Below are 56,738 nucleotides of genomic sequence, written 5' to 3'. Positions count from 1 at the left end.
GGCCCTGGCAATGTTGCTTGCAGGCCCCGCACTGAGTCTTCCGAATATGATCGTTATCAGCAGGATAATGGGAGTGAAAAAAGCTTCCCTTTACATAGCTTTGGTAGTAACAGTTGCATCAATCGCAGGCCTTATATTCGGTCTTTATTTTGTATAAAGAGGTGAAATATGAAACTACTCGTGATTTCAGATATACACGGGAATATGAAAGCCCTGGAAGCTGCAATGGAAATTCCTCATGATGAGGTTATATGTCTGGGGGACCTGGTTGATTATGGGCCCTCACCCAGAGAGGTAATCGACTTCATGATGGAAAACAATATTCCCGTAATAAAGGGAAACCATGACAATGCAGTTGCAACAGGAATTGATTGTGGCTGCAGTTATGAAATCAAGCATCTTTCAATTGCCACCAGGGATTACACAAAAGACCAGCTGGATGATAGACAGCTGGATTTCCTGAAGAATCTTCCTGTAAAAATCGAAAAGGATTACAGAGGAGGCAGTGTATTATTTACACATGGAAGCCCCAGGTCTTTTTATGTGTATATAAAGCCACAAACACCTGATGCAGAAGTACAGAAAATGCTCGAAGGAGTTGAAGCGGATCTGCTGGTAGTCGGCCATTCACATGTTCCAATGACAAGGAATGTTGGAAATCTGACCATTGTCAATCCCGGATCAGCAGGACAGCCACGGGATGGCATACCCCGTGTATCCTGTGCGGTGTTGGATACAGATTCAATGGATTTCAAAGTATACCGTCTGGAATACGATATGGATAGCGTAGTGGACAAAATAAGGGAAAGGATGCCTCACTGTGATGAACTTATAGCAATACTGGAAAATGCAGGCGTGAACAAAAAAGAAAACTAACTAATAGGAAAAATTAAAGGAGAAAACCAAATGAAAATAGAAATTCTTGGAACCGGATGTGCAAAGTGCAAGAAGACCTTTGAAGTTGTCGAAAAGGCAGTAAAAGAAGCAGGAATTGAAGCCGAGATCACAAAAGTTGAAGATATAAACAGTATTATGGATTACGGTGTAATGATAACACCCGGTGTTGTGGTCAATGGCGATGTAAAGATTGCGGGCAAGATTCCTTCGGTCGATGACGTAAAGGAATGGATACAATAACCAGAGGGAAAATATGACCGATAATAACTGTTGTTGTTCCTCAGTCGTAGGAATATTCCCCTGTTCGGGAGCCTCCAACGTAGGACAGCTGGCAAATCAGGCAGCAATCGAAATGACCAAAAATGGCAAGGGAAACATGATGTGTACAGTAGGCATCGGTGGCCGTATTGCAGGCCTTATGAAATCAGCAGAAGGAGCTGATGACGTCGTGGCTATTGATGGATGCCCGCTAAACTGTGCGAAGAAAACCCTGGAAAATGCCGGGATCGATGTCAGTGAGCATATAATCATAACCGAACTTGGCATCAAGAAAAACAAGGATCTGGATCTCAAACAGGAACAGGTCAATGAAGTTCTTAAAAAGATCAATTCTTAAAGTCCAAAACTAGATTCTAATTTAATGGAAGGGGATTTACCTTCCATGTTTTTTGCTCAGGCACGATCCATCTTACGATAACCTTCAACAAGATCCAGGTTCACACTGGAAACTTTGTGCTTAAAATCCATTAGGCCCTGATCGACCAATGGCAATTCTGTGACATCTTTTTCGCTCAGCACCGTGCGGCCTACAGGCACATTTTTGGATGAAGGGAGACGGACGCCCTGCACTGTAGCATTATGAAGTACCACCACATCATCTTCGAGGACACTGTCAAATACTACCGCACCGAAACCTATGAAACACCTTTTACCCAGCTGGCACGGTCCATGCACGATACACCCATGAGCCAGTGAGGTATCTTCAGCGATAAATACTTTCGATCCTTCAACGCCATGAAGAACCACATTGTCCTGAATATTACATCCTTTTCCGATAACAATAGATGCACCCGGTTCATCTGCCCGTATTACAGCATTTGGTGCTACAAGGACATCTGCTGCTATCCTCACATTTCCCATCACAACGGCGCTGTCAGCAATCCAGGCACTATCATCGATTTGTGGTTTGTCTCCCGCTGGGTTTTTCATGATTATTTCTCTTGTTGTCCCTATAAGGAATAATTACAACTATAATAGATAGCCACATATATGAATTATATTGCAATATACAATTCATTACAGGATAGAGAGGTCAACAATGAATCTCAAAGATCTTCTTCAGAAATACAAAAACGGTAAAATCGGAATTGATGACACCCAGGCCTGTATCCGATCCCTGGGTTATGTTCCGGTATGTGATGTCGCCAACATCGATACCTTCAGGAAACACAGGACCGGCATCATGGAAGCAGTACTTGCAGAAGAAAAAACATCGGAAGATATTCTAAAAATTGCAAAAGCCCAGATTGAGGCAACGGGTCGTGTCCTTATAACCCGCCTTAGCGAAGATCAATCCTCATGTCTGGAAAATGAATTTGGCAGTGAATGGATAAATTGGGGAATCCATCACAGGACTGCAGCTGTGCATGACGGGACACCCATCGTAAAGACCGGAGGTGTTGTGGCTATAATTTCAGCCGGTACTGCTGATATCAATGTTGCAGAAGAAGCGCGGATGACGGCAGCGGAGATGGGATGTGAGACTGTGAAGATATATGATATGGGAGTTGCCGGTCTTCACAGGTTACTCAACGAAGTAAAGAACCTGGAATCTGACAAACCGGATGCTGTAGTGGTTGCCGCCGGCCGGGAGGGTACATTGCCAACCGTGGTATCGAGCCTTTTTGATGTACCTGTAATAGGCCTGCCTGTATCCACAGGATATGGAATCGGGGCAAAGGGTGAAGCTGCCCTATATTCGATGCTACAGTCATGCTCGGTTCTGTCTGTTGTTAACATAGATGCAGGTTTTGTTGCCGGAGCATTCGCAGGCAGAATCGCAAATACGGTTGCTGCTGCAAGAGAACAGACTGATTCAACGGTTATTGAGAATCAACAAGGCCGGTTATCATGAAAATTATACTATTCGATCCGTTCTCCGGTGCTGCCGGCGATATGATTATGGGTTCATTGATTTCACTTGGGGCTGATGGAAGCAAAATAAAAGAGACACTCGAATCAATCCTTGATATCTCAATGTTTTTTGAAAAAAAAATCAAACTGGGAATTGAATCTGTTGATGTCAAATTCAATATACCTGGCTTTGAAACTGCCCGCAGTTACCGGGAAATCAAGAATTTCATAAAGGGATGCGGCCTTGCTTCAGATATAGAAAACGATGCTATCAGTGTTTTCGGTATCCTTGCAGATGCTGAATCAAAGGTTCATGGAAAACCAATTGAAGAATTACATTTTCATGAAGTGGGACAAACTGATGCTCTTGCAGATATCATAGGCTCATGCATTGCAATCCATCAGCTGGGCACCAGAGAGGTACTTTGCCTACCTATAAATACAGGGACAGGAACGGTAAACACATCTCATGGGATCATGCCAATACCTGCCCCCGCAACCCTTGAAATATTAAAAGCATCGGGACTGGAATTTTATGGCAAAGGAAACACAGAACTCCTAACACCCACAGGAGCTGCTTTACTGGCACACTTTGCAAAAACCATCCCCTCTATTCCTGCCGGAAAGGTTCGGGATACCGGACACGGGGCAGGAGATATAGACACTGATTGGCCTAATGTGCTGCGTACTTTTATGATAGAAACAGAAAAATCCTTATCCAGGGATGAAGTGGAAGTACTTGAAACAAATGTAGACGATGTAACCGGGGAAGTACTGGGAAATCTTTTTGACCGTTTAATGGAAAATGGTGCTAAAGACGTATCCATAATACCTGCAACAATGAAAAAGGGAAGAGCAGGACATATCATCAAGGTTGTAACCCACTCACATCATGGTGAAGAACTTGCCAGAATAATCATGGAAGAAACCGGAAGTCTTGGCATCCGGGCCATCCCAACAAAGCACCGGTATATAGCAGACCGCAGGATGGGGACCGTTGAACTTGAAATTAACGATATTGACTATCAAATTGCAATCAAGATAGCCCATACACCAGACAGTGGCATATTACATATCTCAGCAGAATATGATGATTGTAAAGAGATCTCAAAAATGACCGGAATTCCGGTCAGGGAAATTATAAGAAAAGCCCAAACAAAGGCCAGGGATAAATATGAATGATTTTTGAATTCCATTACCCTTTAACTGCATGGGCCAACATAAATTAAACTTCGTCTTCTTCATTTGATAGGCGACTTCCCTCGTAATAATCCTGCTGTTTTGCTATTTTATTGAATTTTTTGCAGGCACGGACCCATAAACAAAGAGGCCTCTCACTGTTTTTTTTACATGTTTTAAGAGCCATAAACTCCCTCCAAGTTAAATTTGAACAATACTGGATTTAAAGTTTTTCACCGAATATGGATATCCAAAGTATGTATAAGACAGGATGAAAATTAGTTTGGGGATGTCAGAGTGACCATCTCGGATGCTACTTTGATCAGCCTATACCAGGTATTCAATGTGGACCTCATCGATATTAGGTCATCTGATGTAACTCTCATTATCAACTGATAGTCTTTGACATCTATTTCTATTGATGAACGGTCGGTAACCAATCTATCCAGTTCTGGTTTTACAGACAGATACAATGTGCGGGCATCAGGGGTTTCAATGATTGTTTCTGAATATGAATCCATACTTAATCATCCATTGTCTTGAACCCTTTTATCTTTAGATCGAATAGACTTTTGCCATTACAATAAAAGCTCATTAAGTCATCAGCTACCTGAATAGAACACCCGGAGTTATTATCACTCTCAGGTAATAATTCAACGAGCAATCCTGCCAATGTGCCCCCGCCTTTAATGGCTGGCATATTGCCCTTTGAAGAGGATTTTTTGGGCTTGTCATAAAATACAACATTCATCCATATGGATAATTGTTGTTGCCCTTCACTATCAAAAAATGTAAGACTTGCAGGATTGCCATGATATTGCCCTACAATAAGCAGGGTTTCAGTATCCATACCATACAGTATGTCCTCCAAACCACTTTTACCCCGTGTGACATACTCGCAGTGAAAAAAAGATGCAAGATACTTACAAAGGGTACGGGTTGGAGGTGAAGGAGAGCGTGATGAGGAAATTAACATCCTCTCACTCTGCTTTCAATGTCTTTATAGTGGTAGGTCTTCCTTTTACAAGAATGCGATTCCCACAATAAGGACAGCGTATTCCGGTGTACTGGTAGTCAATTTCAACTGCTCTTTTACACCGGGTACATTTATAATCCATATCTATTACTCAACCTGTTCTACTGCCTTTTTAACGGTTCTGGATATCGTTTTGCCCACTGAAGTGGATGGGGTGTAGGTACCACCTGCAAAGGTGTGGCCACATTTTTTGCATTCCCAGATACCTGTGCCGACCCTTTTTACAGTAGGCCTGTCACATTTTACACAGGTATGTGGCATATGTGTTCGTTCTTCGATATCTCCAACAAGTTTACGATCCTTACGACCGTATCTGGTACCGTACCTTCCTGCTGAACGGGAAACCCTTCCCTTTTTTGAATACTTTTTTGCCATGATAATTGTCTCCTTGGAGGGTATGATCTAAAAACCCTGTTACTCATATTTCCAATAAATACTTTTCTCGTATAATCTCGCCTTTTTCCTTCGCGATCTTACTTGCCTTAACAACTTGTGCCGGTGTCAAACTACCTGAACCACTTTTTTGCATTGAACAAATGGAACCATCCTGATTAGAGGATATGGCAATTCTTGTTTCACATACTGATTCTTCACCATAAGTGGGATCTAACACCATTTCATCACCAATCTTGATCAGTGATATACCCACAGGCATTTCACGCACAGGCATGGAGTAATCTTCACCTTTTCCTTCTCTTTCAGAAGGTACTGTTGTAGTCATAAGGGCAGCGATTGCACCCAGGGATGCGGCATCAAGTATATTTCCGGAATTATTCAGAACATGGACATCAATGAAAACCATCCATACCTCTTCGCCTCCCGTAATACAGAGCTTGTTTATATCTATTGCGCCAGATTCCCTTATGCCTCTATCTACAATCCTGGCCATCTCGATAGCTTTCTCTCTTGGAGGACCTGCTTCAAAGTCAGGCGAAGCAATTGGATTAAGTTCCATACTGGTAATGATAACTCCTTCTGCAGGACTATCGGGGAAAGGAGTACCAACCTGCATTTTGACACCCACCATTACCTGAGTATCCCCATACTGCACCATTGCAGAGCCTTCTGCCTTATCGATAATACTTGTTTCAAGAGCAATATCCCTTAGCTCATCGAATTGGCGACCGTCTTCACGTTCACCCTTGAGCATAAGGTTGTAAATATAATCCCTTTTGAGTCTGGAAATAACCTCACTGCCGCTCATCTTCTTCACCCTCATCCTCTTCGGTTACATCATTTTCATCCGCGTTTTCTGCTTCAGATTCTTCATTGTCGAATGAGTCATCCCTTTCTTCTTCTTCTTCCTCTTCTTCTGATTCAGGGACTTCTTCTGGACTTTCCTCTTCAGCTTCTTCATCCTCATTCCCATATCTGGAAACAAGGGCTTCACGCTGAATTTCAAGAATTTGCTGGCAGCCTTTTTTAACCATCTCCAGGCCTTCTTCAAGTTCTTCAGGAGTAAGGTGGCCATCCATCTGGAGAAGAGTTATTTCCCCATCCTGGGTCATTGCGACAGGAAGATCAGCCTGACCATAATTATCTTCTGGTTTGTTGAGATCAAGAACAAGCTGCCCATCAACTTTGCCTACTGCACAGGCTGAAACAAGCCCTTTCATGGGTATGCCAGCATCTGCAAGAGCAAGTGTTGCTGCATTGATAGCAGCGGTCCTGGTCCCTGCATCGGCCTGTAATACTTCTGCGAATACATCTATTACAGCACCGGGATAATATTGTGTCATCACAACAGGTTCAAAAGCTTCTCCACTGACTTTAGATATCTCAGTACTTCTTCTGCTTGGACCCGGTCTTATCCTGTCTTCCACAGAAAAAGAGGCCATATTATACTTGTATCGCACAAGTACTTCATTGGGTTTCTGCATCCTTCTCGGGTGCAGTTCACGGGGGCCATAAACTGCTGCAAGCACCTTATTATTTCCCCATTCAAGGTAACATGAGCCATCGGCTCTTGAAAGCACACCCATCTCTACTTTCATGGGTCGGATCTCATCAACACGCCTTCCATCAAGGCGGAGACCCTCATCATCAATAAAACGTTCCGGTTTATCACTCATTACAAGTTCTCCAAAATCCTGCTCAGTATATTAAATATTAAAAGGGCCGCTCAATTTTCATCTTCATCACTAAGCAGCACATCTACTTTTCGGCAAGCGTCTTCTGTGTAGTCCTTCTTACTACTGGTAAAGGGTACAGGTTTTTCCTTTTCCTCTATTTCATCGGATTCTTCGTAACGCAGGAAAGCACTAATATGGTTGGTCAATCCTGATGTGTGGGATTTATTTTCGATAATCTCTATGGCCTGTGTCAGCCTGTTCATATCCTCATCTTTACCCTTTAACCATATCCTTCCGTTTTGTCCTATGAAGATGTCACAATTGGATTCCTTTTTGAGCATTGAAACCATGGATCCATTATGCCCGATGATACGTGGAACCTTCGTAGTGGATACATCTATAATCCTGCCTTCATCCAGACGGCGAAGACCTCGATCCTTCATTGAAAGTTCCACTTTCATGGAAGTATTAACATCTTTTATACGCAAAATCGCACAATCCCCGATGCCTATTTCCTTTCGCATCATTGAACTATCCACCCTTTTGGGATATTCAGATACATGAAGAAGTCCGTCATAAGGGGAGCCGATGTCAAATATCCAGTTGGATGAAGTGACTTCTATTACATAACCGATCACATAATCCCTGGGGGACGGTATGTACTTACCTGAAAAAGGAACAACTGTTACACGATTTTTATCATTGGCTACCCCGTAGAACAGTGAGTATACTTTGCCTTCATGTACATACGTACCTGTTCCAGCTTGCTTTTCATTTTCGGAAAGCATCTGACCGGGATAAACGATTTTGCGTTTCATCCTGAAATCTCCTTATAAGAGCTCAGTCTCAGCATCGCCTTTTGTGAGCCTGTTAATAAGACCATAAAAATCATTCTGCAATCCTGCGGGCATCCTGACTACAGCTGTCCAGGAACCATCATTTTCCCATTTATCTTTTACAAGGCTTCCGAAATTTGCTATTTCACCGTAAGATTTAGCTGCATATGAAGGAGGAACCTGTACCTTAATATCGACCTCTTCAAACCTGATAGGGATTATTGGACGAATTGCTTTCATCACAATTTTTACCTGCTCATCAACATTTTTGAGAGGGTCAATATGTACTTTTGCTTCTTCCATTGCAGTTTTAATACGGGCCGGTGGATGAGGTGCACGCGTTTGCGGATTAAGCGCATTATGGGCAATAATGCTTACAACCTGCTTTGTCTTTTCTTCAAGGAAATGTTTTCTCTGTTCCTGGGTAAGCTGCAGTTCTCCATGCATAATGATGTTGCCTGCAACTTCATAAACGTCATCCGTTCCAAAACTGTTAATGATATCAGATTCTGCTGCATGGTCTCCTTTCTTTGCATCGGAGAAAATATCTTCAACAGCAAGAATTGTCTCCAGCTTTACATCATTTCCTTGCCTGTACTCAAAAGCACCATCCGGGTCAACCAACACTTCAAAATGGTTACTACCTTTCTTAAGGCGGGCGATTAAAGATTCATCAAGAGATACCATAATTTTTCACACCTTTACTGGATTTACTGTTCTGCTTCTTCATCTTCTGCGTCTTCGGTTTCACCTTTGTGGTTTTCAAGGATACACTCCACATAGGATTCAACCTGCTGACTGGAATATTTGGAGAACATCTTATCTTCCACTTTCACCACACCTATTTCCAGAGTGGATGCATCCAGTTTCATGTCAGAAGCATTGTAAAGGGCTTCCATACCAAGCATAATAGCTTCATCCAGATCCATTCCTTCCTGGTATTTTTCTTCGAAAACTTCCATGAAGGCGTTTCTACCTGCACCAATAGCTGTTGCCTTATACTCAAGTAATGCTCCACTTGGGTCTGTTTCGAAAAGTTTTGGTGTGGAGCCATCAACACCTGCTATTAAAAGAGCGGTTCCATAGGGACGTACACCACCGTACTGAGTGTAGGTCTGCTTGTGATCACAAATCTTCTTTGAAAGCACATCAACGCTTATAGGCTCATCATAGGAAACAACATTAACCTGTGCTTCTACTCTGGCACGATCTACAAGAGCACGTGCATCAGCCACAAGTCCCGAAGTAGCTACCCCGATATGCTCATCTATCTGGAATATCTTTTCAATGGATTCTGCTTCAATCAAATGACTGGTAATTCTTTTGTCCACCAGAAGGACTACACCGTCACGGGCTTTGATTCCAGCAGCTGTGGTTCCTCTCTTTACTGCCTCACGGGCGTATTCTACCTGAAATAATCTGCCATCAGGACTAAAAACCGTGATCGCTCTATCATAACCCATTTGTGGTGCCATCTGCATTTCGTATCTATCTCCTATTAATTCTTATGCACGTGGTATCGATAACAACGTATAATATAGTTTCTATCCATTTATATGTGTTTGTCGTCAGGGACGCTATATGAATCCCTTTTTTCAATGTACTTTTCGGTTGCCGATCGCACAGTACCTGCAATTCCAAGCACATTTACAATTGCAGGATAACCATCTACTCTTGTAATTGTAGCAAGTATAGCCCGGGTCAGGTCTTCTGAACCTCGCTTACAGCGAAGTATACCCATATTATCATTAAAATCCAGTAGCCTGATACTGGCCTGACTTGAACCAAAATCTCCAATTAATGCAGCAGAATTGGAAAAAACCTCATTAAGGAAATCCTCCCGTGAAACCCGCACCTCGCATATTAATTCCAGTGCAAGATACCTTTTCGGGTCCCGAAGAGTAGGAGGGAGTACTTTCATAAACAAAGCTCCTGACTATTGTATTGAATAATGCGAACACCTTGCGGAGTTGAGGTATTTCTTCTGTTGCGTTTAATAATTCCTTCCGGAATAGTGCTCAAAGCTGCATTTGCTTCATCCGCTTCCATACCAAACAACCCGGCAAGCGCAATCATTTCCCGGGGAGCCCGCATGTCATAGCAAGACATTGCATTGCTCGTAAGTATTGTGGGAACATTGTATTTTCTTGCAAGTTGTAAATTTTTCCTGAAATGTCCCAGAGCATGTACACGCCTTCCGCCTCTCTGTTTGATTATGGCATCAAAGTTGAATGCGATCGCCACTTCATTATCATGGGCTGATTTTGCAAGAACATGATTAAAACCATTGTCTCTGCCTGTATGAAGATTAGTCAGGACATCTACATTGGAATTTTCTACAGCACTGCGATTTATGGATTCGCTGCCTCCGTGGACCACAAGAACATCTACTTTCTTGCGAAACTTCCCAACGAGACCATGAAGTTTTGAAGAATTACGGACTTTTATCTCCACTCCCTGAATCTGTTCTATATCTTCATGCGAACCATCAGATGGTGGTTGTTTATCAATATGATTCGTTACACCAATTCCTGAATATCCAAGATGGTTTGCAACTGAAAGCATCTGGTTTACAGAACTTGAACCATCCGGAAGCACATGGACATTCAAGTCATAGTAATCAGATCTGCGCAAAAAAATCCTCCAGCATTTCAAGGGCTTTATTTCTGTCTTTAGGGTAAGTGGCGATTTTTATTTTGACAGCAATCGAATCGGAAGATGATTCCATAACCAGTTTTCCTGAATATGCGTCCTGCTTGCTAAATCGTAGATGCAGCATCAGCTGATCATCAAGACGCTCATCAAGTTGACGAACAAGTTCATCTCTTTGTGATTTGGATAATTCCGAAACCAACCGATCCATAAAAGCGGAAGTTTCAGCCTTGCGCTTAAAATCCAGACTGTACAAAACCATCGGATTACCGTAATGTCCATCCACAACCAGAGAATTTATCTGCTCATCGATATCCGGAGAGTTACAGATAATATCCGGTAAAAGAAATTTCAGGGACGAGACTACCCTGTCCCTGTCTTCGGTTGCATGCGCAGTTACGCGCAATGTTATATAGTGAATCACTTGCTCTGGTTATTGTTGGACCGGACACTCGGCCTGGTTTTCTCCGTACCGGTTCCTTTACTGCGCATACCTCGACTCTTTCTTCCTGCGCTTGTTTTTCCACGGAAAGTACGTCCGCGGCTGGAACTGTCACACACCCAGTTGAGGTCCTTGTCTTTAACAATAGCAGGATGGAATGGATCCACAAGAATTGCTTCAAACCATTTATTCTTTCCATCTTCCCCTACCCAGTAAGAGTTGAGTACTTCCATGTTAGGATGGCGGCGTGAAGCCCTTTCCTCGGCAATTCTCTGGAGACTCTTTTCTCCTGTGATCTTATTTTTACCCATGTGCTGGGTCCTTCTTCCACGCATATAACGGGAATTACGCCTGCTTCCACGATGTACCTTTACACGTACGACTGTGATTCCCTGTTTTGCCTTATACCCAAGGGAACGTGCACGATCTACACGGGTAGGCCTTTTTACACGGGTTACTGAGCCTTCACGTCTCCATTCCTGGAGTCTTTCCCATCTGAGATCCTTTACATAAGAATCATCAGGTCTTTTCCATGCGTCTCTCACATAACTGTAAAATGATTTTGACATTATTTCACCTTGTTTCATTCATTGACGGTTCAGCCATTAAGGCCACACTCCAACGGGACTTTTTCCCGTAGATGAAACACGCCGCTAATACGACGGCAATATGATTTAAAGGTTTGTGTTACAAAAGAAAAGAAAAACGTGGGGCTGGTGAGATTCGAACTCACGATCGACGGGTCTCTCCGAACAACTGCGCTTAGCAGCTTTGACTGTTCTTATGAACACATATCAGTGCTCCAACGGTTCCTCACTGGCAAACCCCGTCGGGCAAGCCTCAGTAGACCCGTTGTTCATCATTTATCCGCTGGAGCCCGTCGCCATTCCTGGCTAGGCCACAGCCCCGCAAAACACGTTGCATGAAACGTGTAAGCATCCACCCAATACACCTCATATATAATATATTTACCGGTGCAGAGGCGGAAAACCTGGCAAATATGTAATGGATTTACTCATAATCTTCAAGCAGATCTGCCAGTTCAATGCAAATCTTCTCCACCTGTGCCGTCATTTCCTGACGGGAGTGACCCAACAAACGTCCCATATAAAAGGCCCCACCTGCACCGACTCCTTCTTTCACATAGCCCTTTTCATACTGCTGGAGGCCTACAAGTTTAGATTTGCCAAATCCAAGATCTTCAGCAAACATATCTACTCCTATTTGTTTTGCCAAATCACGGAAATTTGCAGTTTCATCATTTGCCACATAGCTAGTAGTAACAATGGAAAGATTACTCGTATCCATTCCCATATGTTTTATGATACTGAATACGGCAGCCATCTGTGTTCCACCTGCAAGAATTACACGTGTACCATTACCTATACCTGAAACAAGTCCGGCAACCGCAGGCATCATGGGATCACCCACACAGCGTACAGCTTCAAGAGGATCCTGCCTGAGTTTTCCGTGAGTGATATCTGAAGACTCAAGAGCTTGCTTTACAACCTGTGCTTTCAGCCCTATAGGATTCACTGAAGCACTACTACTCACTTTTCCATCATATCCCAGAGCGTTAAGAACCGCCTGAGCAGTTGTCGTCCCACCGGGAATACTCTCCCCAATAACTATGAAATCAGACTTTCCTTTAAGGTTCTTTCCTATTTCTTCTGCACGTTTGAAAACGGTGTGCGGATCATCTACTGCGATTTTATTACGTATATCAGCCCCTGCAGGAACTTCAAGGTCTAGCATAGGGACTTTAGGAGTGAGCTTCATACCCGCACGCACAAACACATGAGGAACTCCCGTAGTAACCAGAACGGCCCGGGTAGTAAGCCCTGGCGTAGGAGTGTTAAAAGGAGGAGTCATAGGGAGTACGGGAACACTTATGATATGTCCCGTTTCCAGCACTTCAGCATCTCCTGCAGGAGTATAATCTGTCAGTTTGGCACTCTTTCCTGCGGCTGAAAGACCCTCTATATATGCAGTTTCAGTGTTGGAAAGCACGCATACGAAAAGCGGCTTTTCAGGTACATCTTTATGTCCAGGTAGGAATGAATCCATGATTATCACTGTTTTACTTTATAAATTCAATAGGTTCTTGCAATATAAATGGAATTGACTGCCTCTTCACCACACAGAGGGCATTTTTTACCCTTACAATCAGGTTGTTCATTCGGTATTCCAAGTATTCCGGCTCCAATGACATCTTCCATCTCTTTACCGCAATCCTCATTTCCACACCAGTAAGTCTGAACAATTCCATGAGCCAGTTTTTCTTTGATCCCTTCCAGACCCTCACAAAGGAAAATATGCTCCTGTAATTGGACCTCGGCCTGTGAATACAGGTTTTTATGTATACCTGCGAAGGTCTCCTTTATTGTTGTAGATATATCTTCAAGTGGAATCTGTTCTTTCTCACCGGTGTCCCTTCTTGCCATCATTGCTGCCTTATTTTTCAGGTCACGGGGACCAATTTCCAACCTGATAGGTACACCCTGCATCTCCCATTTGTAATATTTGGCACCAGGGCGCTTATCGCTATCATCAATCTTGACCTTAATACCGGCATCCTTGAGCTCTTCTGAGACCTTTTCACAGGCTGCAAGAACTTCTTCAGGCTTTTTGAATATAATCGGAATGATGACAACCTGTACCGGGGCGACCTCAGGTGGAAGTACAAGTCCCTTGTCATCACCATGAGTAGAAATTAGTGCTGCTAGGCAGCGTTCGGATACACCATAACAGGTCTGATGAGCATATATCTGCTCCCCTTCAGAATCTTCATAGGTTATTTCAAAAGTCTTTGCAAAATTGTCGCCCAAATGGTGAGCAGTACCTACCTGAAGCGTCCTCCCGTCAGGCATCAATGAATCAACAGCAATAGTATAATCCGCACCCGGAAACTTGTCCCATTCGGGTCTTCTGGAAGACAGTATCGGTATCGCAAGCCTGCGGTAGAATTCAGCATAGATCCTGATGGCCTCATCTACCTGCCAAGCTGCTTCATCCCATGTAGCATGCACCGTATGCGCTTCCTTGAAAGAAGTGATTTCCCGAAGGCGTATAAGGGGACGCGTATGTTTTGTCTCATAACGGAATGTGTTGACAATCTGATACAGGCGCAGCGGGAGGTCTGCATGAGAGCGCACCCAGAGTTTATACATCGGATATATGGCAGTTTCACTTGTGGGACGCAATGCAAGATTTACTTCAAGAGGAGATGTGCCCCCATGGGTCACCCAGTAGACCTCATCCTCAAATCCCTTTATGTGCTGTGCCTCTTTCATAAACTCGGGTTCAGGGACAAGCAGAGGAAACATTGTTTCTTCGTGGTCCCTATCAAGAAGTTCCCTCATAATAGAATATGATTTTTTTCTGATAGTAAAACCGAAGGGATGCCATACATAGAGACCCTTTACAGGGTAACGTACATCCATTATCTTTGCAATTTGGAGTAATTCATTATACCATTCACTGAAATTGTCTTTTGATGGCAGTGATGCTTCTTTTTCCTGTTCGCCCATAAAGTCACCAGAAATTGTTTTTAAAATCCTGCGAAGATAAATAGACCCATTATTTATAGTCATTTCCAAGAGGTTGGATATTTTCAGAGGTGTCAACCTTAAGATCAGCGGAATCAGCATCCAGAATTACCATCCCTGTCTTAAGTGCTGATGCCTCCTCCGGAGTAAGATTGCTGCATGAAGCCTTCTCAGATATAATAGTACTGTTACCCAGTGGATCTTCCATTATGACGGTAAGATTAGCCTTGCTGGAAAGTGTATCATTCAACCTTTCCAGAATGTTTTTCCCTGCAGCCTCTTTTTCCGGATCATCTTCCGACCATTTTATTGCAGTTTCCACTACATCCCTGACTCTGTAGAGCAATCCTTCTATATTTGTCACATAGGAATCAGAAACATTACCTGGTTCGACAACAATACCAAGTTCAGGAATTCTTATAGTTCCCGATATTGACCGGATAACCCTGCAGTTAAGGTCTTCCTCCTTTTCTATTTTCAATTCACAACGTATCGGCTCTTTCTGAGCCAGGATCATAGTGTCTGTAAAACGAAAACCACACCCGCAACGGCTCGTTACATACATAACTTCACCAAAAAAAGGTATATCGTCACTCTGCCAGTGTATGATCATTTCATTATGGCAAAGAGGACATGTGGTTTGGGTATCAAATCCCTCTTTCCTTTCGCTTTCTGGGTTCAATATCTCCCACCAATTACCTTGGACCTGTCTATTTTTACGCCGGTTGGTGTTACCAATACCTGATCTTCTTTAATCCCCGCGATATCACCGTGGACATCGATTATAACTTCCTTGAGATCTTTCAAAGCACGGTCCAACATCAATTTATCAGCCTTTATATTGGAAATATCAATCATAAGGATATTACCGTCATATATTTCCTTTTTAAGGGACGGTAATTCATTAAGATTGGTAAGTTCAGCAACCCTTACGTAAGTTTCAGCAGGTTCTTCATCCATTACCTCTTCATATTTACCAAGATCAAGTTCCGTGTACTCCTCTGCAGAAGAAGTAGCTTTAGTTCCACTTCCGAACAATTTGTCCATGAATGCCATAGTCCGCACCTTTTATTTTGAATTAAAGAACTAATGTCCTTATAACGTTCATTATATTTTAAAGATATCTTTGTCTTAAAGTTCCAGATTCCAGAACTCATCACCCACATAATGCAGGGATTCTACTGCTTTGCCTGAATCCGCAACCATCCCGGCTCCCGCAACAAGGGCCTTGCCGATAGCCAATGGTTTATTATGAGCTTCCTCTTTTATAACGACAATGTCCCCTTCTTTGATAACAGGATCTGCCGAAACAATACCCGGACTCATTATATCCGCGCCATTAATTACAAATTTAACGGCACCCTGGTCCACAACTACCACGTATTCATTTATACCATATTCAAGCACACCCCTAACTGTAGGATGCCAGTCTTCCTCATATTTGAAGAATAAGATTTTGCCCTCTACGATGAGGACTTCCATGTCATCTGCCCGGGCACTTTCTATTTTACTATCTTCAAGACGGCTAATCTTGCCAAACTTTTCTTCCATTCCTTCAAAAAGTTTCTTCCTATCGGATTTCCTCAATTGTACCCTTGATTTTACCTTCAACATATCACCCGGACGGATAATCTGATTGTAGTAGAATAAAAGCTGTCATAAGGATTTAAACCTTTATGCATAACCTGATTGGTTCACTTTGCCTAAATTATTTAAACCCATTGTCGTATTTAGTAAAAAATACATCTGGTAATCGTGATTATCTATTACATATATGAATTCACAGAATAATCTGAATTTTCAGGGTCATTAAAGGGGAATATTATGAATAAATATGATGTCATTGTGATTGGTGCAGGAGCAACAGGCCTGCTTGCCGCACTGACACTTTCAAAGCACGGAAAGAAAGTACTGGTACTTGAAAAAAATCGCCAGGTTGGAGGGAACTGTAACAGTTACGATGTTGATGGTTTCCAGGTCGATACAGGCCCCCATGCAATAACCCATCTGGAAGCAGGTCCCTTGAGAAGATTGATGGAGAATTACTTTGACTATCTTCCTATTTTCGAAGATTACGGAAATTATTTTGTCAGAACGGAAAGCAATTTTCTAAAAGTACCTTCTAATCTCAAGGAATTTGCTGTATTTGACGCATTGCCCCGCAAAGACAGATTACTTATCGCACAGACCCTCACCAAAGAATTGACATTTTCTACCTTCGGTGTCGATCTTTCAAAAAAATCTGTATACGATGCACTGCCAAAGACCCTATCCACCGATTCATATAATTTTGTTGATGCAATCTCTCATTTCCTCTCCGGTAAGTCAATGAAGGAAACCTCGGTGCACAGGATATTAACAGGGAGCAGTTTTGTCAGGGACAGTATTACACAGGCACAATTTGCCAGTATTGTATCAAAACCTGACAGACCGCCTGTGGAATCTATTCTCCAATCCATCATCCCTGCAAATTATCACAATCAACTACAACTTCGGTTTAATAGTGTATCAAGCCAGTTTTCATCTCTTGGAAGACTTGCAACAAACAAGGCAAACTATTCGCAGGGATATCCAAGAAAAGGTCTCAAAGCACTGCTCAATGCCATCCTGTATTCATTACCCGATTCAGTTGGTATAAAGACGGAAAGTAAGGCTAAAAAGATACTTGTTGAAAACGGTCAGGTAACAGGAGTGGAAAGCGACGAAATATATTTTGCAGACATAGTCATACACACCGGTTTTGTAAAGCACTTACCCGAATTAGTGCAGGATTTACCCCGCAATTATATCGAGGAGTTGAATGGAATTGTTAATAGTAAGAGCCTGACTGTATGGCTGGGTCTTGATGAGGTCAGGAAGGATTTCAACTACAGGGGTTCTGAAATCTGGTTTAAGGATAATGCCTATTGGGCAATGCCAATAAGTAACTATGACCCAACCCTTGCCCCGCCGGGGAAACAACTTGTAGGTTTTGCTTTTGCAATAGATGAATCATCTCCTGAAAAGAAAGAAATAAAAAAAGCCCATGAGACCATATACAAAGCTGTTCCTGATATCCAGAATCATGTGGAAATGCAACATGATCAGGTAACCATTCCTGAAAAAGCTGCAGTTACAATAAATGGCCATTTTGCAGGGATAAGAACACCCGTAAAGAATCTTTATGTGGCGGGTACAGATACCGATAGCCGCAGTATGGGAGTCACTCGTGCAGCCTATTCCATAATTGAACTGCTAAGAATATTAAATGAAGATTCAAACCTGCATTGAGACATGTATATTATGTTTCTTAAAAATTGGATCCCAGCAACCATTTTGATATTCATTATGAAAGATTCACGAATTATTTTAAGCTAAATTATTTAAACCCATTGTAGTATTAGGATAATCAGAATATCAGCTGTTCATGGAGATTACTTATTATGATCAAGGAAGTTACCGATCAATATAATGCACAAAAAATCGAGGAAAAAGTCCACCATTTCTGGGAGGATAACAATGCCTACATGAAAGTAAGAGAACATCGCCGTGGAGATAAGCGATTTTTCTTTGTGGACGGCCCGCCATATACTACCGGACATATACATCTGGGTACCGCCTGGAACAAAATTATCAAAGACTCCATACTTCGTTACAAATCCATGAATGGGCATGATATTGTAGACCGGGCCGGTTGGGACATGCACGGACTTCCCATAGAAGTAAAAGTTGAAGGTGTTCTGGGTTTTGAATCAAAAAAAGATATTGAAAGTTATGGTGTCGAAAAATTTGTTAATAAATGCAAGGAATTTGCCCTGAAACAAAAGGACGCCATGACAGACCAGTTCCGCACCCTTGGAACATGGCTGGACTGGGAAGATCCTTACATGACTCTCAAGGATGAATACATAGAAGCTGCCTGGTGGACCCTCAAACAGGCTTACGAAAAAGATCTGCTTGAAGTGGGCAAAAGGGTAGTGAACTGGTGTCCCCGCTGTGAAACAGCAATTGCAGATTCTGAAGTTGAGTATGAGGATCGTACCGACCCTTCCATTTTCATCAAATTTGCAGTAAAAGATGAAAATGACACCTATATTGTTATATGGACGACCACACCCTGGACGATCCCTGCAAATATGGCTGTGGCTGTAAATCCTGATTTTGAGTATGCAAAAGTAAGGGCCTTGAAAGAGGATAAGGAAGAAATACTGATAATGGCCTCCGATCTTGTGGAAAGTGTACTTAAAAAGGGACGATACACAGATTATGAAATCCTTGAAACAATGCTAGGTGAAGATGTTGCCGGCATGGAATACAAGCATCCACTTGTGGAAAACATACCGGAACAATCCAAATTCGATCATCGGGTTTATCTTGCTGATTTTGTAACTGCCGAAAATACTGGTTGTGTCCACATTGCACCAGGCCATGGAGTGGACGATTTTGAGGTAGGGAAAGCAAATGACATTCCTGCTTTTTGCCCTGTTGGCTCGAACGGTCACTACACCAATGAAGCCGGCAAATATGAAGGTATGAACATCCGGGATGCCAACAATGTTGTTATGGAAGACCTTGATGCAAAAGGCCTCCTGCTTTCAGATGATACCATCTCACACCGCTATGGCCATTGCTGGAGATGCAAGACACCTATCATCTATCTTGCCACCAAACAGTGGTTTATCAAGATCGGTGACCTGAAGGAAGACATGCTTGCAGAAATTAAAAAGGTTGACTGGCATCCTGACTGGGCCGGTTCTGCAAGATTCAGGGACTGGATCGAAGGGGCCAGAGACTGGTGCATATCCAGACAGCGCTACTGGGGAATTCCTCTGCCTGTATGGAGATGTGAAGCATGTGAATCCCTCAAGGTCGTGGGAACCCGCAAAGAATTGCAGGAAATTGCCGATGTTGATCCAAACACCGAACTCCACAGGCCCTATGTGGATGATATCAAGTTAACATGTGACTGCGGCGGTCGGATGTCAAGGATTGAAGATGTTTTTGATGTATGGTTTGACTCCGCAGTGGCATCCTGGGCCACACTGAACTATCCTCACCGGGAAGACCAGTTCAAAGAATGGTGGCCTGCAGATTTCATAACAGAAGGACATGACCAGACCAGAGGGTGGTTCTATTCCCAGCTCGGCGCCAGCATGGTGGCCTTTGGACAGGCTCCTTACAAGAGTGTGCTGATGCACGGGTTTACACTGGATAGCACAGGAAAGAAAATGTCAAAGAGCCTGGGTAATGTGGTACAGCCCCATGAGGTCATAGAAAAATATGGCGCAGATTCCCTGCGTTGCTATGTGCTTTCTTCAAGTGCTCCCTGGGAAGACCTAAAATTTAACCAGGATGAACTCGCAACGATCCACCGGACAATAAATATCCTCTGGAATGTCTACCGTTTCCCTCTTCCCTACATGGCCCTGGATGAATTTGATCCACAGGAAGTTTCTTTCGAAGCAGTTGAGCCATACCTGCGCAAAGAAGACCGCTGGATATTATCCAGGATGCAATCCGTGATAGAAGAAGTGGACAGGTCAATGGAGCAGTACCTCCTGCATCGTGCTATCAGGACAATCAATGAGTTTGTATTGGAAGATCTTTCCCGGTGGTACATCCAGCTCATTCGGCCTCGTACCTGGAATGAGGCGGATGATCCTGACAAACTGGCAGTGTACAGGGTTCTTTATGATGTATTTGTAAATCTCTGCAAAGTAATTGCCCCATTTATGCCCCACCTGGCAGAGGAAATGTACGGAAATATTGTGAAAAACGTTGATCAAGATGCTGCTTTGACTGTTCACATGTGTAACTGGCCAAAAGTGGATGAATCCCTCAAGGATACCGATCTTGAAGAAAAAATGACGGCTGTGCGTGCCATGGTTGAAGCCGCATCCAATGCACGCCAGAAAGTCAAAAGAAAACTACGCTGGCCGGTCAGCCGTATAGTCATTGAACCTGAAAACAGGCAGGTCTACGATGCTGTAATGGACCTGCGTTTTGTCCTTATGGACCAGACAAACGCCAAGGACATAGATCTTGTGGAAGTTAATCACAGCTGGGATGAACTTGGAGTAGAGGCATCTCCAAATCACAGCGCCATAGGACCAGCCTTCAAACAGGATGCAGGCAAAGTCATCCAGTATATCCAGAAAGCCGATGCAAATGAATTGAAAAAAGGACTGGCAAATGGAGAGCTGGGGATTACCCTTGACGGCGAATCTGCAACCTTAACCCCGGAAATGGTCAAATTTGAGGACAAAGTACCTTCAATGGTTGCTGTGGCAGATTTCAGCGGAGGGAGAATCTATGTGGATGCAAACCTGACCAGAGATATCGAATCCGAAGGTTTTGCCCGTGAAGTGATCCGCAGGATACAGGATATGCGAAAGGAACTCGACCTGGAAGTGGATGAGAACATCCGTGCGCATATCCGTATAGATGATGAAAGAATTGTCGATCTGGTGCTGGACAGGGAAGACTACATCGCAAAAGAGGTCAGGTCACAGGTCCAGGTAATTGGCTTTGATGTGGATGCTACAGGCACTCTGGTTAAAGACTGGAATGTGGAAGGCATAGATGTGCATATTGGAATATCCCCTGCTAACTGAGGAATTTGAATGGAATATGACAAATGGGAACCAATATACAAAAAAATAGTAGAAGATTTCGGTTTTTCCGAAGATGCTGATGCAGATGCTGCACAGCTTCTTTCAAATCTTCTCATCGGACCTGTAAAAGCGGAACTAAACGATCTTACTGATGTTATCGAGGGCAAAGATACATTAATTTGTGGTAATGCGCCCACACTGAAAAAAGATCTTGAGCAGGTAGACCCTTCAGACCATGTGATCATTGCTGCTGATGGAGCAACATCAGTCCTGCTTGAGCAAGGCCTTGTTCCGGACGTGATTGTAACTGATCTTGACGGCGATGTTGAAAAAGAGATCGAGGCAAACAAGAAAGGAGCCATAATGGTGGTGCATGCCCATGGAGACAATACAGGCAAGATTCTTTCTTTTGTACCTCTTTTGACCAATATTATCGGCACATCCCAGACAAAACCTCCACACGGCCTGTTCAACTTTGGAGGCTTTACAGACGGTGATCGGTGTGTTTTCATGGCCCATCAACTGGGAGCAACTTCCATGACTCTGGTTGGTTTTGATTTTGATGATGACAATGTCGATGAAATCAAAAAGAAAAAACTAAACTGGGCACGTCGGCTTATTGAAGGATTTGCATGAGAATGCCATCCCAGATAACCTATATATAACTTCGTATTAATTTATATCTAGAACTTCAATGCAAACTCTGGTAATCTGTATAGACCGGGACAACGACCTTGGGGACAAAGCAGGGGTCCAAACACCAATTATAGGCAGAGAGGCTCACGTAGATGCTGCTGTCAGGCTTGCGTCTGCAGATCCGGAAGATTCGGATGTCAATACACTGTTTGGCGGTATCCGTGTTTATGACGAACTGAAAGAAAAGGGAACCGACGTTGAGCTGGTCTCTTTTGCAGGTGACAGGAATGTAGGTGTTATTTCCGACCAGCGCATATCCCGCCAGCTTGATGATGTACTTTCCCACTATGATCCAGAAGAGGCTATTTTTGTTTCCGATGGAGCTGAAGATGAAACACTTTTACCCATCGTTCAATCAAGAATAAAAATCGATTCGGTAAAAAGGATAGTCGTCAAACAAAGTGCAAATCTTGAAAGTACATATTACATTCTAAAACATGCATTCAATGACCCCAAGATTTCCCAGACATTTTTTGTCCCGCTGGGTCTTGCAGCTCTTATCTATGCCATATTCCTCCTGGCCCGGTATCCAGAAGGAGCAATTATTGGGATCTCCGCTGCCATTGGCATTTATATGTTATACAGGGGATTCAATCTGGACGAATCATTTGTTATTGCCAGAGAAAAGATGAAACAAGCCTTCTATGCGGGCCAGATGACCTTTGTCACCTATATGGCCGCAGGGTTACTGACAATAATCGCAACCATAATGGGAGCTCTGGAATTATGGGGTTACTATACAACAGGAGGTGGCTGGTATTATGGCCTGATTACTCTTGTGACCGTTTTCATAAATAAATCCGTATGGTGGTATGTTTCAGCCTTCCTTTTTGCGATTGCAGGAAAGATAATTGACCTGAAAATGGAAAAACATTTTTGCTGGAGAAAACTATCCCCTGCCCTCTTTGTGATTGCAATAGGTTTTCTCTTATGGGGCTCCAGTGAATACATTTTATCAATAAGTTCCCTGCCGTCCGAAGCTACAGCAGGTAGTTTCAGTTTACAATATTTCATTTACTCGGTAGTGTTATCCATAATTTCAGCCCTTGCAGGTGTAAAGTTATCCATTTCAGGTAATAAAGAGAAATGAAAATGGACAGGGAAATTTCTTTTGCCATAATTGGAGGCGTAGGTTTCCTCAAAAATAATGGTTATGAAAAAATGACCATCTCAAGTGCCTACGGGGATGTGGAGTGTTTTATTGGTAAAACCAGTGGCATCAACTTTGTCTTCATACCCAGGCATTCGATATCAGGGCCACACATCCCTCCCCATATGATCAATTATCGTGCCATAATATGTGCGGTAAAAAAACTTGGTGTCAAAAAGGTAATAGCCACAAATTCTGTAGGTTCCATGAAAGGCCACCCCACAGGCTCATTTTTTATCCCCGATGATTTCATTGATTTTACAAAAAACCGCGAATCCACATATTTTCATGACCAGACCGTACATGTGGACATGAATCAGCCTTATTGTCCAAGACTGCGACAATCTCTCATGAATGCTTTGCAGGAAAACAGGGAAGACCTCTTTGAAGGAACATATGTATGTACTGAAGGGCCACGTTTTGAGACAAAAGCAGAGATACAAATGATGGCTTCATTTGGGGATGTTGTAGGTATGACCGGCCTGCCGGAAGTCGTACTTGCCCGTGAAATGGAAATCTGTTATGCCTCAATATGCACAATTACCAACCCTGCATGTGGTATGGGCAATGAAAGACTGACCGCAGATGAAGTGGTTGGCGTACTTCAAAAACGGGAAAACGTACTATTTGATCTTATTATCCACTCATTCTTTTCCATGGATGAGAAAAAGAAATGTACCTGCAGCCTTGCAAAAGATCAGGCATGTCTTTAAGATCAGACAACATCCTTAGATGTATCAATATGGACCCCGTCTGCCACATTGAACTTGATAACATCGGAAGTCGGTACCATACCCCTGATCTTCGGGATTGAGAGTTTGTTTATTATTTGATCCGATGATCTTTCAATGATTACGTCAAATATCACATCTGCGGAATTGAAGAGATCACTTTCAAGTGCTTCAGGACTACTTCTTTTAAGGCTGTAAAGGTAGGTTTGGGAAGCCATCTGTTTTGTTGTTTCATAGAGCATGTTTAATAGACGTTTGATCAGGCCTGTATTGACATTAAGATTGGTATAAAAGGAAAAAGTATCAAATATTACATTCACCTCATCACCCTCCGCATCCAGAGCAATATTCTGCAGGTTGTATTCGGTGAATTCGATTATCTTCGAATCAACAAACTCATTGCCCACACTGCTGACCATTTCTCCGGTTTGCGTAAAGTAGTATTCTCCATAAACATCAACAAAAATAATATTGGATGGATCAAAGCCTAAATTTACTATGTCCTGATGGATATATTTGGGGCGCCGACCTGTGGCAAAATAGTAAGTTTTCCTTGTCTGAGAAAACTGGTACAGGAAAACCTCGGACATCGACAGAGGATCTGCAGAAAAATAGACCAATGAACTTGAAGGAAGGCCCCCACTGAGACTGTCATCAAGTAAGGATATGCCCGTGGGCATAATAATAGGTTTCGATTCATCCGCAGATGCACTCCCTGAATATTTATACGAATTACCCAAAACATTCTTGCTTTTTGGCGGTTGTGTCATTTGCTGAACTTCAAGATGTCCATTATTGTTATTCTGCATATCCTACCCTTCACTACTAACTATTAGTATATGGAGCATATTTATAAAACTTTACGCTAAAATATACTGAATAATATTTGATTAAATATATAGTATTATACGAAGAAGACGCTTACTTTATAATAGGGAAATACGTCTATCACAGAATATGACCCTCTGGACTCTTCTCTATCCTCTAAAAGGAAAGGTCACAGTAATGCTGATTAAAGACCGAAAAAAAACTCCTGCAATAGTAGGTGAACTAACCCTGCGAAGTACCAGCGCAGGACCCCGACCCTTACGATTTATGGTATCGAAAGATAAGAAGCAGGATTACCGTTCACCCGAGGAATTTATTGAGCTACTCAGACGTTCGGAGAGAATATTGATTACCAGGCAGGGAAATGCCAAAAACCACAAGAAAATTATCGAAATGCTAGGCGGCTTCCACCTTACCGGTGAAATGGTAGATGTGTGTCGTTTTTGTCTGCTCAATAAGGAATTCAATTTTGTGAACAAGAAGTCTATTTCTCATCAGGGAGAACGCATCTGTGAAACGTGTGCACAGGAAGAACTGAAACGGACTCTGCGTAATTCCCAATGCCATTATTCTGACGAGGCCATACAGCGCATATTTGATGTTTTAAACAAGACAAAAGACCTTGACCGCACCATAGGCATGCTAAATCCTGAAGAAATTGATTCGGAAGTTACAAGATACGACACAATTGCTTCAAAAGAAGATCAGAACCCATATCCAATAAGTAAACTTCCAATATCCGATCAATTCAGGAAATCATTATTAAAAAAATCTAAAACCCTGTTGCCTGTACAGAGTATTGCTGTACGCAAGGGTTTACTAAAAGGAAATAACCTTCTTGTGACCTCGGCAACAGCTACCGGTAAAACATTGATCGGGGAGATGGCCGGTATTGAGAATATTCTTAAAAAAAGAGGCAAGATGCTTTATCTTGTGCCGCTGGTTGCTCTGGCAAACCAGAAATATAGCCAGTTCACTGGAAAGTATAAAGGTTTTGGACTCCAGACTTCAATACGCATAGGAAGTTCTCGTATAAAAACGCGCAAAACGGAAAAAATGTCCCGTTCTCTTGATACGGACATTATTGTCGGAACCTATGAGGGGATCGACCACATTATGCGTTCTTCCAAAGCAGATATGCTGGGTCAAATTGGTACAGTGGTCATAGATGAAGTCCATATGCTGGAAGATGAAGAACGCGGACATCGGCTTGATGGTGTAATCGCACGTCTTAAATATGCAGCACCGGGGGCACAGTTCATTTATCTTTCTGCAACAGTAGGAAGTCCCCACGCCCTTGCAAAACATCTGGATGCTGAACTTGTGGAGTATGAACATCGGCCGGTCCCGATTGAGAGACATCTTATATTTTGCCCGCAGCAAAGCAAATTGAGAATAATGACCCGTCTTATACGTGAGGAATACAATCAGGTATCTTCAAAGGGCCATAAGGGCCAGACCATCGTCTTTACAAATTCCCGTAGAAACTGTCATCGTCTTGCAAATGCTCTGCCAATACCGGCATCTGCTTATCATGCTGGCCTGGCAAATCCGGAACGAAAAAAAGTTGAGGACAGATTTGCCTCCGGAAAACTTCCTGTGGTAGTGACAACAGCAGCCCTGGCAGCAGGTGTTGATTTCCCTGCCTCACAGGTGATATTTGAATCCCTGGCAATGGGAATTGACTGGATTAACCTGCAAGAATTCTTACAAATGCTTGGAAGAGCAGGAAGACCGGATTATCATGACAGAGGTGTGGTAGTTTTACTTGCAAGTCCGGATAAGACATACGGGGGTGGACAGGCCGTGACAGAAGACGAGATGGCGGTAAAACTGCTCAAAGGCCAGATGGAAGAAATGAATTTAAAATATGGTCAGGAAGAGCAAGAAGAGGAAGTCCTGGCTTCGGTTGCAGTCACCAATTCAAAAGCCGACCTGAACTATATATGCAACAAGATGGTGGAGGATATTGATCTTAATTCCATTGTAAATAAATTGAAAAAATACCGATTCCTGATACAGAAAGGTGATGCTATCAAATTGACCCGAATGGGCAGTATTGCAGCCCGACATTTCCTCTCTGCTTCACGTGCGTTCCTTATCCGGGATGCCGTACGTGCAGGCCAGGACCCAATCGAGATTGCAGCCAATCTAGAATTCTTCGATGCGGTTTACTTTAAGTTTGCACCCCAGATATCAGCAGCGCTGAACGTGAATATGCCATCCCGGGTATTTCAGGGAGCTGCCCTGGATATTGTATTTGAAGGAGATAACCTATCACAACTGGAAGAGAAGATCAGAGATCAACTTTTCGAATTCGCTACTGATTTTTTGACATGTGGATGTAAAGAAAGCCCATATTGTGGATGTGCTGAAAAGAATTTTTCCGAAATGATTATCAGGATGCGCGCTAGTGGTCGCGATCCCGAGAAAATTGCAGCCAGGCTGAACGAAAAGTATGGAATCAGTGCGTATGTTGGTGATCTTTATGGTTACCTTGATGGAGTTATCCGCAACCTTGATGCTATTGAAATGATGGCAAGTGCCCATTCAAAACCGGATATAGCAAAACAGGCAAAGGATCTGAAAAAGAGTGTGGAAGCAGGCAGATGAAATGCAAAACATATTAAGGTATAAGGTTTATGAAATCTGGAAATGAGGACAAGATTATGGCTGAGGAAAAAAAAGAAGGGCAATCCCAAAAAAAGAATATGAAAATCAAGTTGCATAAACCAGAGCATTTCAATCAGGTCTACGCCATCGGGGCAATGGGTGGACACAGTCCCTATGATTTCAGGATATGTTTTTATAATGATACCCCTCGCGGAGTTTCAAATGACAATGAACAGGTAATCGAACGTAATCTTGAATCAGAAGTAATCCTGTCCCCTCTGGCCGCACTGGAACTCTCCAGATGGCTCGACCAACACATCAGGGAATATGAAGCTGCTTTTGGCCCGATTTCCAGAAAGAGTGCGCCTAATACTTCTACTAAAAAGTCGGTAGATGATGACAGTTCACATCTTCAGGGGTATATCTGAACAGGGAGCAAATATATTTAAACCTGCAGGATTATGATCGTTAGGCATAAATAGGGGAGACTACAGTTTACATTCGCGTATTTTAACTTAATCTATATTTAAAAATGATATTTGTGTGAGGATTTTATTTTGTTCCCGAATAAGAAGGTACAGAAACTTGTTGGATCCAGAATTCAGGTTGAAATGAAAGGCGACCACAGTTTACTTGATGGTATTCTGAAAAGCGCCGATGATTATATGAATCTCCATCTGGAGGACACCTTTGAGATGGTTGAAGAGGAGCGTCAGCGTTCATTGGGCTCTGTAGTATTGCGAGGAAACAACATTATCTTAATCGTACCGGCTGAAGCACAATAATTCGCGGGTTATTCATGGAAATTGAAGAAGAGGCATTGAGTCTAATTCGCAAGCATCATGACGGGGTCTATCAGAATGAGCTATGGAAGGATCTAAACATTGATAGTCGTAAGTGCTCTCGTCTGATCTCCCGCATGATGAAAGAAGGAAAGATCATCAGGGAGCCAGCTGTATCCAACGGGTCACGCACCTATCTTATTAAAGCGACAACACCGGATGAGAAATCCTATGAACTTATGCTTGCAGCAGGAATGTTCTCTCCATGCACAGGTTGCAGGCTTGCGTGCCACCCCGAGCATTGCGAAGCTCTTACAGAATGGATATTAAGGCTGATTAAAGAAAAACAAAATCAGGCCTGACAAAAACTATATATACTAGTAACGTATAGTAGGGTCGCTTTTAGGTAGCGGCCAACTGTGCTCCGATAGTGTAGTCCGGCCAATCATTCCGGCCTTTCGAGCCGAAGACTCGGGTTCGAATCCCGATCGGAGCACCATACATCTCTTTTCTTGAAATATACTAATTCATAACTATAAAAAAAATAAGATATCCTATTCACATTTACCAAAAAGAAAATCTCTGCATATTTCATACAGAAATTGAAAATGGCTTAACTGCAATTGATTTCACTTCTAAATTAAATAAAAGTAAAATTATTTATCTATAACTTCCATATATTTTATAATTTTTGTTCCCTTCAAATCTCCTTTAAGTAATTCCACTCCCTGCATATTCAGTATTTTTGGCACGTTTCCTGAAAGGGACTTCATGTAAGAAGGTGGAATCTGGGCTGCTTTGAGGTTTGGACAATTTTTGAGTATTTCCAGAATATCTATGTCACTTGGCCTGAACGAAAAGTGGATGAAATTTTCATCTTCATCCAGTCTGTTAATTTCATTTCTTGAATTCAACATTCTTATTTTCAAATAATATACCCCCAGATACAATTTTACAGCATAGATTATAAACTTTATTATTGCAATTTTTGGAAACAAAGTTACTTTTTATAAATAATTGTATTGAAAAAACAGTAAAAATAGTTAGCATTACCGTCAATACGACGGCAATGAACAATAAATTTAATAATTGTAAAATTCTGTATCTAAAGTTATTTCAACAGGTTGGTGCTTCTAACACCTCTCTGACATCACTCATTTTCTGGAGATAACCTGCTCCCAGATTTGTAATTAAATAGTGATTTGATGCCTTTGTGATAAGCCCCTGATCTATAAGGGCTTCAAGGTAATTATCAGCACGATTAAAATTCAGATTTGCCTTATAAACGATAGAAGTTTTTGTTGCTTCTGTTCTCTGTACAACTTTAAGTATGTCTATCATAATTTCGAGTTTACCACGTCTCATGTGTACCACCACTCGCAATTCATAATGAATATGAATTTGCTTACAATATACTATCAGTGCAAAATTACTATAAATAACTTGTGAATTTTTAAAAATGTCATACTCATCATTATTATGTACTTAAGGTTCGTAATAATCATCAGAACGTAATAGTCAGAATACCAAAGCTTATTATCACCGAAATACCACATTTGAGCATGTTATACCGTACACTTGGAAAAACAGGTGAGAAAGTTTCATCCCTTGGGCTGGGTTGTATGCGGCTGCCCACCATAGACGGCGATCCCGGGCACATTGATGAGCAAAGAGCTTGTGAGATAATTCACTATGCCATTGATCAGGGCATAAATTACCTTGATACCGCATACCCTTACCATGAAGGTAAAAGTGAACCCCTGCTGGCTAAAGCGTTGCAAAATGGTTACAGGGATAAAGTCAATATCGCCACCAAAATGCCATCATGGAACATTGAAAGCCGGGAAGACATGGATCGCTACTTTGATGAACAGCTTGAAAGACTTGGTACGGATTACGTTGATTTTTATCTAATTCATACCCTCAACCGGGACTTTTGGCCAAAACTGTTAGAACTTGGACTATTTGATTTCCTTGACCAGATTAAAAAAGATGGCAGAGTCCGTTATGTGGGATTTTCTTTCCACGATGAAGCCTCTTTGTTCAAGGAAATCGTTGATGCCTACCCATGGGATGTCTGTCAGATCCAGTACAACTACCTTGACATCGATTATCAGGCAGGTCACAAAGGCTTACTGTATGCAGCATCGAGAAACCTTGGAGTGATAATCATGGAGCCTTTAAGGGGAGGCTGTCTGGCCGATATGGTACCAGATGACATAATGAAAATCTGGGACAAAAGCGAAGTCAAACGTACCCCGGCAGAATGGGGATTGAGCTATATCTGGGATCTTGAGCAGGTTAGTATGGTCTTAAGCGGTATGAGCAATCTCGAGCAACTGAAGGAAAATCTAGCAACAGCAAATAAGGTATTGCCAAATTCCCTGACTGAAAAAGACCACTCACTGGTACGTGAAGTACGGGAAATCTACCGCGACAAACTTGTTGTTGATTGCACAGGTTGCAGGTATTGCCTGCCATGTCCTGCAGGTGTGCAAATTCCCCTCAATTTCAAATACCTCAATAATGCTATGCTTTATGAAAATATAGAAGATGCCAGCAGGGCTTATGCATCCCATGTAGGAGACGAACGTAAAGCATCAAACTGCATAGATTGTGGACAATGTGCAGAGCGCTGCCCTCAGGAAATACCCATACCGGAAATGCTTGCAGAAGTCACAAGGTTACTGGAAAAATAAGTTATTTTCTTTTGAGCAGGGGTAAATTTGATATAAAAGTTGCGTACCTATTGCTTTTCCTTCCTGGTAATGATAAAACAGTTGTCAGGCATACATTGGCAAAAGAGGCGAATTGAAAGGTAATAGATAATGCCCAATGAACGCAACATAATGCTGGCACAGGAGAATATTGGCAGCCTGATCGTAAAACTGGCAGCTCCGGCTATAGTCGGTCTTGTAGTTCAGGCCATATATAATCTGGTTGACACAATTTTCATAGGCCGCGGGCTTGGTGAAGATAGTGTACTGGGAATTGCCGGGATTTCAGTGGCATTCCCGGTACAAATGCTGATGCTGGCAATTGCACTTGGCGTGGGAGTTGGGGGAGCATCAATTATCTCCAGGTCCCTGGGCAGTGGAAAGCAGCAGATTGCAGAAAAGACTGTGGGCAACATGGCCACCATGGTAACAGTTGCAAGCTTGCTGTTCACAGTTGCAGGTTTGGCTTTTATGGGAGAGTTGCTCGCCCTCTTTGGTGCCTCTGCTGAAGTGATGCCCTATGCTGCAGACTATACATATTACATCCTGCTTGGAACGGTCTTTTTCACCTTTTCGGCAGCCATGAACAACTCAATCCGCGCCGAAGGAAACACTTCATTTGCAATGCTTATTATGGTCATATCCAGTGTTGCCAACATTGTGCTAGATCCTCTTTTTATATTTGAATTTGGAATGGGGGTAAAAGGTGCTGCTATTGCAACGGTGATCTCGCAGATAATAGGCACCATAATGGTATTCTACTATTACGCCTCCGGAAAAGCCACAGTTCCATTCAGTTTAACCTCCCTGCGCCCTGATATGTCAATCGTAAACGAATCAACATACATCGGGATGTCAGAATTCCTTTTTAACGTAGTGGAAAGCGGCCTTTTCCTTATTTTTAACCAGAGTTTACTCTACTATGGCAGCGATGTTGCAATTGCTGTATTTGGAATTATAATCAAGGTATTCATGCTAACCCTGATGCCGGTCATAGGTATCAAACAGGGTATACAACCAATCTTTGGTTTCAACTACGGGGCAAACCAGATGCAGCGCGTGAGGAGAACGATTTCCCTTTCTACCTACCTGGCCACAGGACTCAGTCTGATCTTTGCAATCGTTGTTTTCATCATACCCGAGCAAATTATAGGTGTTTTCAGCAATGACCCTGTGCTTATAGAGATGGGCGTGCCCGCAATCAAGATATGTTACATAATGATGCCCTTTATCGGAGCACAGATCGTAGCAACAGCCCTTCTACAATCGCTGGGCAAATCCAAGGAATCCCTGTTTGTGACTCTGTCGCGGCAGGTAATCTTCCTTCCGCCCCTATTGATCATACTACCAATGTATTTCGGTCTGACCGGCATATGGCTATCACTGCCAGTTTCAGATTTTCTTGCATTCGTGGTGGCTGTAATCTTTCTGCAAAGGGAATCAAAAAAATTGGAAGTTTGACCTCTTGTTGCATTATCGACCTGTATTGAAATAACAAGTATATATTATCAATAAAGACCACGAATTGATTATGGTTTTATAAGGAAAGATGCAATTAAAGAACAATCAAAAGTGGTTTAATGTCCCTTATAAAAACGATACATGGCAATGGATTAGCCATAAACGAATTTAAAAAATCCAGATTCATAGGTAACGCATTTCCGGTTGCAAACGAAACTGAAGCAAAGCATTTTGTGCAAGACATCAGACAAAAGTATCCCGATGCCAACCATAATGTATTTGCATACCGTATCACAGGTGACGGAAACCTGATTATGAAATATGATGATGACGGAGAGCCTTCGGGAAGTTCTGGCAAACCTGTTTTCAAAATCCTTGAATTGAAGGGACTTGATAATGTTGTGGTAATAATTACCCGATATTTTGGCGGAATCAAACTTGGCTTTGGCGGACTATCCCGTGCTTACAAACAAACCGCGATTGAGGCTATAGATGATGCTGGTATTGTTGAGCAGAGACCCACAAAGGAAATGAAAATCATAGTGGACTATAGGAATATTCAATTTGTAAAGCATATGTTTGAAAATACTGCAACAATCCTGGACGAACACTATTCAGATGTGGTGGAAATAGTAGTTGCTGTTGCAGAAGACAAAATTGATGGACTGGAAAAACTGATTAATGAGAAAATTCCAGACACTCAGATAAACCGGCTTTAAAAGAAAAAAAGAAAACAAATTCACCCATAAAAAGGAAATGCAATCTCTGATTTAAAGGACAATAATTACACCAACTTCTCTATAATAGATCTACAACCAACATTTGGCAAACAATCCCGCATCCAGGATTATTTTTAATATTCATACAATATTTTTACTGCTATGTTTACATGCATACGACGCTATCGTCGTAGATGAATAGCAGGATGAATAGGCAAGGGTATATACGCCTGTTGGGATCAGACGCAGAGATGAAATATTCAAATTGTGTTTCTTATTAAATTTTATTCATGGATGCCAATTTGACGAAAAATATATAAACCATGTGTCATATAATGGCTTATATAGAAGTGGTGGTATCGAAGAAAAAATATTCCAATTACCTTTGGGTATAATTCTTCGACAAACGATATGAAAGGAAGGATTAGATGTACATGACAAGAATAAACGAGTCCGATGAAGAGATGATAGAAGCATTTAGAGGCCTTGGAGTTTCACGAAACCTGGCAACTACTATTGCTTACTTAAAAAATGTTGACGAAGCTTCATCTCTGGATATTGAGATGAATACAGGATTGCGACAACCTGAAGTAAGTGTTGCAATGCGCTCCATGAGAAAGAATAACTGGATCGAGGAAAGCAGCAAAAAACTAAACGGCAAAGGAAGGCCTACAAAGATTTACAGTCTTGCAGCTCCTCTCAACAAGATCGTCAGACATTTTGAAGATAAAGTGAAAGAAGAGAACGATGCAAGGCTCACCCTCGTCAAGAGGCTGAGATCACTTTCCAAAGACTAATTTTTTATATTTAGTAGAGAGGCAACCGGCCCACCTTAATGGCCGGTTGAGCCTTTTTTGAATCAATAATGTTTCTTGATATATGTCAAGAATGTTCAACTACTTTTCTAAGGTCATCCTGAAATGCAGAAAACAGACTGCAAAAGGGATAACCTCACATCAAAAAAGCTTTTATTCCGAAAATTCACCACCTTCCGATTTGAGGTCATCCAGATTTTCCTGAATGAGTTTTTCCTCAAGGTTTTCATTTTTTTTCGCACCCTTTCTCTCTATATCCCTTTTGTTGAACTTAGACATGCGAATTCACCATAATAACATGGGACCTGTATAGTTATAATCTTTTCGAACAAACCTTTTAATAAGCTAGAATAATACTCAACCGTGATGGATACCACTGCAATACCTGAAAACTTAGAGGCAATCATATCAGATGTCGATGGAGTGCTGGTAGATTCGATGTCATTCCATGCACAAGCCTGGAAAACTTCATTCAAAGAAGCAGGGATAGACATCGAAAAAGAAGAAATATATATTCTCGAAGGTTCAAACCACATAGGAATTATAGAAAAGATATTTGAAAAGCAAGGAATGGTGCCTACTGAAGAGGATCTTGAGCAGATACATGAAAGGAAAAAAGAACTTTTTTTCAAAAACCAGAAAGCATATGTATTTGATGGAATGGATGAAACTTTCAAATCCCTGCAAACAAAGTTCAAACTGGCAGTAGTCTCAGGATCCGACCGTGCCATTGTTGAAACACTGATGGGAAAATTCTACCCCAAAATATTCAATACAATTATTGCAGGAACAGATGTAAAGAAGGGCAAACCCGATCCTGAGCCTTATTTGACTGCTGTGCAAAGGCTTGCAGTAAAAAAAAATAAATGCATTGTCCTGGAAAATGCGCCCCTAGGGGTTGAAGCCGCAAAGAATGCAGGATTGTTTTGCATTGCAGTTCCAACCTATGTCAGCGCTGATCATCTCAACAAGGCAGATATTGTTGTGAGAGACCACAGGGAACTTGTAGAGCACCTATGCAGCCTCCTTGATTAAAGCTTTATACCAATCTTATAGTTTCCAGGTTGGTAAGAGCCCTTGTTTCAATTTTCTTTCTTTTATGGACAGCACTTGCAAGATCTATGCACGAGCGTTCATCACCGTGCTCTGTGAAAACACGTTCTGGTTGTGGTTTCATGCGCTTGAAAAATTCCATGAGTTGCTTGCGGTCCGAGTGACCGGAGAAACCATCCACAATCTCAACATCCATGTTCATTCGCACGGTTTCTGAACCCTTGCCTCCGGAAGACAGAGGGATTTCCTTCCAGCCTTTCTGGATACGGCGACCCATAGTTCCATCGGCCTGATAGCCAACAAACACTAAAGTATTCCTCTCATTTGGTGCAAAGGCTTTGAAATATTCCATGACCGGTCCGCCACTCATCATACCGGAAGTCGACAGGATCACACATGGATGTGGATTTTCAATGATATTTCTCCTGAGCTCATTGGAGTCCACAGGTTTGAAGCATTCTGAGAGGAATGGATTCTGTCCTTTCTGGAATATCAGGCGCCTCAGGTCATTATTTAGGTATTCCGGATAGGTAGCGTGGATGGCAGTCGCCTCCCATATCATACCATCAAGATAAACCGGTATCTCATCAATAATTCCTTTCCTGATAGCTTCCTCTATGACAATCATAACTTCCTGGCTTCTTCCTACAGCAAATGCAGGAATCAGCACAACACCCTGTCGTTCTATAGTTTCCTTGATAATTCTTTGCAGGTTCTTTTCGGCATCTTTCAATGCAGGCTGCATAGAATTAGAGGCCCCATAAGTTGATTCCGTAATAACGGTCTCAACCCGGGGGAACTTGTTTACTGCAGGATTGAAAAGACGTGATGGCCCATATTTGAAGTCCCCGGTTATTACCACATTATGCAAACCATCCCCTATATGGAAATGGGATACTGCAGATCCAATGATATGGCCTGCATTGTGGAACGTAAGTTTGATGTCAGGGGCAATATCAGTCACTTCTTCGTATTCCAGTACGATGCTGTGCTTTAATGCATTACGTACATCCGCAGATTCATATGGGACCCGTTTTCCATCTTTGGCGGCCACGTCGATAAAGTCCAGTTCAAGCAGGACCATCATGTCTCTGGTGGGATGAGTACAATAAATTGGTCCATCATAACCATATTTATAAAGAAGAGGCACCAGACCCTGATGATCAAGGTGTGCATGGGTAATAACTACCGCATCAATCTGGTTTAATGGCTGTACTTCAGGAATGTAAAGATAAGGAGTCATATCATCGTCGGAACCTACATTGACACCACAATCGATCATAATCTTGGATTCCGGAGTGGAGAGCAGGAAACAACTTCTCCCCACTTCACGACAGCCACCAAGAGATGTAAGACGTACCCACTGATCCTTGGAAGTACATTCCCTGTGAATTTTCCTTCCGATTGTTTTAAGGATATCCTTTCTATCGGAATGGTTCTTTTTCATGAATTCCCGTATATTTTTCACAGTACGGGATTTTATCGGCGGAGTCCTGACAACTTTCGGGGTCCAGCCTACCTTTTTGGTTATTTCACGAAGGGTTTCCCCATGCTTGCCTATTACAAGGCCGGGTTTTTCCGCTTCAATTATCACTTCCCCGACATCCGGAGCAAAATCATAATTTGTAACTCCTGAATCTTCGGGAACGGTTTGATTAATAAGGTCGATAGATTCTTCTGGTGCCAAAAGTACCTTTGGATCAGGCCGAACAACTATTCTGGTTCTTAAAGTTTTGGCCAGGGTCCGTACGATGTTTCCATTATCAGCAAATTTTCGGGGTTCTTCTGTATATACCACAAGCTGAGGACCCTCAAATTCTACATTTGAAATTGTAGTGCCAGCCGGAAGATTCTTCTCGATTTTTTTCTTTAATCCTTCTAGGATATCTTCTATGACCATTAAAAATGCCTTCCTGTATTATAAAAAAGTAGAAAATATGGGAAAGAGTATTTTAAAAAATAAGATGAATAAGGTAGCTTATTTCAGGTTTTCAAGTATTTTGTCCACCTCTCCAGTCTCAATCCTATTATAGCCATCCGCGGTTATTTTGACAACATCGATACCATTTCCAGAAGCTGAATCTCTTTTCATGGCATTGTAAAGAGCACGGACTGCAAGTTCCATACCCTCTACGACATTGATACCTTCATGATAGCGATCTTCAAGAACACCGTAAGCCATCGGTGAACCAGAGCCCGTAGCAACGGCCTTTGTCTCCTCAATATTTCCACCCATCGCATCGAGTGAAAATATGGCAGGTCCATTCTTATCTACGCCACCTATCAGGAGTTGTACCATTAGAGGGAAATAGCGTTGCCCACCAAGGATGTTGGAGAGTAAAGTTGTGAGGCCTTTGATGGTTATTGATTCCTGTCTCCTCATTTTATAGAGTTTGGATTCCACACTAATCATCCGCACAAGTTGCTGGGCATCACCTACCGAGCCAGCAGTGGTCATCCCGACCAGGTCATCGATCTGGTAAATCTTCTTTGCGGTTTTGCTGGCTATGAAGTTGCCCATAGTTGCCCTTTTTTCAGTGGCAAGAACAACTCCATCACTGCAAACTATGCCTACAGTGGTCGTGCCTTTTAAATGCTTGTCATTATCCATCAGTATACCTCAGCAAAAAACGAGAAATCAATTTGTAAAAACACACCTATGGTATAGGGTAATACAGTAGATGATTGGCAATTTACCTATATAAGGGTTTCTGTTGAAGAGATGTCGCACTACTAATTACGTTCATTGTAAACAGATAAAACGAATCATAATGGATCAACAGCAACTAATCCAAAAACACAAACATTGATTCCATGTGATTGAAATGGAAAATGAAGTGGAACCTGATGACCCCATATTCAAGATGGCAGAAGATGTTCAGACTATCTTCAAGCAGTCCATAGCCCTGCTTTCAAATCTCGATCCCATGGAAGCAAACATGGTCATAAAGAATGCAAAGAAAATTTCCCGGGAAGGCACTGAATTGTACAAGAATAAACAGTCAGACACCAACTCACACCAATTTGGCTTCATTGTGGAAAGCCTGCAAAAGATTACTGAATACAGTGGCGATATAGCAGAGATATCCATTAATATGAGTACAAAGGACTTGAACACATAATTTACTTTTTTAGGACCAGACTATCAAACTGGTTTGGGCCAGCATAACCATCAAATTATTTACTACAAGTACAATACCCAAAACAGCAATCGCAAATTTGGACGTATTCCACAGAAGTGAGCTCGAGGACAAGCCGGATTGCCTGATGAGTTTGTAGTTCAAATAAATAATCATAATAAAGAGAAGTTTCAAAAGCAAAAAGGCCCCCATGCCAAATTCCGCCAGTACGAATGCTATAAATCCGTTTTGCTCGACCCCGAAATTCAAGGCTCCAATGGTGGTAAGGAAATCCCCGAAGACATAGAATAGGATAATGTATTTGATGTCAGAAAGGAAAACAAACAGATCCTTTCCTGAATACTCAAAGGCAGATGAGTCGAGGAAATCCATAAAGAGAGTGTGTATGGACATTAGTATTAATTTTATGTACACATATTAAGCAACAATGTTCATGGAATTCACATTTAAACTCATAAAAAAGAATGAGCACACAGGTATCAAGATGTATAAAGGCCATGAAGTCCAAACCTTCATCGGAAAATAGTTCTGTTTACAATGGGAAGTATTTAAAATTAATAAATATATATATATATATATATATATATATATAGAGAGAGAGAGAGAGCAGCATGGGCTCGGGCAAATCATTGATAATTGGTCTTTTTGCAGACAGCAGGTGCAACATTGAGAGTCGGAAGCACTGTGGTTCTTATACTGATGGAATTGAATCTTTTAAAAAAACAGGAAATCGATTAGATCCTGCCAAGTACTAATCCTATACAATCATTATAGACGGGTTTATTTACCCCCTAGAAAATGGACATATCCGAACGTGTATAGCGCACTGGGATACCTTGCAACTACACTTTTTCTTGTAATTTACAAGTAATCAAAATGAAAAAGTCAAAAGCGAGATTGAAAGCCCCATATAAGTGCAATATCCTATTATAGCTTTTTACTCATATTTTTATTTATGCTAGAAGAATACAGGAAAAAAAGAGATTTCGACAGGACATCTGAACCTGAAGCCAAAGAAACTTCCAGGTCCAATGAGCCTATTTTTGTAATACAGAAACATGATGCCAGCAATCTGCATTATGATCTCAGGCTAGAGATTGATAGCGTGCTGAAAAGTTGGGCAGTCCCAAAACAACCTCCAAAAAAAGCCGGAATCAAGAGACTTGCCATACAGACGGAAGACCACCCAATGGAATATGCCGATTTTGAGGGCGAAATTCCTGAAGGACAATACGGAGCCGGCAAAGTTGAAATATGGGACAGGGGGAATTATGAAGCGATAAAGATTGAAGACAAGGAAATCATCGTCACATTAAAAGGAAAACAATTGACTGGCGAATATGTTCTTGTTAAAACAAAGTACGGCAAGAACGATAAGGGCTGGTTATTTTTCAAGAAGAAAATCGATAACTGAATCCGCCTGCCCTATACAAATAATCATAAAAATACACCCATCCCGGATATTTAAAAACACATCGATCCCCGGAAGTCAAATGTAAAAGCTTTTATACATACCGGAAAATCTCCTTTTGGAGTGAAAGGAAAATGCAATACAGCCTGGGAATTGATGCTGGCGGAACGTACACGGATGCAGTTCTTATCCGTAACCGGAATGGGAAAGTCGTAGACAGGGCTAAATCCCTTACTACCTATCCGGACCTCATTATGGGCATACATAACGTTTTGGGATTGCTGAACAGGGAATATATGGAAAACATAAACCTGGTGTCCGTATCCACAACACTTTCCACAAATACCCTCCTGGAAAAAACCGGTGCATCCGCCTCCCTAATCCTTATCGGTGATCATCCCCTGGAAAGGGAACTTGCTGCAGAGAATTATGTATTCATAGCCGGAGGACACGACCAAAACGGTGAAGAGTTGACACCCCTGGACATGAAAAAAGTGGAAGAACATATCAAAAAAGTGCAAGGCAACGTTTCGGTATTCGCAGTTTCTGCCTATTTTGGAACCCGTAATCCAGAACATGAACTTAAGGTGAAGGATAAAATTCTCGAACTTACCGGCAAACCTGTTGTATGCGGCCATGAGCTTTCCCAGGAACTCGGAGCCTATGAACGAGCTGTCACTGCCCTTCTCAATGCCCAGCTTATTCCTGTTACTACAAAATTCATCCGCTCAGTCATCCATGAAATCGAAAAACTCGGAATACAGGAAAAAATGCTGATGTTGCGTTGTGATGGGTCTGTGGTCAATATAGAGGATGCTCTGCATCGGCCAATAGAAACTATTTTTTCCGGACCTGCCGCAAGTCTTGTGGGTGCTTCTTACCTGGCAGACCAGAATACATGTGCCGTTATGGACGTTGGAGGCACAAGCACCGATGTTTCTGCCATCTACAAAGGACTACCGGAATTAAAAACAGAGGGGGCTACAGTTGGTGGATGGAAGACAAGGGTCAAAGCAATCGACATGGAAACTTCTGCCATGGGAGGAGATAGTCACATATGGGTTACTAAAAAGAGCATTAATATCGGACCCAGAAGAGTAATACCCCTCTGTGTGGCTGCTACACATCACCCACACCTTATAGAAATCCTGAGCAAACAGGCACCTACATTCCGTGTAATGGAAAATGAAAATTTCCAGCCAACCCGCTTTTTTATGAAGAGTCAACCGGACCACCAATATATTGACCCACAAGAGAAGGAAATCCTGGACTTACTGGATGAACAGCCAGTTCCCATACAAACCATTTCTCATCAACTGAATGGGATGCCTTCTGCAAATGTACTGGATTCCCTGGTACAGAAAAGACTTGTCCAGCCAATAGGATTCACCCCGACAGATGCCCTGCATGTACTGGGAGATTATACGGAGTGGAACGTGGAAGCTTCCGAAAAAGGGGCAGAGATGCTTTCAAAACTTCTCAGGAAGGACAAGATAGAGTTGTGTGAAAATATCAAGGAAATGTTTGCAAAAAATATGTCAAGGGAACTGATTCACTTCCTGTTGCCGGATGTTAATGAAAAAGTAATCATGGACATACTTAACGGCAAATATCCCGCACGGTTAAACCTGGATATTCCTGTGGCCCTGGTCGGGGGACCGGTTAAGGCTTACGTGGATGAAATACAAAAAATATTGATCGCAGACATAAAGGTACCTGAAAGTTTCGAAGTTGGTAATGCAGTAGGAGCTCTTATGGGAAAAGGGATCAAACGCGTGGAAATTATGATCAGGCCACATTCCCTGCAACGACCTGAAGAGGATTTTCTTGTATTTGCACCCGGGCAAAGAAAGCAGTTCAAGAAATACGTGGACGCGCTGGATTTTGCAAGAAAGACCGGAGAAGATACTGTAAAAGGATACATGAACAAATGCCGTATAGATTCTGACAGGGTGAAAATCACGTTTGAAAAGAAAACCGTGGTCCCGGATAGCTGGCATCACCCACCAATGGAAACACGCCTGATAGTAATGGGCGTGGGCACCCCTAACATCGGATAAACATAAGAATAAACAATCCTCTATACCACCCCAACCAGCTTGCCGTCAGGATATGCACATTTATTCAGGGGAAGGTAAGAGGAACAAACAATGGATATTGAAAAAATACTTTCCAAAATAACATCATCCCGGGGCTACGAAGGGCAAATCGTACACAGTGAATCCATAAAAGAAAGACAGGGAAAGTATGATAATGTCGATATCAAACCATTGCTCAGGTTCGCCCTGCATGAAAGAGGAATTAAAAGACTATATTCTCATCAGACAGAAGCCATTGAGAAGATCAGAAATGGTAAAGACATCGTACTGGCAACCAGTACGGCCAGCGGGAAATCCCTGGCATATACAATACCTGTTTTTGAAGAAATAATGGACCACTCTGACTCCACTGTCCTTTATATATCACCCTTAAACGCCCTTGCCAATGATCAGCATTCAAATTTTGTGAAACTGAGAGACGTACTGGGAGAAAATATTGACATTGCCCGTTTTGTAGGCTCATCCTCAAAAGAAGAGAGATGGCAGGCAAAAGCCGATGCAAATATAATTTTTACCAATCCCGAAATGCTGCATATGAGTGTACTGGGCTGGAAACAGCAATGGTACAGAGTATTATCCAACCTGAAATACATAATCCTCGATGAAAGTCATTATTACACCGGAGTCACCGGCAGCAACATGGCAAATCTGTTGCGCCGCCTGCAGAGAATATGCGACCACTACGGCTCCAATCCCCAATACATATGCTGCAGTGCCACCATTGGCAACCCCGGGAAACATGCATGCACCCTGACTGGAAAAAATGTGAAAGTTATTGACAGGGATGCTTCGGGCAGGGGAGCACAGAATTTCGTATTCTGGAACCCTCCGGCATACTATAACAAAAAGGGTTATTTCATGCGCAAAAGCAGCTTTACAGATTCAAACCGGTTGTTTACCACATTAATACAGGAAGGATTGCAAACTATTCTTTTTACGCGTTCCCGCCAGAAAATGGAGAGAATGTACCTCCAATCAAAAAATGAATTGCAAAACAGGGGTTTGAAAGAAAGGATTGCCCCTTATCGTGGTGGCTATAGCCCGGAAGACAGGATTCTCATAGAAAAACAATTGCAGAATGGCACCCTTAAGGGCGTCCTTTCAACAAATGCCCTGGAACTCGGCATTGATATCGGAGGACTTGACGGTTGTATCCTTGATGGATTTCCCGGCACTATAATGAGCACCCGACAGCAGGCCGGAAGAGCCGGCAGAGGAGAGAACGAAAGCATGGTGATACTTGTGGCCGGCCAGGATGCCCTGGACCAGTATTACATGCGCAATCCAGAGAAATTTTTTGCAAAATCTTGCGAGGATGCTGTCATTAATCCTGAAAATACCTACATCCAAACGGGACATATCCTGTGTGCAGCAAAAGAATTACCCCTGCAACAAGAGGAGGAGAAGTATTTCGGTAGCGGAATACGGGATGTTGTTGACGTCCTGAAGGAAGAAAAATTGCTTGCAGAAAATGAAAAGGGTACAATCTGTCTTGATAATCATCCCCATGGACAGGTGAACATAAGGGGAGCCGGAAGGAACGGATATTCCCTTATAGATATCACAGGTGGCAAGAGAAAAATTATTGAAAAAGACCTGGAACGCTCAATGGCTTTCAGGGAAGCATTTGAAGGAGCCATCTATATCCATATGGGAAATCCCTATGTTGTGCAAAAAATGAACCACAGCAAGAAAGAGATTCTTGTAGAGAAGGGTAAAGCTGATTATTATACCAAACCAATGGTTGCCTCCGAGATATTCCTGAGGGAAAAATACGAGGAAAAAAAGCCCGGGAAACTGGATAGTATTACCATCGGTTTGGGAAGGGTCGAGGTTGTCGAACAGGTAACAGGTTTCCGTAAAATACGGCACGGATCGGATGAGGAGATGGGCAGGAAGGAAATAGAAATGCCACCATCGTCCCTTGAAACAGAAAGTTTGTGGATAGACCTGCCTGCAGGCTATGAGGAAATGGTGAATAAGCAGAAACGGGATTTCGCCGGTGGTTTGCATGCAATTGAACATGCAATGATAGCAATGTATCCGGTACATCTGCTTGCAGATCGCAATGATGTCGGAGGAGTATCCACACCTGCACATGGAGACCTGGGAGGAAGAAGCGGGATCTTCATCTATGATGGTCATGAAGGAGGCGTTGGTTTTGCAGAGAACGGTTTTGACAAAATTGAAGAAATGCTTGATGTTACCTTAAAAGCAATCAAGGGATGCCCCTGTGAAGAGGGATGTCCTTCATGTATCCAGTCCCCGAAATGTGGCAATAACAATGAACCACTGGATAAACATGCGGCTATAATGATAATGCACGGAATACTTGGATTGGAGAAATACATCCCTCCTGCAAAGAAGGAAGGAAAAACCGTCTCAAAATCACAGGGCAAACTTTCGGCAAATAATACAAGCAACACAGATGCATTAAACCGTGCCCGAAGCAAATTGCGGAATAAGAAAAAAGCAAGTGTTGAAGAACTGATAATACAGGGACAGGAATGCAGGACAGACCACAAAAAAGCCTATGAATTGTTCAGTAAGGCACTGGAGATGGAACCGTCCAACAAAAATGCCCTTTTCAATAAAGGAGTGGCCTGTATACAGCTGGGCAAGTATTCCCAGGCAAACAGATGTTTTGATACCCTTGTGCAGCAAGGCATGAACAAACCTATAATCTGGGAAATGAAGGGGAGGGCTTTTCATGGGATGCACAATTACGGGATGGCTGTACAGATGTACAAACAGGCACTTGGATTGCACCCCGAAAATAAGGATGATGTAAAACGGCTTCAAGGATTGCTTGGAAAAGCACGCAAGAGTGCAAATGGCTGATAAATATTTTTAGTAGACAGTCATTCACCCTTAAGTATATTTTTATCCGTATATAAATGACTTAATAGCAAAATCCTGCTATACAACTTCAAAAAATATACTAAAATACATTACAGTAGAAAAAATACATAAGGAAATTTATAGGATAATATAACAGACCAAACTAAAGGATAAAAAGATGAAAAATAGTTATACATCAGCCGGGATTCGAACCCGGGTTCGAGCGTTGGCAACGCCCGGTGATAACCACTACACTACTGATGTTCATACTGAATTGGTGCCCAGACCCGGACTCGAACCGGGGACAACTGCCTCTTCAGGGCAGCGCTCTCCCAAACTGAGCTACCTGGGCATTGGGAGCACCACATACATGTGGTTTTTTTATTTAAACATATCGCAATTTAGGAAGTGGGCCCGCTGAGAGTCGAACTCAGGATCCCCGCCATGTCAAGGCGATGTCATAACCTACTAGACCACGGGCCCATTTTGCTTATCAGACATCTACAAAAACGCAGACGCCCTGTACCTCAGGGCCACCCTGAAGCACTCTCCCTATACAGATTTAACCTATATATATTTTGTTGCTCCCCAAAGAGGTATATATAAAGAAGACAGCGCCATCAGGCCATAAAATCTGACAAAGCAAAATGAATAATAATTAAGAACCGCGGTCTGACTTCAATAAAAAAAAGGTGAAGAAGAACAATACATAAATACGATCAAATGGACTTAACAAAAATATTTATTGATCATGAACAACAGTTATATATTGGAATTTAATTAAGGAGAGGCATGGAGTCCTTTACGGCAATCATACTGGCTATATTTTTACCCTTTGCCGCGGCGATATTCATACCGCTGCTGGAAAAGTTCCTAAAGCACAGGATCGGTTGGTTTGCAGCAGGAATTGCCCTCCTGAGTTTTGCATTAATAGGTATAGTAGCTCCCGAAATAATTCATGGACATATAATACAACATTCAATTGAGTGGATGCCAAGCATCGGTGCAGAATTCAGCATTTATGCCGATGGACTGGCTATGATGATCGGATTCATAGCATCCGGTATCGGTGTAATCATAATGTCCTATTCCAATGGGTACATGTCCCACAAAGAAGACCTCCCCCGTTATTACCAGTACATGCTCTTATTCATGGGGTCCATGATCGGTATGGTCTTTGCAGGGAACACACTCCAGCTCTTCATATTCTGGGAACTCACCAGTATCACATCATTCATGCTTATCGGTTATTGGAGAGATAAACCCGCTTCCATCTACGGGGCCACAAAATCCCTGCTGCTCACAGCAGGTGGCGGTCTTTTCATGCTGGCAGGATTTATCCTGCTACATACTATTACAGGCACCTATGATATCGCTACTATTCTCCAGAACCCCGCCATAATTGAAAACATCAAAGCTCATCCTTTCTTCTTAATAACACTGATACTTATCCTGATAGGTGCAGCTGCCAAATCCGCACAGGGGCCCTTTTACATATGGCTTCCAAATGCAATGGAGGCTCCCACACCAGTCAGTGCTTTTTTGCATTCTGCCACGATGGTTAAAGCCGGAATATATCTGGTAGCCAGGGTACACCCCATATTTTCAGGTACAGAAGCCTGGTTTATTCTGGTAAGTGGAATAGGCATATTCACAATGCTGCTTGCGGGATTTTTGGCATTCCGCCAGACAGACATCAAAGCAATCCTGGCATATTCAACTATCAGCCAGCTGGCATACATGATGACAATGTATGGTTATACATCCTACCACGAACCCGGTTTAGGAGTGGCAGCAGCAACTTTCCATCTTCTCAATCATGCAACTTTCAAAGCGTGTCTTTTCCTGGTAGCAGGCATTGTTGCACACGAAGCAGCCACCCGGGACATACGCAAACTCGGTGGTTTGCGAAAAGACATGCCGATTACCTTTATTATTGCATCTATAGCAGCCCTTGCAATGGCAGGAGTGCCTCCACTTAATGGTTTCCTTAGTAAGGAAATGTTCTATGAAACCTCGGTTGAAATGGGGCACATCATAGGAGGACCTTTCACATTCCTTATACCGGCAGCAGCAGTACTGGGAGGCGTGTTCACCTTTGCTTACTCCATCAAACTTATCGACGGGATATTTCTGGGAGAAAAACATCATGGCCACCTGCCCGAGCATGTGCATGAACCACCGTACACGATGCTTGTTCCCGCAGCTTTCCTTGCAGGGCTTGTTATCCTGTTTGGTCTTGTCCCTTCGATTCCGGTTCACAATATAATTGAACCTACAACCGCGGGAATCGTGCTCGAGGAAGTACATCTGCATGTTAAACTCTGGCACGGTTTTACACCGGCCCTTTTCATGACAGTAATCACTTTCATAGCAGGCCTGACAATTTACACACGTTATGATAGTATAGCGGCCTGGCAGGACAAGTTTAATGCAAGATACCCCTGGATAAGTGTGAACTATTACTATGACAGGATTGTTGATGGAGCAAAGGGAAGTGCAAAGGGATTTGCCAACTTCACCCAACCCGGCAGCATAAAGCTCTACATCTATGCTATATTATTTTTAATGGTCATACTGTTTGCCATACCAGCATTCATGATGGCAACACAGGTATTCCCTGCCAACCTCAATTTTGACATTCCCCCTTACGAGGCACTGATATTGACCCTTATGGTCATTGCATCAGTTGCAGCAGCAACCCTGCATAGATACCTTCCTGCCGTAATAGCACTTTCTGCAGTTGGTTATATGGTCAGCTTAGTATTCATATATCTCAAAGCCCCCGACCTTGCTCTTACTCAGGTACTTGTGGAAACTCTGGCAACAATAATATTTTTGCTTGTAATAGCAAGGGTACCCCAGACATTCAAAGAAAAAATACCAAAAACCACTTTGATAAGAGATATAGGAATTTCATTTACTGTTGCTGCAACTGTATTGGTCCTATTACTTAATGCAACAAAGGGCATAGCACCACCATTTGAATCCCTGTCCCACTATTTCCTGGAGAACAGTGTAAAACTTGCAGGAGGGCATAATGTTGTAAATGTCATCCTTGTAGATTTCCGTGGCTATGATACCCTGGGAGAAATATCAGTATTATGTCTGGCAGCACTTGGGGTCTATAATCTTATAAAGAGCAGAGGTGAAGGAGAATGACTACATTAATCACAAAGACAATTACAAAAATCTGTATCCCTCTTGTAAGTTTATTTTCTATATCCCTTTTATTGGCAGGGCACAATAATCCCGGAGGAGGATTTATCGGTGGTGTAATGTTTGCCTCTGTAATTTCCCTTACCTACGTAGTATTTGGTTTAAATTACACCAAATCATTCTTTAATCCTTCCTGGGACAAATTATTCGGGGCAGGATTACTCATTGCTTCATTGACCGCTTTTGGGGCAATACTCTACGGAAACAATTTTTTCAGGAGTTCAATCAAATTTGTAGATATCCCCCTCTACGGTGAAATAGAGTTGGCATCAGCCACCCTCTTTGATATTGGAGTATATTTTGTCGTAATTGGCACTCTGCTACATATATTCAAAAACGTGGGTGAAGATAAATGAACAATACAATATTATCGATTACAATAGCCCTGATATTTGGAATTGGAACCTTTTTAATCCTACGCAGGGACATCATAAAAATCATCATTGGTTTATCCCTGATTTCCCATGCAGTAAACATGCTAATCGTTTCAACTGGAGTATTTGATGGTGAAAAAGCTCCTATAATAACAGACGTCCATCATGGTTCTGGCAGCGGGATAATTTTTACAGATAAATTATCAGAAGGTATACTTGCACCAATTGCACCTTCTGGAGTGGAAACCCCTTTCGTAGATCCCCTTGTCCAGGCTCTTGTATTAACAGCTATTGTAATCAGCCTTGCGACTACTGCATTTATACTTATACTGGCCTACCGCATCCATGAAGAATACGGTACCACCGACGTAAGGAAACTCAGGAGGCTGTGGGGATGAATATTCAAGAGCATCTGCCAATACTTGTAGTTGCAATACCCATACTTATGTCAGCATTAATGATTATGCTGCGTTCCAGACCAGCTCTCCAGAAAACCCTCAATATAATTGTATCAGCATCCATATTATTAATGAGTATTATTCTCCTCTTGCAAGTATGGAACAGTGGAATACAGGTTTACGAGGTTGGGGAATGGGGCAAATATGGAATCGTGCTTGTTGCCGACCTGCTGGGCTCCGGGATGGTCGTATTGAGTTCAGGGATATCCCTGCTTGCGCTTATATATTCCCTTGACTACATCGAAGGTAAGTCCCTGAATACAACATATCATTCTCTTTTCAATCTCCTTGTAGCAGGCCTGAATGGTACATTTCTCACAGGGGATATTTTCAACATGTTTGTGTTTTCCGAAATACTCCTTCTTTCATCGTGCGGACTGGTAGTAGCTTCGGAAAACGGAGGTGTCACAAAAGTTTCCGATAAAATGGAGGCGACCTTCAAGTATCTCATCTTGAACATAATCGGATCAATGGTAATGCTGATTGCAGTAGCTTCCCTGTATGCAACAATGGGAACCCTGAACATGGCAGATTTGTCTGTCAAAATAGCTACACTGAGTGATGCAGGAACTATGCCCTGGCATATCTATTTCATTGCTTTGCTGTTTATCATCGTTTTTGGTAACAAGGCAGCCATATTCCCTCTTCATTACTGGCTACCGGATGTCCACCCGACAGCCCCATCACCCATAAGCGCCATGCTTAGCGGTGTTATGATCAAGGTGGGAGCATACGGAATTCTCCGGGTATATTTCCTGGTCTTTAAAGATGCACTGTTTTTACTACAACCAATTATCATCCTGCTTGCATTGATTACCATAGCAATAGGGTCCATTGCTGCTGTCGGCCAGAAAGATGTCAAAAGACTACTTGCCTATTCCAGTGTCAGCCAGATAGGTTATGTTTTCCTGGGGATTGGAATGGGAACAGCTTATGCCCTTGCAGCTTCTTTGGTCTATCTTGTTAATCATGCAATTGCCAAATCCATGCTTTTCCTGACCTCCGGGGGAATTATTCACCATGCCGGAACAAGGGATATGCATCAGATGGGAGGAATGGCCAAAAGTGCGCCTTTGATGAGTAGCATGTTCCTTATAGGAGCAATGTCCATTGCAGGATTGCCGCCGCTGGGAGGTTTTATAGCAAAATTTGTCCTTTTTGATGCGGCCATGTTGGGAGAATATTATTTGCCAGTGCTTATAGGATTTGCATTCGCAGTTTTTACAATATTCTACATGTTCAGGGCATGGTTACTCATGTTCTGGGGTGAAGCAAGGGATTCAAAAAAATATGGCCCGTATCCATCACATGGACTTTCACCAATGATTACAGTACCAATAATTATACTTGCAGCCGCTGTACTCATCCTTGGTGTGTATTCAGAACCATTGATAGCCCTTTCAAGTGAGATTGCAAATCAGCTCCTTGATCCACAACCATATATCAACGCAGTACTCGGAGGGAGCGTAAGATGAAGAGGTATGTTCTGTATTCAATTGCACTTGGCTTTGTCTGGTGTTTTGTTCATGGTGTCGTAAACCTGAGCAATTTCCTCATAGGTGCCATGATCGGACCATTCCTGATCAGGCCATTTAAGGAACTCTATAGTTTCGGGGAGGAAATTTCTTACAGGGAAAAATTAAACCGCATACCAAAACAGATACATTATTTCTCCATACTAATAGTTGAGATTGTAAAGGCAAGTATTGTTGTAGCAAAAATCGTACTGCAACCAAAAATCGATATAAAACCTGGCATTATAGCAGTTCCCATCAGAGCAAAAACAGATGTTGGTATTACAGCTATCGCAAACACCATCACTCTGACGCCTGGAACCCTTACTATTGATGTATCTAATGACAAATCTGCATTGTATGTACACTGTATTGACATCGACAATGCAAAGGAAATACGTGATTCCATAAAGGACGATCTGGAAGAATATGTACTGGAGGCCTTCGAATGAACACAATCCATTTGCTTGACATAGCACTTATATTCATGGTATTATCAATTATCCCCTGTATCCACAGGATTATCAAAGGTCCTACCATCCCCGACAGGGTTATTGCAGTGGATGCCCTTGCAACAGTAATTGTGGTTATGCTGGGCGTTTATTCTTTTGTCCAGGAATCTGTGTTCTTCATGGATGTAGCCCTTGTGATTTCGATTATAGCCTTTGTTGGAACCGTCACAATAGCAAAATATCTGGATGAGGGAGTGGTATTTTGAATAACATAACATTTATACAGGATATTCTTAGCAATTTTTTCTTCATCGCAGGAATGTTCTTTGTATTCCTGGGAATGCTGGGACTTTACCGGCTCCCTGATGTATACAACCGGCTTCACGCCACAACGAAAATCGGTACGCTGGGAGCCTTTGGAGTAATGATGGGAATCGTTGTAAAACTTGGGTTCGGACCCATGGGAATTAAAGCAATTACTGTCGGTCTTTTTCTTCTTTTGACAGCTCCCGTAGCAGCTCACATGATCAGCCGGGCTGCTCACCGGCACGGAGTTGGACTTTGCGAAGAATCAACGTTAGATGACTACGGTAAAACCTATTGTCCAATGAATTCCAGCTGTGCGGTTAAACATGAAGAAACTATTGAAGATGAACATGATCAAATGTGAAAGTTAAAAATATAAGATAAGCCTGTCTTGATATAGGGAAGAAATGGATCAAGTACCCCATATGCAAAAAAAAACAGAGATTATGAGGATTGCTGAAGAAACAGCAGACGATATATTCAAAGAGGCAGGAAAACTGTTGCGGGAAGGCAAAACTGTTGCCTTCCCTACAGAAACGGTTTATGGACTGGGAGCCGATGCACTTAACCCACAAGCTGTAGAGCAAATATTTAAAGCAAAGGGCAGACCTGCTGATAATCCCCTTATAGTCCATGTATCAAATCAGGATCAATGCAACCAACTTGTGAGCACTTTCACCCCGATTGCTAAAAAACTTGCAGAATGCTTCTGGCCGGGACCCCTGACAATAATTCTCGAAAAAACAGATATGGTGCCTTATATAACTACAGGCAGACTTGACACCGTAGCAATCCGCATGCCTGCCAACCAGATTGCCCAAAAGATTATAGAAGCAGCCTGCAAGCCGATTGCTGCCCCCAGCGCAAACCTTTCAGGTAGACCCAGCCCCACAACTGCATCCCATGTCGAGGAAGACCTGCAAGGCCGAATCGATGCAATTGTGGACGGAGGGGAAGTAGAAATTGGTGTGGAATCCACAGTCGTCGATGCACGCGGAGAGGTCCCGGTGATATTACGCCCGGGAAAGGTATCTGCTGAAGATATAAAGCGATGCACAAACACAGAGGTATGTATTGGATATGCAAAAAAGAACGATATGGAAAACCCTCTTTCACCCGGCATGAAATATACCCATTATTCACCTTCTGCAAAGGTTATACTTGTGCAGGGAAATGCAAAAGATGTATCTGCAAAAATTGCATACCTTGTTGGAGAAACCAATGAAGAGCAGAAAAGGGCAGGATTGTTACTTACAGAAGAGATCCAAAACGACTTCCCGTTGGAAGAAAAATTATCTATAGGCCAGGCAACCAAACCCGAGACAGCAGCAAAACGTATTTTTGCAGGATTAAGAGAGATGGATTCAAAAGGTATGGATTTGATAATTGTAGACGGGTCTTTTACTGAAAAAGGGATTGGAGCTGCAGTCCTTGAGAGACTGCAAAAAGCAGCTGATATGATTATAACCACACCATGGATGTGAACACCTATGAAGGATGAGAAAAAAGAATATCTTGCACACAAGCAGATGTATCAAAGTACCGTTAAAAGAAATAAAAAGATCGGCCTGGCAAACATGTTTGTCCTGGCTACAGGCCTTGCATTAAAATATTTAGGCAGACCGGATATCGGTGAGCATTTTATCTGGCTGGGAATTGTAATCCTTCTGTATACGTTCGGCTCCAACATGTTGGCAAAAAAAGAAATGCAAAAGCACCAGCCAAAATGAGTCAGTCCTCTCTCACCGGGCAGGCGCACATTTCCAGCAGAGCCTCTTCCCCGGTGCGGGAACCACGTCCTATAAGGATGTCCCCACCCTCAACGCGGGTGCGGCCACTTGGACTGTAAAGCCATCTGCCTGCTCTTTTTACAGCCATTATGTGGACTCCTGTCTCCGTGGCAAGCTGCAGTTCTCCAAGAGTGTCACCGACAATCGGAGAACAGTCTTCCACTACAACCCTCGTGATAACTTCATCCGAACCCCTGACAGCAAGAGTAATTATGGGGTGCAGTTCTATATCCCTGAGCACCGTATCAGCAATACCATACGCAGCATCAGAGATGGCTTCAGACGCATTGGCAAGATGTAATAACCCCTTGAGCTCGTCAACATCAGAAACGTGTTTTGCGGTTTCAAGTACCCAGTGCTGGAGATCATATTTCATGACATCCATCTCAGATTCAATGGCACGCACCTCTTCTGCTATGTCATTATTGTCGTAGAGTATTGCAAAATAAGCAAGTCCTACAGACATTTCCGCCATGTTTTTCATGTCTACAATAATATCCACGGCTCTTTCCAGATCTCTTAATAGCCGCTCGTGTGAATTATCCCGCAAAACATACTCTTTGTTGGTGGCAAGTTTGATCAGAAGTGGGACCCCTTCATCATGTCCTCGTGCAAACAGGACATCCCCGGAACGTATGCGGGTTGAATGATCCGGATCGTATATCCAATCATTCTGGCGCCTGATAGCAATAAGCCACATCCCGGTTTCAGTATCCAGTTCAAGATCACCCAGTGTATAGCCACCCATGCTGGAATCATCGCTTACTGTTACCCTCAGGATAGTTTCTTCAGCTTCTCTGAGTGCCATTTTTAGTTCCAGCGGAATACCCATTTGCATCAGGACTATTTGGGCTATATCAGCAGCTGCATTTGCAATTTTTTCAGAAGATGAAGCTACCTGAAGCACACCTGTCATTTCTTCGGCTTCCTCAACACGACGGGTGCTTAACATTGCAGCCATGTTCATGTGATAGTAGTAAGTATCCATCCTCTCTTCCAAGCGGAGGACTTCCTCAGCAATATCCTCATCGTCATAAACCATAGCAGAGTAAGCAAGATCTACCATCAGTTCTGACGTGTCTTTCATTTGAATAAGAAGGTCTTTAAGATTAGTTGGGCTGTATTTGATCTCCTTGGGACACATGATTCATTCTACCTTTGTTAACTAAAACTAATTCGCGAATATAAAAACATAATCATTATTAGTGTCAGACAAACTCCAACAATGCTATAACTCCAAATATGGCAGAGATCCCTACAACATCACCGATAGTTGCAATTATAGGAATAACGGTATCATCCGGATCAAGCCCGAATTTGTGAGATGCAACTGCTACAATCAATGTTACTGCATACACTATGACCAGTTCTACCAGGCATGCCAGTACAGAGATGCTGAAAAGACTTGTAAACTCTATACCGTTGTAAACAATCATACCCACAATCCATACCACTACACTCAGGAAGCAGGAAGCGACAATACCTACAATAAAAGCGGCTATCAGGCTATTGCGTACAACAGGATTCTTATGGATACGTGTGGTACCAAGACCCATATGAAAAGCCGAGGCCAGCCTTGCTCCAAGCATGCTTCCAGTGTCCCCACCTATTTTTATCAATGCGGGTATCAGGAGTAAAAGGATAGGAAATGAGATCAAACTATCCAGATGCGAGTTCATGATCTGACCTGCAAAAAGGCCGATGAAAGAAGTAAGGAAAAGGATCGGAGCACTGCTTTTTACAATACTCCCAATGGTGTAATAACTCATATTGCCAACACCACCTTTGCAGAAAGAAATAGCATGAACATAGACACGATATCACCGATAGTTGCTATAGAGGGTGTGACTACATTATCCGGGTCAAAGCCAAACCTGAACATGCCTATGGCAAAAAATGTTGCTATTACAGAGAGAATCAAACCTGAAGACAAACCTGCCATCACGGCTATTAATGTAAGGGTTAAAGCCCCTGCACTTTCCAGACCCAGTGCAATTGTCATAAAATGACCCAACAAACCCAGTACAAAAGAGAGCAACAAACTGAGCAAAAGAGAACCCCCAATATTGTTGAGCAATTCAGGATTGCGCTCTATTTTCGTGATCAGACCCATATGTATTGCACTGCCCAGGCGGGAGCCCAGGGTAGAGGAGATGTTACCCCTCATTCCAAGCACTGCCGGAGTTATCACTAACAGACCGGGAATTACCTGAAGTTCTTCTGTCATACCGGAAAGAATGAGGCCTGCAACAACACCTCCTACAGTAGCAAGAAGCTCAAAGGGAAGAACTTCCCTGACAATCGAACCGATGCTTGCATAATCCCCGAGATAATAAGCTTCTATATCTTCTTCATATTCATAATCTTCAGGGGCTGAATCCATCAAAACCTAATCAAATGTTACTATTATAAAAAGAATGGCATTCCATACATCAAAAATGATATATACAACTTGTAACATCTAGGGGATGCAAACGCAGGCAGGGGCCCGTGGTCTAGCCGGTCATGACATCGCCTTTACACGGCGAGGATCCTGAGTTCGAATCTCAGCGGGCCCACCAGACTTTTTATCGTCTTCTGATATTGATTTTTCAAGATTGTTAAACTTATTTTCCAGATATTCTACTCTTGTCTCGAGGGCAGATTTGGTAGTTGGTTGTATAACTTCTATTTCACTATCAAAATCTTCGTCCAGCGAGATTATGAATAATGGAGTGCCTTTGTTGTCGATTTTGAAAATATGTGCAGTTTCTCCTGTAAGATGTGCGTATGATTGTGGCAACCTGATCAGTGGGTAAACTATGTTTTTTTCGGGTGATGCTTTGTGATTTTAGATTTTGCGATTAATTTCATCAACTACTCCCTTCCTAATAAGAAATAGTTGTACAACATTTGTATAACTTATTGTTGCCTCATAGTTACAAGAATTTGTAAAAACTAAAATGATATTGACAATGAATACGTCCCCAGGATTTACTTGTTTTCTGCTAAAAAATCAATTTGAATATGAATCTAACATATTCTTAATTAAGATTTAATGACCTACAGGCAAAAAGCAAAAGCACATCTATAGATATGCTTCTTCTGTAAATGTAACAAAATATTCCTGAAAAAAGTAAAAAAGAACTCTGGCAAATCACCAGAGTTTTTAGTCTTCTCTCTGCCTTTTCCTAAAGACAATCACAAATATTGTAAGCAATACCAATACTCCTATTCCAATGAACAGGTTTTGAATATTGTCACCCTCATCTGATTTTGGAACATCGTCAGTCATCTGTCCGGCTGAATCAGATGTGGTATCTTCCTCACTTTCGGATTCAGGAGTTACAATCTCTTCATCCAGGTCTTCTTCTGTACTCTGAGACCTGTTTTGAAGCATCTGTAACTTTAGATAGGCAGGCAGTCCGTCATCAGATTCGGAACCTGAATCATACTTGTAATCTGCAGTCACTGTAAAGGGTGAGAAACCTGGGATATCCCTTACAATGAAGTAGGAATAAGTCCCATCATTTCTGAGAAGTTCAGGTTCGTACGATTGCCATCCAGTAGTATTCTTATGTTTCAGATAGACAGTATCAATTAGCAGAGAACCGCCACCAACATTATTCAGAACCTTGAACTCGATACTTCTGTTCTCACTTCCATTATTTACAAGGGTTTCATTATTGAAACTGATATCCATGTACTGATACACTGAATCTTTCGCGAAATTAAGCTCTGATTCATTGAGTGCAGAAGCATTCAGTACTTCTACCTTTATCTGAATACCTTCGGTTTCATTGCTGGTATTGAATGACACGAAATCGATGCTACATTCAATTCCAGTCTTCTCGGAGGTCTTGTTGCTGGTATTGAAACGTACATAATATTCACCACCAGATTCATTTACTTCTGGAGTTGTGTTGATTACCTGATCGATATCATCTGCATCTTCTGCGGATGAATTTGTTACAGTCCATTCCCATGAAAATACATCAGTTCTGCCAATACTCTCATTGCTGACATGTGCCGAGATATTGTACACATCCATGAAGAAGTCATCCTGATCGATGTGCTGGCTGGTATTCACATTGCAATAAGACAGATGAGCAGAATCATCGGTATTGTTGTTGTACAGCGTTACTCCTGAACCATTCAGTGGTGTACCATCAATGAACCATTCATAACTGGAATACAGTGTA

64 protein-coding genes and 6 tRNA genes (1 of these 70 running past the window's edge) are annotated in these 56,738 nt (G+C 42.3%); 35 read left to right on the top strand and 35 right to left on the bottom strand.

What is annotated here, in order from left to right; genetic code table 11:
• The 4 genes in view from EFE42_RS09165 to EFE42_RS09150 are tightly spaced (at most 30 nt apart) and all read left to right on the top strand, a layout consistent with a single transcriptional unit that may run on beyond the window.
• Positions 1-157: the end of a permease gene (locus tag EFE42_RS09165; protein ID WP_123136947.1), read on the top strand. Its footprint begins 887 nt before the window's first position; the window shows 157 of its 1,044 coding nt (coding positions 888-1,044); its start codon lies off the left edge, out of view; the stop codon is at positions 155-157.
• Positions 158-168: 11 nt separating this feature from the next.
• Positions 169-876 carry a metallophosphoesterase gene (locus EFE42_RS09160; protein WP_123136946.1) on the top strand — a complete coding sequence of 236 codons (708 nt, stop codon included), beginning with the start codon at positions 169-171 and terminating at the stop codon, positions 874-876.
• Positions 877-906: 30 nt separating this feature from the next.
• Positions 907-1,137 (top strand): thioredoxin family protein, encoded by a 231-nt coding sequence (locus tag EFE42_RS09155; protein ID WP_123136945.1) that lies wholly within the window; start codon positions 907-909, stop codon positions 1,135-1,137.
• 13 nt (positions 1,138-1,150) lie between these two features.
• Positions 1,151-1,513 carry a putative zinc-binding protein gene (locus EFE42_RS09150; protein ID WP_123136944.1) on the top strand — a complete coding sequence of 121 codons (363 nt, stop codon included), beginning with the start codon at positions 1,151-1,153 and terminating at the stop codon, positions 1,511-1,513.
• Between the two features lie 56 nt (positions 1,514-1,569).
• On the opposite strand, the gene EFE42_RS09145 is transcribed toward EFE42_RS09150, so the two are convergent.
• On the bottom strand, positions 1,570-2,106 hold the full coding sequence (locus tag EFE42_RS09145) for a carbonate dehydratase (protein WP_123136943.1): 537 nt from the start codon (positions 2,104-2,106) through the stop codon (positions 1,570-1,572).
• Between the two features lie 109 nt (positions 2,107-2,215).
• Between EFE42_RS09145 and larB the strand changes: the two genes are divergently transcribed.
• Together larB and larC are read left to right on the top strand one after the other, a co-directional pair.
• On the top strand, positions 2,216-3,031 hold the full coding sequence (gene larB, locus EFE42_RS09140) for a nickel pincer cofactor biosynthesis protein LarB (RefSeq protein ID WP_123136942.1): 816 nt from the start codon (positions 2,216-2,218) through the stop codon (positions 3,029-3,031).
• Positions 3,028-4,212, top strand: a complete 1,185-nt coding sequence (larC, locus tag EFE42_RS09135) for a nickel pincer cofactor biosynthesis protein LarC (RefSeq protein ID WP_123136941.1) — start codon at positions 3,028-3,030, stop codon at positions 4,210-4,212. Before larB ends, larC begins: the two co-directional genes overlap by 4 nt.
• 43 nt (positions 4,213-4,255) lie before the next feature.
• Here the strand turns inward: larC and EFE42_RS10565 are convergent, their stop codons facing one another.
• The 20 genes from EFE42_RS10565 to EFE42_RS09045 all read right to left on the bottom strand — a co-directional run bounded on the left by EFE42_RS10565 (position 4,256) and on the right by EFE42_RS09045 (position 16,409).
• Entirely contained in the window at positions 4,256-4,396 is a 141-nt protein-coding gene (locus EFE42_RS10565) for a hypothetical protein (RefSeq protein ID WP_158599224.1), read from the bottom strand.
• A gap of 91 nt (positions 4,397-4,487) precedes the next feature.
• Positions 4,488-4,730: a KEOPS complex subunit Pcc1 gene (locus EFE42_RS09130; RefSeq protein ID WP_123136940.1), complete on the bottom strand. Its 243-nt coding sequence runs from the start codon at positions 4,728-4,730 to the stop codon at positions 4,488-4,490.
• A gap of 2 nt (positions 4,731-4,732) precedes the next feature.
• Positions 4,733-5,185, bottom strand: a complete 453-nt coding sequence (locus tag EFE42_RS09125; RefSeq protein ID WP_123136939.1) for an rRNA maturation protein — start codon at positions 5,183-5,185, stop codon at positions 4,733-4,735.
• A gap of 4 nt (positions 5,186-5,189) precedes the next feature.
• A complete protein-coding gene (locus EFE42_RS09120) occupies positions 5,190-5,327 on the bottom strand; it encodes a DNA-directed RNA polymerase subunit P (protein WP_013037265.1) in 138 nt (45 codons plus the stop codon).
• A 5-nt stretch (positions 5,328-5,332) separates the two neighbouring features.
• On the bottom strand, positions 5,333-5,620 hold the full coding sequence (locus tag EFE42_RS09115) for a 50S ribosomal protein L37ae (protein WP_123136938.1): 288 nt from the start codon (positions 5,618-5,620) through the stop codon (positions 5,333-5,335).
• A gap of 43 nt (positions 5,621-5,663) precedes the next feature.
• On the bottom strand, positions 5,664-6,458 hold the full coding sequence (gene rrp42, locus EFE42_RS09110; RefSeq protein WP_123136937.1) for an exosome complex protein Rrp42: 795 nt from the start codon (positions 6,456-6,458) through the stop codon (positions 5,664-5,666).
• Complete coding sequence (gene rrp41, locus EFE42_RS09105; RefSeq protein WP_123136936.1) at positions 6,436-7,317, bottom strand: exosome complex exonuclease Rrp41; 882 nt, start codon at positions 7,315-7,317, stop codon at positions 6,436-6,438. Before rrp41 ends, rrp42 begins: the two co-directional genes overlap by 23 nt.
• Positions 7,318-7,367: 50 nt before the next feature.
• A complete protein-coding gene (gene rrp4, locus EFE42_RS09100; protein WP_123136935.1) occupies positions 7,368-8,135 on the bottom strand; it encodes an exosome complex RNA-binding protein Rrp4 in 768 nt (255 codons plus the stop codon).
• A gap of 12 nt (positions 8,136-8,147) precedes the next feature.
• Positions 8,148-8,840, bottom strand: coding sequence for a ribosome assembly factor SBDS (locus EFE42_RS09095; protein WP_123136934.1), 693 nt, complete (start codon positions 8,838-8,840; stop codon positions 8,148-8,150).
• 23 nt (positions 8,841-8,863) lie between these two features.
• Positions 8,864-9,634: an archaeal proteasome endopeptidase complex subunit alpha gene (gene psmA, locus EFE42_RS09090; protein ID WP_123136933.1), complete on the bottom strand. Its 771-nt coding sequence runs from the start codon at positions 9,632-9,634 to the stop codon at positions 8,864-8,866.
• A 71-nt stretch (positions 9,635-9,705) separates the two neighbouring features.
• A complete protein-coding gene (locus EFE42_RS09085) occupies positions 9,706-10,074 on the bottom strand; it encodes an Rpp14/Pop5 family protein (protein ID WP_123136932.1) in 369 nt (122 codons plus the stop codon).
• Positions 10,071-10,787 carry a ribonuclease P protein component 3 gene (rnp3, locus tag EFE42_RS09080; protein WP_123136931.1) on the bottom strand — a complete coding sequence of 239 codons (717 nt, stop codon included), beginning with the start codon at positions 10,785-10,787 and terminating at the stop codon, positions 10,071-10,073. The genes EFE42_RS09085 and rnp3 overlap by 4 nt, the downstream gene beginning before the upstream one ends.
• Positions 10,774-11,211 carry an RNA-binding protein gene (locus EFE42_RS09075; protein WP_158599223.1) on the bottom strand — a complete coding sequence of 146 codons (438 nt, stop codon included), beginning with the start codon at positions 11,209-11,211 and terminating at the stop codon, positions 10,774-10,776. Before EFE42_RS09075 ends, rnp3 begins: the two co-directional genes overlap by 14 nt.
• 14 nt (positions 11,212-11,225) lie before the next feature.
• On the bottom strand, positions 11,226-11,816 hold the full coding sequence (locus EFE42_RS09070; protein ID WP_123137012.1) for a 50S ribosomal protein L15e: 591 nt from the start codon (positions 11,814-11,816) through the stop codon (positions 11,226-11,228).
• Between the two features lie 139 nt (positions 11,817-11,955).
• A tRNA-Trp gene (locus tag EFE42_RS10560) sits at positions 11,956-12,155 on the bottom strand.
• Positions 12,156-12,258: 103 nt separating this feature from the next.
• Positions 12,259-13,314 carry a nicotinate mononucleotide-dependent phosphoribosyltransferase CobT gene (gene cobT, locus EFE42_RS09065; RefSeq protein WP_123136929.1) on the bottom strand — a complete coding sequence of 352 codons (1,056 nt, stop codon included), beginning with the start codon at positions 13,312-13,314 and terminating at the stop codon, positions 12,259-12,261.
• Positions 13,315-13,340: 26 nt separating this feature from the next.
• The gene (gene proS / locus EFE42_RS09060) at positions 13,341-14,777 is read right to left on the bottom strand and encodes a proline--tRNA ligase (RefSeq protein ID WP_123136928.1); all 1,437 of its coding nucleotides are present in this window, start codon (positions 14,775-14,777) and stop codon (positions 13,341-13,343) included.
• A 49-nt stretch (positions 14,778-14,826) separates the two neighbouring features.
• Positions 14,827-15,477, bottom strand: coding sequence for a ZPR1 zinc finger domain-containing protein (locus EFE42_RS09055; protein WP_123136927.1), 651 nt, complete (start codon positions 15,475-15,477; stop codon positions 14,827-14,829).
• Positions 15,474-15,851: a cell division protein SepF gene (sepF, locus tag EFE42_RS09050; protein WP_013037251.1), complete on the bottom strand. Its 378-nt coding sequence runs from the start codon at positions 15,849-15,851 to the stop codon at positions 15,474-15,476. Before sepF ends, EFE42_RS09055 begins: the two co-directional genes overlap by 4 nt.
• 75 nt (positions 15,852-15,926) lie before the next feature.
• Positions 15,927-16,409, bottom strand: a complete 483-nt coding sequence (locus EFE42_RS09045; protein WP_199724121.1) for a DUF1947 domain-containing protein — start codon at positions 16,407-16,409, stop codon at positions 15,927-15,929.
• Positions 16,410-16,619: 210 nt separating this feature from the next.
• On the opposite strand from EFE42_RS09045, the gene EFE42_RS09040 reads away from it, so the two are divergent.
• From EFE42_RS09040 to EFE42_RS09020, 5 genes are all read left to right on the top strand, one after another.
• Positions 16,620-18,065, top strand: a complete 1,446-nt coding sequence (locus EFE42_RS09040; protein WP_123136926.1) for an NAD(P)/FAD-dependent oxidoreductase — start codon at positions 16,620-16,622, stop codon at positions 18,063-18,065.
• A gap of 152 nt (positions 18,066-18,217) precedes the next feature.
• Positions 18,218-21,388 (top strand): isoleucine--tRNA ligase, encoded by a 3,171-nt coding sequence (ileS, locus tag EFE42_RS09035; RefSeq protein ID WP_123136925.1) that lies wholly within the window; start codon positions 18,218-18,220, stop codon positions 21,386-21,388.
• Positions 21,389-21,397: 9 nt separating this feature from the next.
• Entirely contained in the window at positions 21,398-22,024 is a 627-nt protein-coding gene (locus tag EFE42_RS09030) for a 6-hydroxymethylpterin diphosphokinase MptE-like protein (RefSeq protein ID WP_123136924.1), read from the top strand.
• A 58-nt stretch (positions 22,025-22,082) separates the two neighbouring features.
• Positions 22,083-23,174, top strand: a complete 1,092-nt coding sequence (locus tag EFE42_RS09025; protein WP_123136923.1) for a DUF373 family protein — start codon at positions 22,083-22,085, stop codon at positions 23,172-23,174.
• Between the two features lie 2 nt (positions 23,175-23,176).
• Complete coding sequence (locus tag EFE42_RS09020; protein WP_123137010.1) at positions 23,177-23,947, top strand: MTAP family purine nucleoside phosphorylase; 771 nt, start codon at positions 23,177-23,179, stop codon at positions 23,945-23,947.
• A 2-nt stretch (positions 23,948-23,949) separates the two neighbouring features.
• Here the strand turns inward: EFE42_RS09020 and EFE42_RS09015 are convergent, their stop codons facing one another.
• Positions 23,950-24,774 (bottom strand): recombinase RecA, encoded by an 825-nt coding sequence (locus tag EFE42_RS09015; RefSeq protein ID WP_123136922.1) that lies wholly within the window; start codon positions 24,772-24,774, stop codon positions 23,950-23,952.
• Positions 24,775-24,922: 148 nt separating this feature from the next.
• Here EFE42_RS09015 and EFE42_RS09010 point away from each other — a divergent pair, with 148 nt between their 5' ends.
• The 5 genes from EFE42_RS09010 to EFE42_RS08990 all read left to right on the top strand — a co-directional run bounded on the left by EFE42_RS09010 (position 24,923) and on the right by EFE42_RS08990 (position 28,687).
• Complete coding sequence (locus tag EFE42_RS09010) at positions 24,923-27,406, top strand: DUF5814 domain-containing protein (protein ID WP_123136921.1); 2,484 nt, start codon at positions 24,923-24,925, stop codon at positions 27,404-27,406.
• A gap of 56 nt (positions 27,407-27,462) precedes the next feature.
• Complete coding sequence (locus tag EFE42_RS09005; RefSeq protein WP_123137009.1) at positions 27,463-27,834, top strand: DUF3467 domain-containing protein; 372 nt, start codon at positions 27,463-27,465, stop codon at positions 27,832-27,834.
• 129 nt (positions 27,835-27,963) lie between these two features.
• Complete coding sequence (locus EFE42_RS09000) at positions 27,964-28,191, top strand: LSM domain-containing protein (protein WP_123136920.1); 228 nt, start codon at positions 27,964-27,966, stop codon at positions 28,189-28,191.
• 14 nt (positions 28,192-28,205) lie between these two features.
• Positions 28,206-28,550 (top strand): Lrp/AsnC family transcriptional regulator, encoded by a 345-nt coding sequence (locus tag EFE42_RS08995; protein WP_123136919.1) that lies wholly within the window; start codon positions 28,206-28,208, stop codon positions 28,548-28,550.
• Between the two features lie 59 nt (positions 28,551-28,609).
• A tRNA-Glu gene (locus tag EFE42_RS08990) sits at positions 28,610-28,687 on the top strand.
• 157 nt (positions 28,688-28,844) lie between these two features.
• On the opposite strand, the gene EFE42_RS08985 is transcribed toward EFE42_RS08990, so the two are convergent.
• Together EFE42_RS08985 and EFE42_RS08980 are read right to left on the bottom strand one after the other, a co-directional pair.
• The gene (locus EFE42_RS08985) at positions 28,845-29,117 is read right to left on the bottom strand and encodes a DUF1699 family protein (protein WP_123137008.1); all 273 of its coding nucleotides are present in this window, start codon (positions 29,115-29,117) and stop codon (positions 28,845-28,847) included.
• Positions 29,118-29,304: 187 nt separating this feature from the next.
• Complete coding sequence (locus EFE42_RS08980) at positions 29,305-29,553, bottom strand: winged helix-turn-helix domain-containing protein (RefSeq protein WP_123136918.1); 249 nt, start codon at positions 29,551-29,553, stop codon at positions 29,305-29,307.
• 197 nt (positions 29,554-29,750) lie between these two features.
• On the opposite strand from EFE42_RS08980, the gene EFE42_RS08975 reads away from it, so the two are divergent.
• The 4 genes from EFE42_RS08975 (at position 29,751) to EFE42_RS08960 (ending at position 33,882) form a co-directional block, all read left to right on the top strand.
• Complete coding sequence (locus tag EFE42_RS08975; RefSeq protein WP_123136917.1) at positions 29,751-30,887, top strand: aldo/keto reductase; 1,137 nt, start codon at positions 29,751-29,753, stop codon at positions 30,885-30,887.
• A 129-nt stretch (positions 30,888-31,016) separates the two neighbouring features.
• Positions 31,017-32,366, top strand: a complete 1,350-nt coding sequence (locus EFE42_RS08970) for an MATE family efflux transporter (RefSeq protein ID WP_123136916.1) — start codon at positions 31,017-31,019, stop codon at positions 32,364-32,366.
• A 119-nt stretch (positions 32,367-32,485) separates the two neighbouring features.
• Positions 32,486-33,085 (top strand): YigZ family protein, encoded by a 600-nt coding sequence (locus tag EFE42_RS08965; RefSeq protein WP_123136915.1) that lies wholly within the window; start codon positions 32,486-32,488, stop codon positions 33,083-33,085.
• Positions 33,086-33,519: 434 nt separating this feature from the next.
• A complete protein-coding gene (locus tag EFE42_RS08960) occupies positions 33,520-33,882 on the top strand; it encodes a transcriptional regulator protein (protein ID WP_233125551.1) in 363 nt (120 codons plus the stop codon).
• 171 nt (positions 33,883-34,053) lie between these two features.
• On the opposite strand, the gene EFE42_RS10925 is transcribed toward EFE42_RS08960, so the two are convergent.
• Complete coding sequence (locus EFE42_RS10925) at positions 34,054-34,179, bottom strand: hypothetical protein (RefSeq protein WP_255419080.1); 126 nt, start codon at positions 34,177-34,179, stop codon at positions 34,054-34,056.
• Positions 34,180-34,266: 87 nt separating this feature from the next.
• Here EFE42_RS10925 and EFE42_RS08955 point away from each other — a divergent pair, with 87 nt between their 5' ends.
• Entirely contained in the window at positions 34,267-34,935 is a 669-nt protein-coding gene (locus EFE42_RS08955; RefSeq protein WP_123136914.1) for an HAD family phosphatase, read from the top strand.
• Positions 34,936-34,939: 4 nt separating this feature from the next.
• On the opposite strand, the gene EFE42_RS08950 is transcribed toward EFE42_RS08955, so the two are convergent.
• Together EFE42_RS08950 and psmB are read right to left on the bottom strand one after the other, a co-directional pair.
• On the bottom strand, positions 34,940-36,853 hold the full coding sequence (locus EFE42_RS08950; RefSeq protein ID WP_123136913.1) for a beta-CASP ribonuclease aCPSF1: 1,914 nt from the start codon (positions 36,851-36,853) through the stop codon (positions 34,940-34,942).
• Positions 36,854-36,931: 78 nt separating this feature from the next.
• Complete coding sequence (psmB, locus tag EFE42_RS08945; protein ID WP_123136912.1) at positions 36,932-37,564, bottom strand: archaeal proteasome endopeptidase complex subunit beta; 633 nt, start codon at positions 37,562-37,564, stop codon at positions 36,932-36,934.
• A 214-nt stretch (positions 37,565-37,778) separates the two neighbouring features.
• On the opposite strand from psmB, the gene EFE42_RS08940 reads away from it, so the two are divergent.
• Complete coding sequence (locus EFE42_RS08940) at positions 37,779-38,075, top strand: PhoU domain-containing protein (RefSeq protein ID WP_199724120.1); 297 nt, start codon at positions 37,779-37,781, stop codon at positions 38,073-38,075.
• Between the two features lie 9 nt (positions 38,076-38,084).
• Here EFE42_RS08940 and EFE42_RS08935 read toward each other — a convergent pair whose 3' ends face one another.
• A complete protein-coding gene (locus EFE42_RS08935; protein ID WP_123137007.1) occupies positions 38,085-38,465 on the bottom strand; it encodes a hypothetical protein in 381 nt (126 codons plus the stop codon).
• Between the two features lie 583 nt (positions 38,466-39,048).
• Here EFE42_RS08935 and EFE42_RS08930 point away from each other — a divergent pair.
• From EFE42_RS08930 to EFE42_RS08920, 3 genes are all read left to right on the top strand, one after another.
• Entirely contained in the window at positions 39,049-39,507 is a 459-nt protein-coding gene (locus EFE42_RS08930; protein WP_123136911.1) for a DNA polymerase ligase N-terminal domain-containing protein, read from the top strand.
• A 131-nt stretch (positions 39,508-39,638) separates the two neighbouring features.
• Complete coding sequence (locus EFE42_RS08925; protein WP_123136910.1) at positions 39,639-41,564, top strand: hydantoinase/oxoprolinase family protein; 1,926 nt, start codon at positions 39,639-39,641, stop codon at positions 41,562-41,564.
• 90 nt (positions 41,565-41,654) lie between these two features.
• Positions 41,655-44,444, top strand: coding sequence for a DEAD/DEAH box helicase (locus tag EFE42_RS08920; protein WP_123136909.1), 2,790 nt, complete (start codon positions 41,655-41,657; stop codon positions 44,442-44,444).
• Positions 44,445-44,636: 192 nt separating this feature from the next.
• Here the strand turns inward: EFE42_RS08920 and EFE42_RS08915 are convergent.
• The 3 genes from EFE42_RS08915 to EFE42_RS08905 all read right to left on the bottom strand — a co-directional run bounded on the left by EFE42_RS08915 (position 44,637) and on the right by EFE42_RS08905 (position 44,927).
• Positions 44,637-44,708: transfer RNA gene (locus tag EFE42_RS08915), tRNA-Gly, on the bottom strand.
• Between the two features lie 11 nt (positions 44,709-44,719).
• Positions 44,720-44,796, bottom strand: a tRNA-Phe gene (locus tag EFE42_RS08910).
• A 57-nt stretch (positions 44,797-44,853) separates the two neighbouring features.
• A tRNA-Val gene (locus EFE42_RS08905) sits at positions 44,854-44,927 on the bottom strand.
• A 309-nt stretch (positions 44,928-45,236) separates the two neighbouring features.
• Here EFE42_RS08905 and mbhE point away from each other — a divergent pair.
• The 9 genes from mbhE to EFE42_RS08860 all read left to right on the top strand — a co-directional run bounded on the left by mbhE (position 45,237) and on the right by EFE42_RS08860 (position 52,497).
• Positions 45,237-47,606, top strand: a complete 2,370-nt coding sequence (gene mbhE / locus EFE42_RS08900; RefSeq protein ID WP_123136908.1) for a hydrogen gas-evolving membrane-bound hydrogenase subunit E — start codon at positions 45,237-45,239, stop codon at positions 47,604-47,606.
• Positions 47,603-48,019, top strand: a complete 417-nt coding sequence (locus tag EFE42_RS08895; RefSeq protein WP_123136907.1) for a monovalent cation/H+ antiporter subunit B — start codon at positions 47,603-47,605, stop codon at positions 48,017-48,019. Before mbhE ends, EFE42_RS08895 begins: the two co-directional genes overlap by 4 nt.
• Positions 48,016-48,435, top strand: a complete 420-nt coding sequence (locus EFE42_RS08890; RefSeq protein WP_123136906.1) for an NADH-quinone oxidoreductase subunit K — start codon at positions 48,016-48,018, stop codon at positions 48,433-48,435. Before EFE42_RS08895 ends, EFE42_RS08890 begins: the two co-directional genes overlap by 4 nt.
• Positions 48,432-49,970 (top strand): proton-conducting transporter membrane subunit, encoded by a 1,539-nt coding sequence (locus EFE42_RS08885; RefSeq protein WP_123136905.1) that lies wholly within the window; start codon positions 48,432-48,434, stop codon positions 49,968-49,970. Before EFE42_RS08890 ends, EFE42_RS08885 begins: the two co-directional genes overlap by 4 nt.
• On the top strand, positions 49,967-50,461 hold the full coding sequence (locus tag EFE42_RS08880; RefSeq protein WP_123136904.1) for a Na+/H+ antiporter subunit E: 495 nt from the start codon (positions 49,967-49,969) through the stop codon (positions 50,459-50,461). Before EFE42_RS08885 ends, EFE42_RS08880 begins: the two co-directional genes overlap by 4 nt.
• Positions 50,458-50,727: a cation:proton antiporter gene (locus EFE42_RS08875; protein ID WP_123136903.1), complete on the top strand. Its 270-nt coding sequence runs from the start codon at positions 50,458-50,460 to the stop codon at positions 50,725-50,727. The genes EFE42_RS08880 and EFE42_RS08875 overlap by 4 nt, the downstream gene beginning before the upstream one ends.
• Complete coding sequence (gene mnhG / locus EFE42_RS08870; RefSeq protein WP_233564799.1) at positions 50,724-51,131, top strand: monovalent cation/H(+) antiporter subunit G; 408 nt, start codon at positions 50,724-50,726, stop codon at positions 51,129-51,131. Before EFE42_RS08875 ends, mnhG begins: the two co-directional genes overlap by 4 nt.
• A gap of 61 nt (positions 51,132-51,192) precedes the next feature.
• Positions 51,193-52,251 carry an L-threonylcarbamoyladenylate synthase gene (locus EFE42_RS08865; protein ID WP_233564798.1) on the top strand — a complete coding sequence of 353 codons (1,059 nt, stop codon included), beginning with the start codon at positions 51,193-51,195 and terminating at the stop codon, positions 52,249-52,251.
• 6 nt (positions 52,252-52,257) lie between these two features.
• On the top strand, positions 52,258-52,497 hold the full coding sequence (locus tag EFE42_RS08860; RefSeq protein ID WP_123136901.1) for a hypothetical protein: 240 nt from the start codon (positions 52,258-52,260) through the stop codon (positions 52,495-52,497).
• Position 52,498: 1 nt separating this feature from the next.
• On the opposite strand, the gene EFE42_RS08855 is transcribed toward EFE42_RS08860, so the two are convergent.
• From EFE42_RS08855 to EFE42_RS08845, 3 genes are all read right to left on the bottom strand, one after another.
• The gene (locus tag EFE42_RS08855; RefSeq protein ID WP_123136900.1) at positions 52,499-53,701 is read right to left on the bottom strand and encodes a potassium channel family protein; all 1,203 of its coding nucleotides are present in this window, start codon (positions 53,699-53,701) and stop codon (positions 52,499-52,501) included.
• Between the two features lie 64 nt (positions 53,702-53,765).
• Positions 53,766-54,326 (bottom strand): magnesium transporter, encoded by a 561-nt coding sequence (locus tag EFE42_RS08850; protein WP_123136899.1) that lies wholly within the window; start codon positions 54,324-54,326, stop codon positions 53,766-53,768.
• Positions 54,323-54,940: a magnesium transporter gene (locus tag EFE42_RS08845; protein ID WP_123136898.1), complete on the bottom strand. Its 618-nt coding sequence runs from the start codon at positions 54,938-54,940 to the stop codon at positions 54,323-54,325. Before EFE42_RS08845 ends, EFE42_RS08850 begins: the two co-directional genes overlap by 4 nt.
• A gap of 101 nt (positions 54,941-55,041) precedes the next feature.
• Here EFE42_RS08845 and EFE42_RS08840 point away from each other — a divergent pair.
• Positions 55,042-55,118, top strand: a tRNA-Val gene (locus tag EFE42_RS08840).
• 587 nt (positions 55,119-55,705) lie between these two features.
• Here the strand turns inward: EFE42_RS08840 and EFE42_RS10555 are convergent.
• The coding region (locus tag EFE42_RS10555) for a hypothetical protein (RefSeq protein ID WP_158599222.1) at positions 55,706-56,738 on the bottom strand (1,033 nt) is incomplete at its 5' end.

The organism is Methanohalophilus sp. RSK, assembly GCF_003722075.1.
Lineage (GTDB): Archaea > Halobacteriota > Methanosarcinia > Methanosarcinales > Methanosarcinaceae > Methanohalophilus.
The sequence above is the reverse complement of the archived record's forward strand: the minus strand, read 5'-3'. Positions and strand labels throughout refer to the sequence as shown.

Bases quoted from the DNA above. Each gene is read 5' to 3' on its own strand.
- sepF (WP_013037251.1), bottom strand. From the start codon at position 15,851: ATGGCATTCATGGACAAATTGTTCGGAAGTGGAACTAAAGCTACTTCT.
- EFE42_RS09030 (WP_123136924.1), top strand. From the start codon at position 21,398: ATGGAATATGACAAATGGGAACCAATATACAAAAAAATAGTAGAAGAT.
- EFE42_RS09015 (WP_123136922.1), bottom strand. From the start codon at position 24,774: ATGCAGAATAACAATAATGGACATCTTGAAGTTCAGCAAATGACACAA.
- EFE42_RS08950 (WP_123136913.1), bottom strand. From the start codon at position 36,853: ATGGTCATAGAAGATATCCTAGAAGGATTAAAGAAAAAAATCGAGAAG.
- EFE42_RS09120 (WP_013037265.1), bottom strand. From the start codon at position 5,327: ATGGATTATAAATGTACCCGGTGTAAAAGAGCAGTTGAAATTGACTAC.
- psmB (WP_123136912.1), bottom strand. From the start codon at position 37,564: ATGGATAATGACAAGCATTTAAAAGGCACGACCACTGTAGGCATAGTT.
- EFE42_RS09095 (WP_123136934.1), bottom strand. From the start codon at position 8,840: ATGGTATCTCTTGATGAATCTTTAATCGCCCGCCTTAAGAAAGGTAGT.
- EFE42_RS08955 (WP_123136914.1), top strand. From the start codon at position 34,267: ATGGATACCACTGCAATACCTGAAAACTTAGAGGCAATCATATCAGAT.
- EFE42_RS09025 (WP_123136923.1), top strand. From the start codon at position 22,083: ATGCAAACTCTGGTAATCTGTATAGACCGGGACAACGACCTTGGGGAC.
- EFE42_RS09045 (WP_199724121.1), bottom strand. From the start codon at position 16,409: ATGTTGAAGGTAAAATCAAGGGTACAATTGAGGAAATCCGATAGGAAG.
- EFE42_RS10565 (WP_158599224.1), bottom strand. From the start codon at position 4,396: ATGGCTCTTAAAACATGTAAAAAAAACAGTGAGAGGCCTCTTTGTTTA.
- EFE42_RS08850 (WP_123136899.1), bottom strand. From the start codon at position 54,326: ATGAGTTATTACACCATTGGGAGTATTGTAAAAAGCAGTGCTCCGATC.
- mbhE (WP_123136908.1), top strand. From the start codon at position 45,237: ATGGAGTCCTTTACGGCAATCATACTGGCTATATTTTTACCCTTTGCC.
- EFE42_RS09085 (WP_123136932.1), bottom strand. From the start codon at position 10,074: ATGAAAGTACTCCCTCCTACTCTTCGGGACCCGAAAAGGTATCTTGCA.
- EFE42_RS08980 (WP_123136918.1), bottom strand. From the start codon at position 29,553: ATGAGACGTGGTAAACTCGAAATTATGATAGACATACTTAAAGTTGTA.
- EFE42_RS08995 (WP_123136919.1), top strand. From the start codon at position 28,206: ATGGAAATTGAAGAAGAGGCATTGAGTCTAATTCGCAAGCATCATGAC.
- EFE42_RS09125 (WP_123136939.1), bottom strand. From the start codon at position 5,185: ATGTTAATTTCCTCATCACGCTCTCCTTCACCTCCAACCCGTACCCTT.
- EFE42_RS08930 (WP_123136911.1), top strand. From the start codon at position 39,049: ATGCTAGAAGAATACAGGAAAAAAAGAGATTTCGACAGGACATCTGAA.
- EFE42_RS08970 (WP_123136916.1), top strand. From the start codon at position 31,017: ATGCCCAATGAACGCAACATAATGCTGGCACAGGAGAATATTGGCAGC.
- EFE42_RS09005 (WP_123137009.1), top strand. From the start codon at position 27,463: ATGGCTGAGGAAAAAAAAGAAGGGCAATCCCAAAAAAAGAATATGAAA.
- EFE42_RS08875 (WP_123136903.1), top strand. From the start codon at position 50,458: ATGAACACAATCCATTTGCTTGACATAGCACTTATATTCATGGTATTA.
- cobT (WP_123136929.1), bottom strand. From the start codon at position 13,314: ATGGATTCATTCCTACCTGGACATAAAGATGTACCTGAAAAGCCGCTT.
- EFE42_RS08965 (WP_123136915.1), top strand. From the start codon at position 32,486: ATGTCCCTTATAAAAACGATACATGGCAATGGATTAGCCATAAACGAA.
- EFE42_RS08885 (WP_123136905.1), top strand. From the start codon at position 48,432: ATGAATATTCAAGAGCATCTGCCAATACTTGTAGTTGCAATACCCATA.
- EFE42_RS08855 (WP_123136900.1), bottom strand. From the start codon at position 53,701: ATGTGTCCCAAGGAGATCAAATACAGCCCAACTAATCTTAAAGACCTT.
- EFE42_RS08940 (WP_199724120.1), top strand. From the start codon at position 37,779: ATGGAAAATGAAGTGGAACCTGATGACCCCATATTCAAGATGGCAGAA.
- EFE42_RS08880 (WP_123136904.1), top strand. From the start codon at position 49,967: ATGAAGAGGTATGTTCTGTATTCAATTGCACTTGGCTTTGTCTGGTGT.
- EFE42_RS08975 (WP_123136917.1), top strand. From the start codon at position 29,751: ATGTTATACCGTACACTTGGAAAAACAGGTGAGAAAGTTTCATCCCTT.
- EFE42_RS08845 (WP_123136898.1), bottom strand. From the start codon at position 54,940: ATGGATTCAGCCCCTGAAGATTATGAATATGAAGAAGATATAGAAGCT.
- EFE42_RS08960 (WP_233125551.1), top strand. From the start codon at position 33,520: ATGACAAGAATAAACGAGTCCGATGAAGAGATGATAGAAGCATTTAGA.
- EFE42_RS08935 (WP_123137007.1), bottom strand. From the start codon at position 38,465: ATGGATTTCCTCGACTCATCTGCCTTTGAGTATTCAGGAAAGGATCTG.
- larC (WP_123136941.1), top strand. From the start codon at position 3,028: ATGAAAATTATACTATTCGATCCGTTCTCCGGTGCTGCCGGCGATATG.
- psmA (WP_123136933.1), bottom strand. From the start codon at position 9,634: ATGCAGATGGCACCACAAATGGGTTATGATAGAGCGATCACGGTTTTT.
- EFE42_RS08925 (WP_123136910.1), top strand. From the start codon at position 39,639: ATGCAATACAGCCTGGGAATTGATGCTGGCGGAACGTACACGGATGCA.
- ileS (WP_123136925.1), top strand. From the start codon at position 18,218: ATGATCAAGGAAGTTACCGATCAATATAATGCACAAAAAATCGAGGAA.
- EFE42_RS08895 (WP_123136907.1), top strand. From the start codon at position 47,603: ATGACTACATTAATCACAAAGACAATTACAAAAATCTGTATCCCTCTT.
- EFE42_RS09115 (WP_123136938.1), bottom strand. From the start codon at position 5,620: ATGGCAAAAAAGTATTCAAAAAAGGGAAGGGTTTCCCGTTCAGCAGGA.
- EFE42_RS09070 (WP_123137012.1), bottom strand. From the start codon at position 11,816: ATGTCAAAATCATTTTACAGTTATGTGAGAGACGCATGGAAAAGACCT.
- EFE42_RS10925 (WP_255419080.1), bottom strand. From the start codon at position 34,179: ATGTCTAAGTTCAACAAAAGGGATATAGAGAGAAAGGGTGCGAAAAAA.
- EFE42_RS09020 (WP_123137010.1), top strand. From the start codon at position 23,177: ATGGACAGGGAAATTTCTTTTGCCATAATTGGAGGCGTAGGTTTCCTC.
- EFE42_RS09010 (WP_123136921.1), top strand. From the start codon at position 24,923: ATGACCCTCTGGACTCTTCTCTATCCTCTAAAAGGAAAGGTCACAGTA.
- EFE42_RS09130 (WP_123136940.1), bottom strand. From the start codon at position 4,730: ATGGATTCATATTCAGAAACAATCATTGAAACCCCTGATGCCCGCACA.
- EFE42_RS09145 (WP_123136943.1), bottom strand. From the start codon at position 2,106: ATGAAAAACCCAGCGGGAGACAAACCACAAATCGATGATAGTGCCTGG.
- EFE42_RS08920 (WP_123136909.1), top strand. From the start codon at position 41,655: ATGGATATTGAAAAAATACTTTCCAAAATAACATCATCCCGGGGCTAC.
- EFE42_RS09040 (WP_123136926.1), top strand. From the start codon at position 16,620: ATGAATAAATATGATGTCATTGTGATTGGTGCAGGAGCAACAGGCCTG.
- EFE42_RS08890 (WP_123136906.1), top strand. From the start codon at position 48,016: ATGAACAATACAATATTATCGATTACAATAGCCCTGATATTTGGAATT.
- larB (WP_123136942.1), top strand. From the start codon at position 2,216: ATGAATCTCAAAGATCTTCTTCAGAAATACAAAAACGGTAAAATCGGA.
- rrp4 (WP_123136935.1), bottom strand. From the start codon at position 8,135: ATGAAACGCAAAATCGTTTATCCCGGTCAGATGCTTTCCGAAAATGAA.
- EFE42_RS09160 (WP_123136946.1), top strand. From the start codon at position 169: ATGAAACTACTCGTGATTTCAGATATACACGGGAATATGAAAGCCCTG.
- EFE42_RS08860 (WP_123136901.1), top strand. From the start codon at position 52,258: ATGAAGGATGAGAAAAAAGAATATCTTGCACACAAGCAGATGTATCAA.
- EFE42_RS09150 (WP_123136944.1), top strand. From the start codon at position 1,151: ATGACCGATAATAACTGTTGTTGTTCCTCAGTCGTAGGAATATTCCCC.
- EFE42_RS08865 (WP_233564798.1), top strand. From the start codon at position 51,193: ATGCAAAAAAAAACAGAGATTATGAGGATTGCTGAAGAAACAGCAGAC.
- EFE42_RS09155 (WP_123136945.1), top strand. From the start codon at position 907: ATGAAAATAGAAATTCTTGGAACCGGATGTGCAAAGTGCAAGAAGACC.
- rrp41 (WP_123136936.1), bottom strand. From the start codon at position 7,317: ATGAGTGATAAACCGGAACGTTTTATTGATGATGAGGGTCTCCGCCTT.
- proS (WP_123136928.1), bottom strand. From the start codon at position 14,777: ATGGGCGAACAGGAAAAAGAAGCATCACTGCCATCAAAAGACAATTTC.